Source organism: Pseudomonas sp. FW300-N2A2 (assembly GCF_017351735.1).
Lineage (GTDB): Bacteria > Pseudomonadota > Gammaproteobacteria > Pseudomonadales > Pseudomonadaceae > Aquipseudomonas > Aquipseudomonas migulae.
Genome location: NZ_JACNDU010000022.1, coordinates 1 through 55,930 on the forward strand (window position 1 = coordinate 1; position 55,930 = coordinate 55,930).

The 55,930-nt window shown below is 60.2% G+C and carries 56 protein-coding genes; 32 read left to right on the top strand and 24 right to left on the bottom strand.

The window, feature by feature from the left end; all coding sequences use genetic code 11:
* Positions 1-62: 62 nt before the first annotated feature.
* The gene (locus J4E42_RS21980; RefSeq protein WP_207286133.1) at positions 63-1,739 is read right to left on the bottom strand and encodes an MFS transporter; all 1,677 of its coding nucleotides are present in this window, start codon (positions 1,737-1,739) and stop codon (positions 63-65) included.
* A gap of 216 nt (positions 1,740-1,955) precedes the next feature.
* Here J4E42_RS21980 and J4E42_RS21985 point away from each other — a divergent pair, with 216 nt between their 5' ends.
* A complete protein-coding gene (locus J4E42_RS21985; protein ID WP_207286134.1) occupies positions 1,956-2,720 on the top strand; it encodes an alpha/beta fold hydrolase in 765 nt (254 codons plus the stop codon).
* A gap of 33 nt (positions 2,721-2,753) precedes the next feature.
* Here the strand turns inward: J4E42_RS21985 and J4E42_RS21990 are convergent, their stop codons facing one another.
* Positions 2,754-4,412 carry a M48 family metallopeptidase gene (locus J4E42_RS21990; RefSeq protein WP_207286135.1) on the bottom strand — a complete coding sequence of 553 codons (1,659 nt, stop codon included), beginning with the start codon at positions 4,410-4,412 and terminating at the stop codon, positions 2,754-2,756.
* A 423-nt stretch (positions 4,413-4,835) separates the two neighbouring features.
* Between J4E42_RS21990 and J4E42_RS21995 the strand changes: the two genes are divergently transcribed.
* Both J4E42_RS21995 and J4E42_RS22000 read left to right on the top strand, forming a co-directional pair.
* Positions 4,836-5,276: a phage infection protein gene (locus J4E42_RS21995; protein ID WP_145316151.1), complete on the top strand. Its 441-nt coding sequence runs from the start codon at positions 4,836-4,838 to the stop codon at positions 5,274-5,276.
* Between the two features lie 152 nt (positions 5,277-5,428).
* Positions 5,429-5,995 carry a chorismate mutase gene (locus J4E42_RS22000; RefSeq protein ID WP_008040441.1) on the top strand — a complete coding sequence of 189 codons (567 nt, stop codon included), beginning with the start codon at positions 5,429-5,431 and terminating at the stop codon, positions 5,993-5,995.
* A gap of 24 nt (positions 5,996-6,019) precedes the next feature.
* Here the strand turns inward: J4E42_RS22000 and J4E42_RS22005 are convergent, their stop codons facing one another.
* Positions 6,020-6,925 carry a glycine betaine ABC transporter substrate-binding protein gene (locus tag J4E42_RS22005; protein ID WP_008033329.1) on the bottom strand — a complete coding sequence of 302 codons (906 nt, stop codon included), beginning with the start codon at positions 6,923-6,925 and terminating at the stop codon, positions 6,020-6,022.
* Positions 6,926-7,240: 315 nt separating this feature from the next.
* Here J4E42_RS22005 and J4E42_RS22010 point away from each other — a divergent pair, with 315 nt between their 5' ends.
* Positions 7,241-9,277: an NADH:flavin oxidoreductase gene (locus J4E42_RS22010; RefSeq protein WP_032832534.1), complete on the top strand. Its 2,037-nt coding sequence runs from the start codon at positions 7,241-7,243 to the stop codon at positions 9,275-9,277.
* Between the two features lie 43 nt (positions 9,278-9,320).
* On the opposite strand, the gene J4E42_RS22015 is transcribed toward J4E42_RS22010, so the two are convergent.
* The 3 genes from J4E42_RS22015 to J4E42_RS22025 all read right to left on the bottom strand — a co-directional run bounded on the left by J4E42_RS22015 (position 9,321) and on the right by J4E42_RS22025 (position 11,287).
* Entirely contained in the window at positions 9,321-10,097 is a 777-nt protein-coding gene (locus J4E42_RS22015) for a pyrroline-5-carboxylate reductase (protein WP_207286136.1), read from the bottom strand.
* Positions 10,087-10,794: a TetR/AcrR family transcriptional regulator gene (locus J4E42_RS22020; RefSeq protein ID WP_008033332.1), complete on the bottom strand. Its 708-nt coding sequence runs from the start codon at positions 10,792-10,794 to the stop codon at positions 10,087-10,089. Before J4E42_RS22020 ends, J4E42_RS22015 begins: the two co-directional genes overlap by 11 nt.
* A gap of 103 nt (positions 10,795-10,897) precedes the next feature.
* Complete coding sequence (locus J4E42_RS22025) at positions 10,898-11,287, bottom strand: cytochrome c family protein (RefSeq protein ID WP_008040445.1); 390 nt, start codon at positions 11,285-11,287, stop codon at positions 10,898-10,900.
* A 185-nt stretch (positions 11,288-11,472) separates the two neighbouring features.
* On the opposite strand from J4E42_RS22025, the gene J4E42_RS22030 reads away from it, so the two are divergent.
* The 6 genes from J4E42_RS22030 to J4E42_RS22055 all read left to right on the top strand — a co-directional run bounded on the left by J4E42_RS22030 (position 11,473) and on the right by J4E42_RS22055 (position 18,358).
* Complete coding sequence (locus tag J4E42_RS22030; protein WP_008040446.1) at positions 11,473-11,958, top strand: adenosine-specific kinase; 486 nt, start codon at positions 11,473-11,475, stop codon at positions 11,956-11,958.
* Positions 11,959-12,117: 159 nt separating this feature from the next.
* Entirely contained in the window at positions 12,118-13,491 is a 1,374-nt protein-coding gene (locus tag J4E42_RS22035) for a glutamine synthetase family protein (RefSeq protein ID WP_008040447.1), read from the top strand.
* A gap of 7 nt (positions 13,492-13,498) precedes the next feature.
* Positions 13,499-14,890, top strand: coding sequence for an aldehyde dehydrogenase family protein (locus J4E42_RS22040; RefSeq protein WP_207286137.1), 1,392 nt, complete (start codon positions 13,499-13,501; stop codon positions 14,888-14,890).
* Positions 14,891-14,893: 3 nt separating this feature from the next.
* Positions 14,894-16,054, top strand: coding sequence for an iron-containing alcohol dehydrogenase (locus J4E42_RS22045; protein ID WP_008040449.1), 1,161 nt, complete (start codon positions 14,894-14,896; stop codon positions 16,052-16,054).
* A 108-nt stretch (positions 16,055-16,162) separates the two neighbouring features.
* Positions 16,163-17,719: an amino acid permease gene (locus J4E42_RS22050; RefSeq protein WP_207286138.1), complete on the top strand. Its 1,557-nt coding sequence runs from the start codon at positions 16,163-16,165 to the stop codon at positions 17,717-17,719.
* Between the two features lie 219 nt (positions 17,720-17,938).
* On the top strand, positions 17,939-18,358 hold the full coding sequence (locus tag J4E42_RS22055; RefSeq protein ID WP_008040451.1) for an organic hydroperoxide resistance protein: 420 nt from the start codon (positions 17,939-17,941) through the stop codon (positions 18,356-18,358).
* Between the two features lie 51 nt (positions 18,359-18,409).
* On the opposite strand, the gene J4E42_RS22060 is transcribed toward J4E42_RS22055, so the two are convergent.
* Positions 18,410-18,745, bottom strand: a complete 336-nt coding sequence (locus J4E42_RS22060; protein WP_207286139.1) for a hypothetical protein — start codon at positions 18,743-18,745, stop codon at positions 18,410-18,412.
* Positions 18,746-19,631: 886 nt separating this feature from the next.
* Positions 19,632-20,792, bottom strand: coding sequence for an N-methyl-L-tryptophan oxidase (gene solA, locus J4E42_RS22065; protein WP_207286140.1), 1,161 nt, complete (start codon positions 20,790-20,792; stop codon positions 19,632-19,634).
* A 295-nt stretch (positions 20,793-21,087) separates the two neighbouring features.
* Between solA and J4E42_RS22070 the strand changes: the two genes are divergently transcribed.
* The gene (locus J4E42_RS22070) at positions 21,088-21,360 is read left to right on the top strand and encodes a DUF2790 domain-containing protein (RefSeq protein WP_207286141.1); all 273 of its coding nucleotides are present in this window, start codon (positions 21,088-21,090) and stop codon (positions 21,358-21,360) included.
* A 48-nt stretch (positions 21,361-21,408) separates the two neighbouring features.
* Here J4E42_RS22070 and J4E42_RS22075 read toward each other — a convergent pair whose 3' ends face one another.
* The 5 genes from J4E42_RS22075 to J4E42_RS22095 form a co-directional block, all read right to left on the bottom strand.
* Positions 21,409-22,347, bottom strand: coding sequence for a LysR family transcriptional regulator (locus J4E42_RS22075; RefSeq protein WP_207286142.1), 939 nt, complete (start codon positions 22,345-22,347; stop codon positions 21,409-21,411).
* A gap of 66 nt (positions 22,348-22,413) precedes the next feature.
* Positions 22,414-23,364, bottom strand: a complete 951-nt coding sequence (locus J4E42_RS22080) for an aldo/keto reductase (RefSeq protein WP_207286143.1) — start codon at positions 23,362-23,364, stop codon at positions 22,414-22,416.
* A 31-nt stretch (positions 23,365-23,395) separates the two neighbouring features.
* Positions 23,396-24,874: an efflux transporter outer membrane subunit gene (locus J4E42_RS22085; RefSeq protein ID WP_207286144.1), complete on the bottom strand. Its 1,479-nt coding sequence runs from the start codon at positions 24,872-24,874 to the stop codon at positions 23,396-23,398.
* Positions 24,875-24,893: 19 nt separating this feature from the next.
* The gene (locus J4E42_RS22090; protein WP_207286145.1) at positions 24,894-26,387 is read right to left on the bottom strand and encodes a DHA2 family efflux MFS transporter permease subunit; all 1,494 of its coding nucleotides are present in this window, start codon (positions 26,385-26,387) and stop codon (positions 24,894-24,896) included.
* On the bottom strand, positions 26,387-27,523 hold the full coding sequence (locus J4E42_RS22095) for an HlyD family secretion protein (protein WP_207286146.1): 1,137 nt from the start codon (positions 27,521-27,523) through the stop codon (positions 26,387-26,389). Before J4E42_RS22095 ends, J4E42_RS22090 begins: the two co-directional genes overlap by 1 nt.
* 226 nt (positions 27,524-27,749) lie before the next feature.
* Here J4E42_RS22095 and J4E42_RS22100 point away from each other — a divergent pair, with 226 nt between their 5' ends.
* From J4E42_RS22100 to J4E42_RS22110, 3 genes are all read left to right on the top strand, one after another.
* A complete protein-coding gene (locus J4E42_RS22100; RefSeq protein ID WP_207286147.1) occupies positions 27,750-28,373 on the top strand; it encodes a TetR/AcrR family transcriptional regulator in 624 nt (207 codons plus the stop codon).
* A gap of 8 nt (positions 28,374-28,381) precedes the next feature.
* On the top strand, positions 28,382-28,900 hold the full coding sequence (gene mug / locus J4E42_RS22105; RefSeq protein WP_207286180.1) for a G/U mismatch-specific DNA glycosylase: 519 nt from the start codon (positions 28,382-28,384) through the stop codon (positions 28,898-28,900).
* Between the two features lie 134 nt (positions 28,901-29,034).
* Positions 29,035-30,750 (top strand): amidase, encoded by a 1,716-nt coding sequence (locus J4E42_RS22110; RefSeq protein WP_207286148.1) that lies wholly within the window; start codon positions 29,035-29,037, stop codon positions 30,748-30,750.
* 12 nt (positions 30,751-30,762) lie between these two features.
* Here the strand turns inward: J4E42_RS22110 and J4E42_RS22115 are convergent, their stop codons facing one another.
* Positions 30,763-31,662 carry a LysR family transcriptional regulator gene (locus J4E42_RS22115; protein WP_207286149.1) on the bottom strand — a complete coding sequence of 300 codons (900 nt, stop codon included), beginning with the start codon at positions 31,660-31,662 and terminating at the stop codon, positions 30,763-30,765.
* 228 nt (positions 31,663-31,890) lie between these two features.
* Between J4E42_RS22115 and J4E42_RS22120 the strand changes: the two genes are divergently transcribed.
* The 3 genes from J4E42_RS22120 to J4E42_RS22130 are packed head-to-tail and all read left to right on the top strand — an operon-like array spanning position 31,891 to position 34,484.
* The gene (locus tag J4E42_RS22120) at positions 31,891-32,589 is read left to right on the top strand and encodes a CoA transferase subunit A (RefSeq protein WP_008026716.1); all 699 of its coding nucleotides are present in this window, start codon (positions 31,891-31,893) and stop codon (positions 32,587-32,589) included.
* Between the two features lie 36 nt (positions 32,590-32,625).
* A complete protein-coding gene (locus J4E42_RS22125; protein ID WP_008026717.1) occupies positions 32,626-33,291 on the top strand; it encodes a CoA transferase subunit B in 666 nt (221 codons plus the stop codon).
* 11 nt (positions 33,292-33,302) lie between these two features.
* Complete coding sequence (locus J4E42_RS22130) at positions 33,303-34,484, top strand: acetyl-CoA C-acetyltransferase (protein WP_207286150.1); 1,182 nt, start codon at positions 33,303-33,305, stop codon at positions 34,482-34,484.
* A gap of 180 nt (positions 34,485-34,664) precedes the next feature.
* On the opposite strand, the gene J4E42_RS22135 is transcribed toward J4E42_RS22130, so the two are convergent.
* Complete coding sequence (locus J4E42_RS22135) at positions 34,665-35,267, bottom strand: NADPH-dependent F420 reductase (protein ID WP_207286151.1); 603 nt, start codon at positions 35,265-35,267, stop codon at positions 34,665-34,667.
* Between the two features lie 112 nt (positions 35,268-35,379).
* Between J4E42_RS22135 and J4E42_RS22140 the strand changes: the two genes are divergently transcribed.
* Positions 35,380-36,273 (top strand): LysR family transcriptional regulator, encoded by an 894-nt coding sequence (locus J4E42_RS22140; RefSeq protein WP_207286152.1) that lies wholly within the window; start codon positions 35,380-35,382, stop codon positions 36,271-36,273.
* A gap of 91 nt (positions 36,274-36,364) precedes the next feature.
* On the opposite strand, the gene J4E42_RS22145 is transcribed toward J4E42_RS22140, so the two are convergent.
* Together J4E42_RS22145 and J4E42_RS22150 are read right to left on the bottom strand one after the other, a co-directional pair.
* A complete protein-coding gene (locus J4E42_RS22145; RefSeq protein ID WP_008026721.1) occupies positions 36,365-37,684 on the bottom strand; it encodes an Nramp family divalent metal transporter in 1,320 nt (439 codons plus the stop codon).
* A gap of 268 nt (positions 37,685-37,952) precedes the next feature.
* On the bottom strand, positions 37,953-38,486 hold the full coding sequence (locus J4E42_RS22150; RefSeq protein ID WP_207286153.1) for a chalcone isomerase family protein: 534 nt from the start codon (positions 38,484-38,486) through the stop codon (positions 37,953-37,955).
* Between the two features lie 157 nt (positions 38,487-38,643).
* On the opposite strand from J4E42_RS22150, the gene J4E42_RS22155 reads away from it, so the two are divergent.
* The 3 genes from J4E42_RS22155 (at position 38,644) to J4E42_RS22165 (ending at position 40,550) form a co-directional block, all read left to right on the top strand.
* Positions 38,644-39,435, top strand: coding sequence for a hypothetical protein (locus tag J4E42_RS22155; RefSeq protein ID WP_008044943.1), 792 nt, complete (start codon positions 38,644-38,646; stop codon positions 39,433-39,435).
* Between the two features lie 84 nt (positions 39,436-39,519).
* Entirely contained in the window at positions 39,520-40,194 is a 675-nt protein-coding gene (locus J4E42_RS22160) for a glutathione S-transferase family protein (protein ID WP_207286154.1), read from the top strand.
* A gap of 29 nt (positions 40,195-40,223) precedes the next feature.
* The gene (locus tag J4E42_RS22165; protein ID WP_192228761.1) at positions 40,224-40,550 is read left to right on the top strand and encodes a putative quinol monooxygenase; all 327 of its coding nucleotides are present in this window, start codon (positions 40,224-40,226) and stop codon (positions 40,548-40,550) included.
* Between the two features lie 49 nt (positions 40,551-40,599).
* On the opposite strand, the gene J4E42_RS22170 is transcribed toward J4E42_RS22165, so the two are convergent.
* The gene (locus tag J4E42_RS22170; RefSeq protein ID WP_008044941.1) at positions 40,600-40,971 is read right to left on the bottom strand and encodes a DUF6124 family protein; all 372 of its coding nucleotides are present in this window, start codon (positions 40,969-40,971) and stop codon (positions 40,600-40,602) included.
* Positions 40,972-41,094: 123 nt separating this feature from the next.
* On the opposite strand from J4E42_RS22170, the gene J4E42_RS22175 reads away from it, so the two are divergent.
* The 4 genes from J4E42_RS22175 (at position 41,095) to J4E42_RS22190 (ending at position 43,240) form a co-directional block, all read left to right on the top strand.
* Positions 41,095-41,322, top strand: a complete 228-nt coding sequence (locus J4E42_RS22175; protein ID WP_008044940.1) for a hypothetical protein — start codon at positions 41,095-41,097, stop codon at positions 41,320-41,322.
* A gap of 280 nt (positions 41,323-41,602) precedes the next feature.
* Complete coding sequence (locus tag J4E42_RS22180) at positions 41,603-42,061, top strand: antitoxin Xre/MbcA/ParS toxin-binding domain-containing protein (RefSeq protein WP_207286155.1); 459 nt, start codon at positions 41,603-41,605, stop codon at positions 42,059-42,061.
* On the top strand, positions 42,058-42,546 hold the full coding sequence (locus tag J4E42_RS22185) for an RES family NAD+ phosphorylase (RefSeq protein ID WP_207286156.1): 489 nt from the start codon (positions 42,058-42,060) through the stop codon (positions 42,544-42,546). The genes J4E42_RS22180 and J4E42_RS22185 overlap by 4 nt, the downstream gene beginning before the upstream one ends.
* Before the next feature lie 133 nt (positions 42,547-42,679).
* Entirely contained in the window at positions 42,680-43,240 is a 561-nt protein-coding gene (locus J4E42_RS22190; RefSeq protein ID WP_207286157.1) for a hypothetical protein, read from the top strand.
* A 3-nt stretch (positions 43,241-43,243) separates the two neighbouring features.
* On the opposite strand, the gene J4E42_RS22195 is transcribed toward J4E42_RS22190, so the two are convergent.
* From J4E42_RS22195 to J4E42_RS22205, 3 genes are all read right to left on the bottom strand, one after another.
* Complete coding sequence (locus tag J4E42_RS22195) at positions 43,244-43,960, bottom strand: alpha/beta hydrolase (RefSeq protein ID WP_207286158.1); 717 nt, start codon at positions 43,958-43,960, stop codon at positions 43,244-43,246.
* Between the two features lie 187 nt (positions 43,961-44,147).
* Positions 44,148-45,260, bottom strand: a complete 1,113-nt coding sequence (locus J4E42_RS22200) for a succinylglutamate desuccinylase/aspartoacylase family protein (RefSeq protein ID WP_192228757.1) — start codon at positions 45,258-45,260, stop codon at positions 44,148-44,150.
* Between the two features lie 200 nt (positions 45,261-45,460).
* On the bottom strand, positions 45,461-46,240 hold the full coding sequence (locus J4E42_RS22205) for an ABC transporter substrate-binding protein (protein ID WP_192228756.1): 780 nt from the start codon (positions 46,238-46,240) through the stop codon (positions 45,461-45,463).
* A 174-nt stretch (positions 46,241-46,414) separates the two neighbouring features.
* On the opposite strand from J4E42_RS22205, the gene J4E42_RS22210 reads away from it, so the two are divergent.
* Entirely contained in the window at positions 46,415-47,074 is a 660-nt protein-coding gene (locus J4E42_RS22210) for a type 1 glutamine amidotransferase (protein WP_207286181.1), read from the top strand.
* Between the two features lie 97 nt (positions 47,075-47,171).
* Here J4E42_RS22210 and J4E42_RS22215 read toward each other — a convergent pair whose 3' ends face one another.
* On the bottom strand, positions 47,172-47,600 hold the full coding sequence (locus J4E42_RS22215; RefSeq protein ID WP_207286159.1) for a rhodanese-like domain-containing protein: 429 nt from the start codon (positions 47,598-47,600) through the stop codon (positions 47,172-47,174).
* 101 nt (positions 47,601-47,701) lie between these two features.
* On the opposite strand from J4E42_RS22215, the gene ftrA reads away from it, so the two are divergent.
* The gene (gene ftrA / locus J4E42_RS22220) at positions 47,702-48,676 is read left to right on the top strand and encodes a transcriptional regulator FtrA (RefSeq protein ID WP_207286160.1); all 975 of its coding nucleotides are present in this window, start codon (positions 47,702-47,704) and stop codon (positions 48,674-48,676) included.
* Positions 48,677-48,767: 91 nt separating this feature from the next.
* On the opposite strand, the gene cobF is transcribed toward ftrA, so the two are convergent.
* Together cobF and J4E42_RS22230 are read right to left on the bottom strand one after the other, a co-directional pair.
* Positions 48,768-49,523 carry a precorrin-6A synthase (deacetylating) gene (gene cobF / locus J4E42_RS22225; protein WP_008044931.1) on the bottom strand — a complete coding sequence of 252 codons (756 nt, stop codon included), beginning with the start codon at positions 49,521-49,523 and terminating at the stop codon, positions 48,768-48,770.
* Complete coding sequence (locus J4E42_RS22230; RefSeq protein ID WP_207286161.1) at positions 49,523-50,095, bottom strand: histidine phosphatase family protein; 573 nt, start codon at positions 50,093-50,095, stop codon at positions 49,523-49,525. Before J4E42_RS22230 ends, cobF begins: the two co-directional genes overlap by 1 nt.
* A 543-nt stretch (positions 50,096-50,638) precedes the next feature.
* Between J4E42_RS22230 and J4E42_RS22235 the strand changes: the two genes are divergently transcribed.
* From J4E42_RS22235 to J4E42_RS22255, 5 genes are all read left to right on the top strand, one after another.
* On the top strand, positions 50,639-51,655 hold the full coding sequence (locus J4E42_RS22235) for an arginine N-succinyltransferase (RefSeq protein WP_207286162.1): 1,017 nt from the start codon (positions 50,639-50,641) through the stop codon (positions 51,653-51,655).
* Positions 51,656-51,716: 61 nt separating this feature from the next.
* Positions 51,717-52,751, top strand: coding sequence for an arginine N-succinyltransferase (astA, locus tag J4E42_RS22240; RefSeq protein ID WP_207286163.1), 1,035 nt, complete (start codon positions 51,717-51,719; stop codon positions 52,749-52,751).
* A gap of 146 nt (positions 52,752-52,897) precedes the next feature.
* Positions 52,898-53,767, top strand: coding sequence for an oxaloacetate decarboxylase (locus tag J4E42_RS22245; RefSeq protein ID WP_008026744.1), 870 nt, complete (start codon positions 52,898-52,900; stop codon positions 53,765-53,767).
* 627 nt (positions 53,768-54,394) lie between these two features.
* Positions 54,395-55,174, top strand: coding sequence for a hypothetical protein (locus J4E42_RS22250; RefSeq protein WP_008044921.1), 780 nt, complete (start codon positions 54,395-54,397; stop codon positions 55,172-55,174).
* Positions 55,171-55,812, top strand: coding sequence for a transposase (locus J4E42_RS22255; RefSeq protein WP_207286164.1), 642 nt, complete (start codon positions 55,171-55,173; stop codon positions 55,810-55,812). Before J4E42_RS22250 ends, J4E42_RS22255 begins: the two co-directional genes overlap by 4 nt.
* Positions 55,813-55,930: the final 118 nt, after the last annotated feature.

Below are 55,930 nucleotides of genomic sequence, written 5' to 3' on the forward strand. Positions count from 1 at the left end.
GCCAGCCGCCATCACCGCAGCAACGGATATACCCCCACCCAATCCCAAAAACCCTCCCAACCCTAGGTGTGATGAATCTCCCGATCCTTGGTTTCCGGCAAAAAGAACGTCCCAAGAATAGCCGTCATCACCGCAATCACGATCGGATACCAAAGCCCGTAGTAGATATCCCCCGTGGCCGCGACCATGGCAAACGCAACCGTCGGCAGGAAACCGCCAAACCAGCCATTGCCAATGTGGTACGGCAACGACATCGAGGTGTAGCGGATACGCGCCGGGAACAGTTCCACCAGCCACGCCGCGATCGGGCCATAGACCATGGTCACGTAGATCACCAGGATGGTCAGCAGCAACAACACCATCGGGTAATTGGTCTTCGCCGGATCCGCCTTCTCAGGGTAACCGGCGTCCTTGAGCGAGGTGCCAAGGGTCGCGACGAAGGCATCGTTGCGGGTCTTGAAGTCGGCGGCCGGCATGCCGGTGCCCTCGAAGCTCTCGACCACTTTGCCGCCAATGCGAACCTGCGCAACGGTCCCCGGTTCGGCTTTTTCGTTGATGTAGGGGATGGCTTTCTTCGCCAGTACCGTCTTGGCAAGGTCACAGGAACTGGTGAATTTCGCTTTGCCCACCGGGTCGAACTGGAACGAACACTGGTCTGGATCAGCGACCACCGTGACCGGGTTTTTCGCCTGTGCCGCGAACACGTCGGGGTTACCGTACTGGGTCAACGCATGGAAGATCGGGAAGTAAGTCACCGCCGCCAGAATACAACCGGCCATGATGATGCCCTTGCGGCCGATACGATCGGACAGGCTGCCGAATATCACGAAGAACGGCGTGCCGATCAGCAGCGAACCGGCGATCAGCAGGTTGGCGGTCTGCGGGTCGATCTTGAGCATTTGCAGGAGGAAGAACAGCGCATAGAACTGCCCGGTGTACCAGACAACAGCCTGGCCGGCAGTACCGCCGAGCAGCGCCATGATCACAATTTTGAGGTTTTCCCAACGGGCGAAGGATTCGGTCAGCGGCGCTTTGGACGACTTGCCCTCGGCCTTCATTTTCACGAACACCGGCGATTCGCTGAGTTGCAGGCGGATGTACACCGAGATGATCAGCAGCAGGATCGACAGCAGAAACGGTATCCGCCAGCCCCAGGCCTCGAACGCTTCCGTACCGAGAACGGTGCGGCAGGCGAGGATCACCAACAGCGACAGGAACAGACCGAGGGTCGCGGTGGTTTGAATCCACGAAGTGAAATAACCGCGCTTGCCCTTCGGCGCATGCTCCGCGACGTAGGTCGCCGCCCCGCCGTACTCACCGCCCAACGCCAGGCCTTGCAGCAGTCGCAAGGTGATCAGGATGATCGGTGCCGCGACGCCGATGGTCGCGTAGCCGGGCAGAAACCCGACGATGGCGGTGGAGATACCCATAATGACAATGGTGATCAGGAAGGTGTGCTTGCGTCCGATCATGTCGCCGAGTCGCCCAAACACAATCGCGCCGAAAGGCCGTACGGCAAACCCCGCGGCGAACGCGAGCAGCGCGAAGATGAAGGCGGTTGTCTCGTTGACGCCGGCAAAGAAGTGCTTGGCGATGATCGCGGCGAGAGAGCCGTAAAGGTAGAAGTCGTACCATTCGAACACGGTGCCCAGGGACGAGGCGAAGATGACCTTGCGCTCCTCCCTGGTGATCCCGTGGTTGGGCACGTTGCCCGTGGTGGTGTTGTCGATTGCGGCCATGAGTCTTCTCCGTCTTGCTCTTGTTGTAGGCCGGAGCACCTCACTAGCATCGTCGCACCCAGGCCCTGGGGCTGAAGTTATCGGACTACGGAATGCACAAAGCCTGGCAACAGGCTGACCGCCTCACATCACTGCAAGGTTTCATGAAGCATAATCACCTTCGTGCAGATATCCACTCGCCAGCCTGCAAACCCTCAAATACGCGGAGAACCCGCCATGAATCAGCGCAAAACCGGCTACGCCCCCGTCAACGGCCTGCGGATCTATTTCGAGATTCACGGCGCAGCGCACCCCACGCGACCGCCCCTCGTCCTGCTGCATGGCGGCGGCGACACCCTTGAAACCTCATTCGGTCAGATCCTGCCGGTGCTGGCGGCTGAGCGTCAGGTCATTGCCATCGAACAACAGGGTTATGGGCACACAGCGGACATCGTCGACCGTCCATTCAGCTTCGAGCAATCCGCGGACGACACGGCGGCACTGCTCGCGTATCTGCACATCGGGCGAGCGGACCTGTTCGGTTTCAGCAATGGCGGCACCATCGCCTTGCAGGTGGCGATCAGGCATCCGGATGTTGTGCGCAAGATCGTGGCGGCGTCGGCGCTGGTCAATCGTGACGGCGCCTATCCGTGGCTCTGGGAAGCGATGGCCAACGCCACGCTGGAGAACATGCCGCCAGAGTTGCAGGAGGCGTACCTCAAGGTCGCGCCGCAGCCCGGTAATCTGCGGCTGATGCATGACAAGGCAGCCCAGCGCATGCGCGATTTCAAGGACATCCCCGACGACGATATCCGCCGCATCACCGCGCCGACGCTGGTGGTGGTCGGCGATGCGGACGTCATCCGCCCCGAACATGCCGTGCAGATGTTCCGGTGCCTGGCACACGCGCAGCTCGCCGTGCTCCCCGGCACCGATCACATGCAGGTGACCACGCGCACCGAATGGCTGGTGCCGATGATCGACGCGTTTCTCGATGCCTGAAAACGGGCGTCGTGACGCCCGTTGTCAGGGGGCTTAGCCCTGACAGCAGCGCGCCCCGACACGGCAAAAACAGGAGGCGGTGATTTCCACATCGGCCCGCGCCATGGCCAGATCGAGGCGGGTTCGCGCCGCCGCGGCTTCGGCGTCCCGCCCCAAGCGTTTCAGGCATTCCACATAACCGTGGAGGCTCCAGACATTGTCCAGATGCCAGGACGCACGGCTGAGCGTGTCGTCCAGCCCCAGATCGGCCCGGTAGGCCTGCAAGGCTTCTTCCACCCGCCCCTGTTCCAGCAGCAGCGCACCCAGCGCGTGTCGCACCGGTTGCATCCAGCCCCAAGGCTCGTCGTACGGCAGGTTGTCGTCCAGTGACTGCGCCTCGCGCAGGTGAGCGAACGCGCTGTCGTAGTTGCCTTTTCGGTACTCGATTTCCCCGTGCAGCATGGCGCCGGCCACCGCCAGGATATCGGTGCATTGATTGTTGAAGAGGTAACGCGTTGGCGGCACGCGGGTCAGCGCATTGATGAACAGCCGTTGTTCGGCTTGCGCGGCGGCGATATGCCCGTTGGCCGCGTGCGCCACGCCTCTGGCGTAATGCAGCATCGCGGTGGTCACGCAGTACAGTTCCTGGTCATTGGGCAATGGAGTGGCGAGGATGTCCTGCCATTTGCCGAAGCGGATCTGCACATGGACCTTCATTGACACGAAGCTTTCCAGCCAGTCGGCCATGGGCGGTTGCTCGATGCGCAGCAGTTCTTCCTTGATGGTCGACATCAGCTCTTCGGCGGCGTCCAGCGCCGGTTGGTATTGCCCGAGGAACATCGCCGAGTAGAGTTTGAAGTGGTAGTTGTGGCATCGATACAGGGTGTAGAAGTTGAGCGGCCCTTCCCGCTCCAGGAATTTTCGGTCGGCCAGGATCGCTTGGCTATTGGTGTTCATGGCCCCACGGTAATCGCCGCAGAGCACATCGATGTGCGACGGCATGTGGCGCAGGTGCCCGGCGTCCGGCACCAGGTCGCGCAGAACATCGGCGGCGCGCAACGCTCGTTCGGGATGGGGTGACATTTCCAGGGTGTGGACGTACATGTGCAGCACGCCGGGGTGCGGCGCACCGCCCAGCGCCTGCTCCAGCACAGCCAGCGCTTCGAGGGTGTCGGCGCCCGGCGCGGGTTCACCGGTTGTCAGATCCCACAGCAGCCAGGGTGTGCGGTCAATCAAGGCTTCGGCAAACAGCGCCGCCACATCGGGATCGTCGGGAAAGGCTTTATAGACATCGCGCATCGACGCCGCGTAGGCATCGTTCCAGGTGAATAGTTGTTCAACACTTTCGGCAGCGTCGGCCTGATAGCGTTGCTCAAGCGCCCGGATCAGCGCTTGTTCCACCGGTTTTGCACCGTCGCAATGCGCCAGCGCAGTACGCGTCGCCAGTCGAGCCTGGGCGACGGCGTCTTTCAACTCCTGTTCGATAAACGCGTCCCAGCGCTTGTTGTAGTTGGGGCCGCTGGCATAGGCGATTCCCCAGTAGGCCATCGCGCAATCGTGGTCGTGTTCGATCGCCTTGCGGAAACAGCGGATGGATTCATCGTGGTTGTAGCCGTAGCACCACAATAATCCGCGGTCGAACCAAAGCTGAGCCTGTGGCGAACGCGTCGTTACGGGGCGACTGTAGGTGCCCAAATCGTAATAGTCGTGCATCGGTTTACCCTCTCGATCAGAGCCTGGAACCTCGCAGAAAACGCCTCACGGCCTGACTTGCCGGAGACCGTCGATAGTTCGGGAGATCCAGCATACCCCGGCTGTTCCGGCCGGGCGGTGCAGCCGACGACAGGCTGGCGCCATGGAGTTTTTAGGACATTACTCACCAGCCCCCCTGTAGGAGCCAGCTTGCTGGCGATGGAGTGTCAGCTAAGGAAATGTCGACTGACACACCATCGCCAGCAAGCTGGCTCCTACAGGGGGATGCGGTACTGAGCAGGCTTGCGCCCAGACGCCCTTTCGCATCAATTGCAAACCATTGCCGGCGTCGATAGTCACCATCAACTCAATGAAGTTCTCTTAAAAATTGTGCGGCGTAACATCAGCTCCATACCAAACAACTACATCCCGGAGCACACCATCATGAAACGCCAACTCTTCCTCAGCATCGCTTTCTCGGTTTTTGCAGTTAACGCTTTTGCCGCTTCTTCTGCTCACCCGGTTGTCGCTGAAGGCGGCTCGGATCGTCTGATTGAAAGTCGTGTGGCCGAAGGTGGTTCTGATCGCCTGATCGAAAACCGCGTTGCCGAAGGTGGTTCCGACCGCCTGATCGAAAACCGCGTTGCCGAAGGTGGTTCCGACCGCCTGATCGAAAACCGCGTTGCCGAAGGTGGTTCCGACCGTCTGATCGAAAACCGCGTTGCCGAAGGTGGCTCCGACCGTCTGATCGAAAACCGCGTTGCCGAAGGTGGCTCCGACCGTCTGATCGAAAACCGCGTTGCCGAAGGTGGTTCCGATCGTCTGATCGAAAACCGCGTTGCCGAAGGTGGTTCCGACCGTCTGATCGAAAGCCGCGCCGTATGAATGAATAACCCTACCGCGGTACTCAAAAAGAAGCCCGGCCTGACCCGCCGGGCTTTTTCGTGCACAAATAAAATCAGCTCCCCCTTAATGCCACTGGCACACCTGTGATACATAGCTCCTGATTGCGAGTCCCGTATCCAATGAGGTTGCCCATGTTTTTCTCCCCACGCCTGCTGCTGACCTGCGCCCTGTCCGGTTTACTCGCTTGCGGCGCACAAGCCGGCACGCCCTCCCCGGCACCCGCCAGTTTGCAACCGCTGCTGGTGACGATAAACGAACGCCTGAACATTGCTGATCTGGTGGCGCTGACCAAATGGGACAGCCACAAACCGATCCAGGACAGCGCCCGGGAAGCACAAGTCATCGCCAATGCCAGGAATCAAGCGGTTACCCGCAAACTCGACCCGGACGAAATCGCCGAGTTGATCGCCGCACAGATCGAAGCCAACAAACTGGTGCAATACGGACTGCTCGCGCAATGGCAAGCGGCAGGCAACGCGCCTGATGTGCCGCGGCCGGACCTTGCCAATCAAATCCGGCCACAACTGGATGAGCTGCAAAACCGCCTGTTGCAGCACTACGCCGATTTCGCGCCCTATCGCAAAGACCCGAACTGCGCCCAGTGGCTGGCCAAAGAGCGGTCGGCGCTGATCAAGGATGGCCTGCATGGCCAGGCATTGATCCGCGCCACCGGGGACTTGTGCATCATCGGTCGATGAGTCACCTGCCGTCTGCCAGTGCACTCAAGGCTGGCGACTGCTGACACTCTGCGCGCCCTTCTCGAACATCGCTTCGAAACGGGGCTTGTTGGCGGCGTAATAAGCGGCGACGGCCTGGTCGGAAGAGCTTTGGCGCGCCTGCATCATCAACGCTTCGAGATCAGCCTGAGGGATCGAGTAGTGGGCGAAGAAGTACGCCACTTCCGGATACTCCTGGCTGAAGCCCTTGCGCGCCATGGCGTGAATCTGCTCGGCGCCGCCAAAGATCTTCTTGGGATCATCCAGATAGCGCAGCGGATATTTGGAGAACATCCAGTGCGGACTCCAGGCATTGACCAAGGACCATTTGCCGCGTTTGAGGTTACGGTCCAACTCGTTGAGCATGCCGGACTCCGATGAGGCCACCAGCTTGTAACCATCGAGCTTGTACTCCTCGATGGCCTTGACCGTGAGCTTGTACTGGCCGTTGCCGACCTCGGACGTGAGGATCTTGCCGTCGAGCTTTTCCCTGACCTGCGGTTTGTTCAGGTCCTCGACGCTCGCCACTTCGCTGATCGGCACCGAGGTCGGCACCGTCATACCAATACGTCCTTCATAGAGCACGCCGAGGTCTTCGAGCCGGTCCTTGTATTTGTCGTAGAACGCCTTGTGGGTACTCGGCAGCCAGACCATCGGGATGAGGTCGATATTGCCGTTGGCCAGGGCCTGGAACTGAATGCCGATGTCGGCCATCACCAGTTTCACCGGTTGTTTTAAATGTTCCTGCAACGCGGTGGTGGCGAGCTTGACGGTGATTTCGGTGTCGGACCAGTTGACCCAGCCAATGCGCACAGGTTGCTGTTCCGCCGCCTGAGTCAGCGCCGCGTGGGTTCCAAGCGCCAGTCCGAACAGGCAGGCACAGGCTGTTTTTCGATACGAATGAGCGTTCATCAGGCGTCTTCCTATTTTACGGTGATAGGCAGGTTGTCTTCGTTTGAACGGCCTTACGGTCGTGAACAGTGCAGTCTTCGCTGCTTCGAATTCGGGCAGCACAGCCCTTCTCCACCGAATCCCTCGCAATCCCTTTTCACATCGTGCCGGGCACGACTGTCGCTCCTCTGCACCCTTTCGAGCCTGATCTTATCGGCGACTTTTGTGTTGCGCAAGAAAAATGTACACGTGTGTCATGAGCAATTGACACCTATGTACATTTATCCTAATTTCAAGTCGCCGAGCCTGATGAAGCCCACTTTGGAGCGCACCACGATGTCCAGCGATCCCTTGCTGCAACCCTACAAGATCAAGCACCTGACCCTCAGAAACCGGATCATGACCACGGCGCACGAGCCGGCCTACCCTATCGACGGCATGCCCCAGGCGCTCTATCGCGCCTACCATGTCGAGCGCGCCAAGGCCGGGGTTGCCCTGACCATGACGGCGGGCTCGGCGGCGGTCTCCCGGGACAGCCCGCCAGTGTTCAACAACGTGCTGGCCTACAAGGACGAAGTGGTCGGATGGCTCAAGGACCTGACCGATGAATGCCACGAACATGGCGCCGCCGTCATGATCCAGTTGACCCACCTGGGCCGGCGCACTCGCTGGGACAAGGCCGACTGGTTGCCTGTGGTCTCGCCTTCGCACCGTCGCGAGGCGTCGCATCGCTCGTTCCCCAAGAAGATGGAAGACTGGGACATCGAGCGGATCATCAAGGACTACGTGGACGCGGCCGAACGCATGCAGGCCGCCGGCATGGACGGCCTGGAATTGCAGGCCTACGGGCATTTGATGGATCAGTTCTGGTCGCCGCTGACCAACGATCTCGACGGCCCTTATGGCGGCTCGCTGGAAAACCGCATGCGCTTTACCTTCGACATCCTGCGCGGGATTCGCCAGCGCGTCGGCGAAAACTTCCTGTTGGGCGTGCGCTACACCGGCGACGAAACGCTGCCGGGCGGCTTCAACGCCAGTGAAGGGATGCAGGTGTCGCACATGCTCAAGGACAGCGGGCTGATCGATTTCCTCAACGTGGTGCGCGGCCACATCGACACCGACGCGGGCCTGACTGATGTCATCCCGATCCAGGGCATGCGCAACTCACCGCACCTTGATTTCGCCGGTGAGATCCGCGCCTCGACGGGTTTCCCGACCTTCCACGCGGCGAAGATTCCCGACGTCGCCACGGCGCGCTACGCGATTGCCTCGGGCAAGGTCGACATGGTGGGCATGACCCGCGCGCACATGACCGATCCGCATATCGTGCGCAAGATCATCGAGAAGCGCGAGGAAGACATCCGCCCTTGCGTAGGCGCGAACTATTGCCTGGACCGGATCTATCAGGGCGGCGCCGCCTACTGCATACACAACGCGGCGACCGGTCGCGAAACCACCATGCCCCACGAGATTCCCAAGGCGGCGCACCAACGCAAAGTGTTGATCATCGGCACCGGCCCCGCCGGGCTGGAAGCAGCGCGTGTCGCGGGCGAACGCGGCCACGACGTCACCGTGCTGGAGGCAGCGGACCGGCCCGGCGGGCAGATCCGGCTGACGTCCCTGAACGAACGTCGCCGCGAAATGATCGGCATCATCGACTGGCGAATGGCGCAGTGCGAGCGCCTTGGTGTGAAGTTTCACTTCAACACCTGGGCGGAAGCCGACACCGTACTGGCCCACGAGCCGGACGTGGTCATCGTCGCGACCGGAGGCCTGCCTGACACCGAAGTACTTGCCCGAGGCAACGAACTGGTGGTGTCGACCTGGGACATTATTTCCGGCGACATCAAGCCTGGCCGCAACGTGCTGATTTTCGATGATGCCGGCGACCATGCCGCCTTGCAGGCTGCCGAAGTCATCGCACAAAGCGGCGCGACCGTGGAGATCGTCACGCCCGACCGTGCATTTGCGCCGGAAGTGATGGCGATGAACCTGGTGCCCTACATGCGCAGCCTGCAAGACCTCGACGTCACTTTTACCGTCACGTACCGCGTCGAGTCGGTGGAAAAGCGCGATGGCAAGCTGGTCGCGACCTTCGGCAGCGACTACGGCAAGGTCAACAAGCAGCGTGTCGTCGATCAGGTCGTGGTCAACCACGGCACGCTGCCGCTGGACGACCTGTATTTCGATCTTCGCCCTCACTCCAGCAATGGCGGCGCGGTGGAACAGCACGACCTGATTGCTGGTCACGCGCAACACATCGTCACCAACCCTCAAGGGCGTTTCCAGCTGTTCAGGATCGGTGACGCCGTGGCGGCCCGCAACACGCATGCGGCGATCTACGATGCCTTGCGGTTGGTGAAGGAAATCTGAACCTCGCCAAACATCAATCGAGGGAGCTTTTGCTCCCTCTTTTTTACATCCCGCGTCGGGCGACAGCCGCACCGGCCTGTACAGCCTGGCCAACGATGGTGTCGATATGTTGATCAGCCATCGACTGCAACGCCGCTGCCGTCACACCGCGATAAGCCATGAGGGCGTCGATCATTTGCAGGGGATCACGGCTGGCCAGTAACTGACCGCCACCCACCACCACGCCGTGCGCGGCACGTTGTGCGATCGCCTCGGGAATCCCCGCGACCACCGCCGATTCAACCAGCGCCCTGTAAAGCATGGCCGGGAAAGCAGGCCCGGTGCCGGACAGTGCACTGAGGTAATCGATGCAATCCTCATTGGGCACTTCGTCCGCCGAACCGACGCATTCAAAAAGTCGTTGTACCCACTCGCGGTCCTGTTCGCTCAACTCACCGGCGTTGTACCAAGGGGTGAATGACTGGCGGATTTCCACAGCTGCATTCGGCATCGCCCGCACCACGACTTGCGCACCGGTGGCGGCGCTGATGGTCGCCGCAGGAACACCGGCCATCAGTGAAATCACCCGTTTGCCCCGGGCGTCGATCTGCAGTTCACGAAATTGCTCCGGGCGGATCGACAGCACCACGACGTCGCTAAGCTCAACCAACGCCTGGTTATCCGCCAGCACCCGCACGTCTGGCCCGAACGTGCTGCTGCCGGAACGGTTCGAAATCAGCAGGCAATCGGCAGCGATGAAGCCGCTTTCCAGCACCGCGTCAGCGATTGAACGGCCCAACCAGCCGGTGCCGCCGATGATGCCCAGGGTTCTATTCGGCATCGGGCGTCGCCTCCTCGAAGGTGTCGACCAGCGACACGAAAACACCCGGCTCTTTTTCCGCGTAGCCGAACTTGCCAAAAAAACGGTCGAGCTCGCGACGCTTCGGTGCCTTGCCGGTAAACACCGTGACGTACTGCGGAATGCGCCGGAAACGCACGACGATGTCCTCAGTGGTTTTCATCGAGATGTAGCCGATCTGCGTCAGGTAGATCGTCCTGGCCCGTGCATCGGCGGCGTCGGTCTCGTAGCCGAACCGGCGAAACATGCCGGCCAGGGCATTGATCCGCGCCTCGTCAGCCGCGGCGATTTCGTCGGCCACCTCGGCGGACTGCAACGCCCAACTGCGCACGGCAAACTCGAACTGCGAGTCGAACAGCTCGGGGTTCACCCAGCATTCGAAAACGTTGAGGATGGCTTCGGAAATGCTTTCGGCGTAACTCTCGCACTGGCTGATCAGCCCGCCGGTGTTCTTGTCGCGCCAGCGGGTCAGGAGCGCCGCCAGCAGTTGCTCGCGATCCTCATAGAACCAATAGAAACTGGTGCGCGACAGGTTCAGCCGCTTGGCCAGCGGCATCACGCGCACCGCGTCCACGCCGGATTCCTTGAGGGCATCGTAGGCGGCGTCCAGCCAGCCATTGACCGAGCCGCGCCAGCCGGCGTCCTGTGCCTTGGTCCGTGTCTTTCCTGTCTGCGACATCCTCGGGTACCACCGTGTTCTGAAAATGTCGCTCCACTCTACGCTGCACGCCCTCGTGCGTACACAAAATGTACATCGACGTACATTTCAACGACGCATTTGATTACTGCGGCTGAAACGTCTGCAAGTACGCCAGCACATCCTCGATCTTCTCTGGATCGCTGAGCCCCCAGAAAATCATCCGGGTGCCGGGCACCACTTTCTTCGGCGCTTCGAGGTAAGCCGTCAGTGTCTCGCGCGTCCAGACAATGCCGGCGGATTTCATCGCGTCGGAGTACTGGTAGTCCGTCACGCTTCCCGAGGGACGGCCGAAAATGCCGTTGAGTTGCGGGCCGAAGCCGCCCCGCGCCGACTCGCCCACTTGATGGCAGCCGCCGCAGATCCGCGTGAACAGTTTCGCCCCGGCTTCAGCATCCCCCGCCGCTGCCGCCGGTGTGCAAAATGCCCCTGCGGTCAGTGAAAGGACGAAGGTGAGGGTTACAGCTTTCATCATGTTCGGTTCCAGTGAAGTCAATCGGCGCACCCGGTGCATTTTCGCGCCTACCTTACCCGATTACCGCCGCCCGACGTGCGCCGGTCGCTCAAGCGTCGGCCTGGGCGCGAATCTCCTAAAATGAATCGTGAGACTTGAACGGTTGCCAGCCCCTGGCAACACCGTCGTGAAAGGAGGTGTTCGAGATGCAACTCATCACGCAGAAAATCGATAAGCCGCAAGACACGAATTTCATCCTGGGCCAGACCCACTTCATCAAATCCGTCGAGGACATTCACGAAGCGTTGATCAACGCAGTGCCAGGCATCCGCTTCGGCGTGGCTTTTTGCGAAGCCTCGGGCAAATGCATGGTGCGCTGGTCCGGCACCGATCCCGCCATGATCAAACTGGCCCAGAGCAATGCCCAAGCCATCGGCGCCGGGCACAGCTTCATCATCTTCCTGGGTGACGGCTTCTACCCGCTGAACATATTGAACACGGTCAAGACGGTTCCAGAGGTGTGCCGGATCTTTTGCGCAACCGCCAACCCCACTGAAGTGGTGCTCGCCGAGACAGCACAGGGACGCGCGATTCTGGGTGTGGTGGATGGCTTCTGCGCCAAGGAAATTGAAGGCGACGAAGACATTCTGTGGCGCAAAAACCTGTTGCGGCAGATTGGCTACAAGCTGTGAATTTAGCGGCTCATAAGGACTTGCAGTTTTCAACAGTAGGCTAAGCTTGGATCAGCTTATTGCTCACGATGCTCGATTCTGCAGGGTTTTGGTTGTTCTGGAGAGCGTCTGCAACAGCTATCTCAGACAGGCCCAACCCTTTCACGCAGGATTGACGTGATGACCGAGCCCCTCCTCAGCTTTGATGCACTCAAGCGCGCGGCTGCCGCTGGCGAAATCGACACCGTATTGGTCTGCATGGTCGACATGCAGGGACGCCTGGTCGGCAAGCGCTTCCAGGTCGAGTTTTTTATCGACAGCGGCCACGAAGAAACCCACTGCTGCAATTACCTGCTGGCCGACGACATCGACATGGAACCGGTGCCGGGTTACGCCGCAGCCAGTTGGAGCAAAGGCTATGGCGACTTCGTGCTCAAACCGGACATGTCCACGCTGCGGCGCGTGCCCTGGCTGGAATGCACGGCGCTGGTGCTCTGCGATGTACTCGATCATCACCATCGAAAGGACTTGCCCCACAGCCCGCGGGCGATTCTGAAAAAACAGGTCGAGCGCCTGCGTGAACGGGGCTACACCGGCATGTTCGCTTCTGAGCTTGAGTTCTACCTGTTCGATGAGAGCTACGAGGCGATCCACCAGCGCAACTATCACCAACCGAAAACCGCCGGGCATTACATCGAGGATTACAACATCCTCCAGACCACCCGCGAGGAACCGGTGCTGCGGGCGATTCGCAAGCATCTGCAAGCGTCGGGCATTCCCGTGGAAAACTCCAAGGGCGAATGGGGCCCCGGCCAGGAAGAAATCAACATTCGTTACGCCGATGCCATGACCATGGCCGACCACCACGTCATCATCAAGCATGCCTGCAAAGAGATCGCGCAGCTGCAAGGCAAGGCGATCACGTTCATGGCCAAGTGGCGTTATGACGCCGCCGGGTCCAGCAGCCATATCCATAATTCGCTGTGGGACAAGAACGCCAAGAAGCCGTTGTTCTTCGACGCCAAAGCCGAGTTCGGCATGTCGAAACTGATGCGCGCCTGGGTCGCCGGGCAGCTGAAGTACGCCAACGACATCACCTGTTTTCTGGCGCCCTACATCAATTCGTACAAGCGCTTCCAGGCCGGCACTTTCGCGCCGACGCGGGCGGTCTGGAGCCGCGACAATCGCACCGCCGGCTTTCGTTTGTGTGCCGAAGGCAGCAAATCCATCCGCATCGAATGCCGCATCGGCGGCGCCGACCTCAACCCTTATCTGGCCTTCGCCGCGCTGATCGCGGCGGGCCTGGCCGGGATCGACGAGAAGCTCGAACTCGCCGCGCCGTTCGAGGGCGATGCCTACCTCGATGAGCATTTGCCGGAAGTCTCGAAAACCCTGCGCGATGCCTGCTCCGCCCTCAAGGGGTCGAGCATGTTGCGTGAGGCGTTCGGCGATGAAGTGGTCGATCACTACGTGCACACCGCCGAGTGGGAGCAGAAAGAGTACGACCGGCGGATCACCGACTGGGAACTGCAGCGCGGCTTCGAGCGCTATTGAGCACACCATGACTGCGAAGATTCAGCTTATTTCTCCGGTCGATGGCCGGGTGTACGTCGAGCGCCAACAAATAGATACCGCCCGGCTCCTTCAGGCGCTTGAGGCGGCTGCAACGGCCCAGGCGCAATGGAAGCGCCGACCACTGAGCGAGCGTGCAGCTTTTTGCAGTGCCGCTGTGGACGCGATGCTCGCCATGAAAGATGAAATCGTGCCGGAGCTGGCCTGGCAAATGGGTCGACCGGTGCGTTATGGCGCTGGCGAACTGCGCGGTTTCGAAGAGCGGGCCCGGCACATGATCGCTATTGCGCCCGAAGCGCTTGCAGCCGTTGAGCCCGCACCGGTCGCGGGTTTTCGGCGTTACATCAAGCGCGAGCCGCTAGGTACGGTGCTCGTGATCGCCCCGTGGAACTACCCCTACCTGACCGCCGTCAACACGATTATTCCGGCGTTGATGGCGGGCAACAGCGTGATCCTCAAACACGCCTCGCAAACCTTGCTGGTCGGCGAGCGTTTCGCTGAAGCTTTTCGCCGAGCCAATCTGCCTGAAGGGTTGTTCCAGAACCTGCTGCTCAGTCATGCCAGTACCGCAGTAGCCATCGTCACCGGCGATGTACAACAGGTGAACTTCACGGGTTCGGTGGACGCTGGCCTGCAAGTCCAACAAGCCGCCATCACGGATTTCATCGGCATGGGCCTGGAGCTCGGCGGCAAAGACCCCGCCTACGTTCGCGCCGACGCCAATCTCGAACACGCCGTGGAAAACCTGGTGGACGGCAGCTTCTTCAACTCCGGGCAAAGCTGCTGTGCGGTCGAGCGCATCTATGTGGACCAGAAAATCTATCCCGCCTTCGTCGAGCGCTTCGCCGATTTGACTCGCCAGTATGTGTTGGGCAACCCGCTGGACGAAGCCACCACGCTGGGTCCGATGGTCTCGCCGGCCGCCGCAGATTTTGTTCGCGGACAGATTGCCGACGCGCTGGCCGAGGGCGCCAAGGCACTGATCGATCCGACGGCGTTTCCCGCCGACGCACCGGGCAGCGCCTATATGGCGCCGCAGGTACTGGTGGACGTCACTCATGAAATGTCGGTGATGCGCGACGAAAGCTTCGGCCCTGTGGTCGGCATCATGCCGGTGACTGGCGACGAAGAAGCCATCGCCTTGATGAACGACAGTGAGTTCGGACTCAGCGCGTCGATCTGGACCGAAGACCTCGCCGCCGCCGAACGCCTCGGCAACGAGATCGCCACCGGCACCGTGTTCATGAACCGCTGCGATTACCTCGACCCGGCGCTGGCCTGGACCGGGGTCAAGAACAGCGGACGCGGCGTCACCCTGTCGCGCCTGGGCTACGAGCACCTGACCCGCGCCAAATCCTTTCATCTGCGCCACGAGGTGTAGGCCATGAACCTGACTGGAAACTGGAACTACCCCACCAGCATTCGCTTCGGTGTCGGGCGCATCGCCGAGCTGGCCGAGATCTGCCGCAGCCAGGGTATCCAACGCCCGTTGCTGGTCACCGACAGCGGCCTGGGGCGTGCGGCGATCACCACGGCGGCGGTGGATGCGTTGCGCGCCGCCGGCCTTGGCGTCGCGCTGTTTTGTGACCTCAAGCCCAATCCGGTCGAGGCCAACCTGGCCGGAGGGCTCGAAGCCTGGCGCACCGGCCAGCACGATGGCGTGGTTGCCTTCGGCGGTGGCAGCGGCCTGGACATGGGCAAGCTCATCGCGTTCATGAGCGGTCAGACCCGACCGGTGTGGGATTTTGAAGACATCGGCGACTACTGGACCCGAGCCGACGACAGCCACATCGCCCCGGTGATTGCCGTGCCGACCACAGCGGGAACCGGTTCCGAAGTCGGCCGTGCGGCGGTGATCATCGACGAGCGCACGCACACCAAACGCATCATCTTCCACCCGAAAATGATGCCGCGCGTGGTCATCAGCGATCCGGCACTCACCGTGGGCATGCCGGCAAAAGTCACCGCCGGCACCGGCATGGATGCGTTCGCCCATTGCCTGGAGGCGTATTGCGCTCCCGGTTTTCACCCGCTGGCCGACGGCATTGCGGTGGAAGGCATGCGCCTGGTGGCCAACGCGCTGGTGCGCGCCGTCCATACACCTTCGGACCTCGAAGCGCGCGCTCACATGCTCGCCGCCGCCGCGATGGGCGCCACCGCGTTCCAGAAAGGCCTCGGTGGAATGCACGCGCTCTCGCATCCGGTGGGCGCGCTGTACGACACCCATCACGGCATGACCAATGCCACGTTCATGCCGTATGTGTTGCAGTTCAATCGCCCGGCCATCGAGGAACGCATCATCCGCCTCGCGGCTTATCTGCGCCTGCCCTCCCCCGGCTTCGACAGTTTTCTGGCCTTCGTGCTCAAGCTGCGCAAAGACATCGGCGTGCCGCACACGCTGGTTGAGTTGGGCGTGGATGACCGGCAGGCCGACCTGATCGCGGACATGGCGATTGTCGATCCCTCGGCCAGCGGCAATCCCCTGCCATTGACCAAGCTCGGTGTGGCCAGCATTTTCGACGCGGCTTATCACGGCCGCGTTTAGATCCAGAGCAGTATCGGTTGGAAAAAGGAGCAGTACGACAAGGTGTTGAAGGCCAGCCCATTGCGCACACGCCAATGGATTGAATCAAAACCTGATGGGGTACACAGCATGAACCCAGCAAGCCAGCCCGGCACCGACGCGCACGACGAGGACGTCAAGGTGCTGCACAGCATGGGCTACGCCCAGCAACTCTCGCGACGAATGGGTGTTTTCTCCAACTTCGCGATTTCCTTTTCGATCATCTGCATCCTTTCAGGCGGCATCAACTCACTGGCCCAGGGCACCTCGGGCGCAGGGGGTGCGGCGATTGGCATCGGCTGGCCCATCGGTTGCCTGATCTCCGGGGTTTTCGCGCTGGCCATGGCACAGATTTCTTCGGCCTACCCCACCGCAGGCGGTCTCTATCACTGGGGCTCGATTCTCGGGAATCGCTTCACCGGCTGGCTGACGGCCTGGTTCAATCTGCTGGGACTGGTCACGGTGCTCGGCGCGATCAACGTCGGCACCTATTACTTCTTTTTCGGGGCGTTCGGACCGGCGCTGGGAATGGAAGACACCACCACGGTGAGGGTGATTTTCCTGGCGATCCTGACCGGCATCCAGGCCTTGTGCAACCATCTGGGCATCGGCCTGACCGCGAAACTCACCGACTTCTCGGGCTACCTGATTTTCGCCACGGCGCTCGCGCTGACCATCGTCTGCCTGATTTCCGCACCCAGCTATGAGTTCGCCCGATTGTGGACTTTCGGCAACTATTCCGGTGAAGCCGGCGGCAGTGTCTGGCCACAGGTGTCGAACAGCTGGGTGTTCATGCTCGGCCTGCTGCTGCCTATCTACACCATCACCGGTTATGACGCGTCGGCGCACACCTCCGAAGAGACTCGTAATGCCGCGATGTCGGTGCCGCGCGGCATGGTCATGTCGGTGGTCTGGTCGTTGCTATTCGGTTGGGTGATGCTCTGTTCGTTCGTGCTGATGCTGCCGAACATGGACGAAGCGGCGAAACAAGGCTGGAACGTGTTCTTCTGGGGCATGAACGCCCAGGTGAGCCCTAACGTGAAATTCGCGCTGTACGTGGCGATTTTCATCTCGCAGTTTCTCTGCGGGCTGGCGACCGTGACTTCGGTGTCACGCATGATCTTCGCGTTCTCCCGCGACGGTGGCCTGCCCTGCTCGAAAGCACTGGCCTCGGTCTCGCCGAAATATCGCAGCCCGGTGGCAGCCATCTGGACCGGCGCAACCCTGGCGGTCTTGTTCGACTGGGGCTCGTCGGTGATCTCGATCGGGGCAACGCCGGTCTACACCATCGTGGTCTCCTGCACGGTGATCTTCCTGTTTTTCTCTTTCATCATTCCCATCGTGCTGGGCCTGTTCGCCTACGGAACCTCGAAGTGGCCAACCATGGGGCCGTGGAACATGGGGCACGCTTTTTACTCCTTGTTCGCCGTGCTCTCGGTGCTCTCGATGGTGGTGATCTTCGTCATCGGCATCCAGCCACCGAACGATTGGGCGCTGTACATCACCATCGGCTTCCTGGTGCTGACGGCCATCGTCTGGTTCGGTTTTGAAGCGCGGCGCTTTCAGGGGCCGCCGATGGGCGACCTGATCATCAAGCGTCAGGCAGAAATTGCGGCGGCGGAGGCTGCGTTGAACAAGCAGGCGTGAAGGCTTTACCCGTAGGAGCGAGCAAGCTCGCTCCTACGGTCACTGTCGATTTGTATCAGTGTGTATTTTTGCGCGGTGATCTTACACGGCGATACACAAGCGCCGGTTCAGGACACATCCGCATTACATGGAAGTGGAAAAGTGGGCCACATCGGAAATTCAGATGTTTTCCGATGAACAGCGATTTAGAAGCGCCCACCAACCTCAGCAGGAACCGCCATGATCAATCAAATCGACACCGTGCTTTACACCGGCAAGACCCACACAACCGGAGGCCGCAATGGCGAATCACGAAGCGACGATGGCCGCCTGGACGTCAAGCTTAGCGCCATAGGTTCTTCCGGCAGCGGCACCAACCCTGAACAACTGCTGGGCGCTGGTTGGTCGGCCTGCTTCATCGGCGCCATGGGCAAGGCAGCCATCGCGTTGAACGTGACCTTGCCGACTGACGTGTCTGTCGATACCGAAATAGACCTGGGCAAAACCGAAAACGCCTTTTTCCTGCAGGCGCGCCTCAACGTCAGCCTTCCCGGTCTGGACCCGGCGGTTGCACGGTCGGTGGTGGATGCCGCGCACCAGACCTGCCCGTATTCGAAGGCGACCCGTGGCAACATCGATGTCGTGATCAACCTGATCTAACCGGGACGACAAGCACGGCCTGCCCTTGCGGCAGGCTGCGCTGGCGATCGCTTACTGAACGTTTTTCAGCTTGATCACATCACCGGAAACCTTGGTGGTGTAACCGCTCAGGACCCAGGCCCAGAACCAGTTTTCCTGCACTTGAGTGTTGATCAGTGCATCGCCGCCCTTGGCCTTGATCGCTGCGTCTTGCGCGCGAACAAAACGGCTGTTCTGGCGAATCGGGATGACGCCGAACAGCATCAGGCCCGTGGCGCTCGCTTCACTGTGGCCAACCACCGTGTATTGGCTTGCATCGTATTGCTGAGTCTTCATCGGGGCGCCGGTGCAACCCGCCAGAACCAGGCCGAACAGGGTAACGGAAACAACTTTGCTGAGGTGATTCACTGAATGACTCCTTGGGTAAACGCCCGGGATCCGTCTCTCGGGCGGCGCACACTCTACCGGAAATGATGGCCAATTAGTATCAATTCGCCCACCTCGGCAAGCCTGGCGCCTGCGATCGTGGGGTGTCCGGGATGATGGATTCACCCCAAACCCGTAGGAGCCCGGCTTGCCGGCGATGGCGATTTCATGGACGCCTTCGCCGGCAAGCCTGGCTCCTACGGATCGCGGGGATGTCCGGGATTGGGGGTTCACCCAAAACCTGTAGGAGCCCGGCTTGCCGGCGATGGCGATTTTACGGACGCCATCGCCAGCAAGCCGGCTCCTACGGATTGGGGGATGTCCGGGATTGGGGACTCACACAAAACCTGTAGGAGCCCGGCTTGCCGGCGATGGCGATTTCACGGGCGCCTTCGCCGGCAAGCCTGGCTCCTACGGATCGTGGGGTTGCCCGGGATTGGGGGCTCACACAAAACCTGTAGGAGCCGGCTTGCCGGCGATGGCGATTTCATGGACGCCATCGCCAGCAAGCCGGCTCCTACGGATTGGGGGATGTCCAGGATTGGGGGCACACACAAAACCTGTAGGAGCCTGGCTTGCTGGCGATGGCGATTTTACGGACGCCTTCGCCGGCAAGCCGGCTCCTACGGATTGGGGGATGTCCGAGATTGGGGGTTCACCCAAAACCTGTAGGAGCCGGCTTGCTGGCGATGGCGATTTCACGAACGCCTTCGCCGGCAAGCCGGCTCCTACGGATTGGGGGGATGTTCGGGATTGGGGGTTCACGCCAAACCTGTAGGAGCCCGGCTTGCTGGCGATGGCGATTTCACGGACGCCTTCGCCGGCAAGCCTGGCTCCTACGGATCGTGGGGTGTCCGGGATCGGTAAATCAGGCAAACCGCTTCAACGAAAACGCCGACAGGTCCAGGTCACTGCTGCCACGCACGCACCACTGCGCAACCGCCTCGCCCAACGCTGCGGAATGTTTGAAACCATGTCCCGAGCAGGCCGACACCACCAGGGTGTTTTTCAGTGACGGATGCTCGTCGATGATGAAGTGCGAATCCGGCGTGACGGTGTACGCGCACACCGCCGACTTGACCACGCGCGATGTCACGCCTGCGATCCGGCCGCGCACCTGACGTTCGAACATGGCGTGTTCTTCAGCGGCGCTGACGGTGCGGTCCAGCGTGTCTGGCGAAGAGTCTTCAGTGTATTGCTCCGTCGCGACTTTCACGCTGCCCTCGCCCGGTAACGGCGGGAAACCGTAAAAGGACTGCGCCGGACCGTGGCTGAAGATGAACGTCGGTGACACCTCGGCGAACCGCGCGTGCTCCTCCTGTTCAAACCAGAACAGTTTCTGCCGACACACCCGCAACAAGCGGTCAAACGGCTGTCCCAACAAGTCCCGGGACCACATGCCGGCACTGACCACGACTTTGTCGGCGCGGATCGTGCGCTGATCAGTGGTGAGGGTGACGCCCTGCTCGTCCGAGCGGATGTGCGTGACGGTTTCGCCCTTGAACAACGTGGCGCCGTGTTCCTCGGCGAGCTGCAATTGCACCGCGATGCAGCGTTCCGGCCGGACGTAACCGCCACTCGGTTCGAAGTAGCCGACGGCAGTGTCCAGCACCTGGGAAAACTGCGGGAATCGCTGGCGAATCTGTTCGGCGGACAACACGTCATGCTCGATGCCGTAGGTGTTCGCCAGTTGAAGGGTGCGGTTCGTGAAGTCGTTGGCATCATTGGCGTCATAGCCGGGGCTGGAGGTCATCACCAGCACGCCGCACTGCTCGAACAGCGACTCGCCGGACAGTGCTTCGAGTTCACGCCAGATCCGCTGCGAGTTGCGGACAATGGGCACGTACGCCGCACCTTCGCCGACCGAAAGCCGGGTGATGCGCGTGTCCCCATGGCTGGAGCCCTGGGTGTGGGGAGGATGGTGGCGGTCGACGCCGATGACCCTGACCCCGGATTTCGCCAGTTGATACACCGTCGCGGCGCCCATCGCGCCGAGTCCGAGCACTGCTACTTCACACCGATGTTCCATATCGTCACCGTCCCGAAAAGGACCATTTGAGTCTGAAAGCCGCTGAAAACTCAAGAACGAAAACAGGGCACTATCAAGCGAAGTGTCGGGGAGAAATCAGCCGGCCTGAGCCTGCCGATTCAGGATTCAGGATCCAGGATTCATGTGAAATCCGACAACAGTGTTTGTCCGGTCGACCAATATATGGCCAAGCCATAAACACCTAGCATCGACTCAACCCAGCGAGCCATTGAAGTTGTCAGCAACTTGCTCGCCAGGCAACAACCCCGAAATAGTCGATGCCAAGGTGAATACCATGAACGTTTTAAAAGCTGCGCTGTTCCTTGCTCTTGGAAGTTTAACCGCACAGGCCTTTGCAGACGAAAGCCATGCCAATGCAGAAGCCGGCCAGGTACCCGTTGAAAATTACACCTACGGAATGAAGCTCGATATTCAGAAGATCATTACGGTGTCAGACATCGCGAACGAATGCGCACCGGTGCCGGCCCAAATGACGTATGAAGACTCTCACGGTCAACGGCATATCCTGCAATATCAAGTCATGGGCACAGGCTGCTCGAACGGTTGAGTAGCGTGCGGACGATGGAGGGTCGACACTCCATGCCTGCCGCGCCTGTTAGGGTTTTGCTGGCGAACCGACAATGTCCTCATCGGAGGCCAACAGACCCGGAATGTAGTCTTTCAGAAACTCCACCCATGTCTTGATCTTCGCATCCACGAACTTTCGTGACGGGTAGATGGCAAACAAGTTGAATTCCTCGAAATGATAATCCGGCAACACGCGTACTAACGTGCCCGCTCTCAGTCCGTCCACGGCAGACGCAATGGGTTGAATACCGATGCCCATTCCATTCTTGATCGCGACCGTCATCGCATCGGCGGTGTTGACGTGGAAGGGAGAGACCGGAATGTTCACCGTCTCCACGCCGTCCGGCCCCTCGAATGCCCAGTTTTCAACCGGCATGACCGTATTCACAATCCGCAGACAATCATGTGTGCCAAGCGCCCCTGGAGAATCAGGGTGCCCGCGTTTCTTCAAGTACGCCGGCGAAGCGCAGAGGATGCTGTAAGTGATGCCCAGCCTTTGCGCGACAAACCCGGAATCGGGCAGGTCCCGCGCTAACACGATCGACATGTCATACCCCTCCTCCAGCAAATCGGGCAGCCGATTGGTCAGGGTCAGATCAAACATCACCGAGGGGTGAGTCTCTCGGTACCTGGCAATCGCATCGATCACGTAATGGTTGCCGATGGCCGACATCGCGTGAATCTTCAGCCGGCCCACCGGCGTGATGTGAGCGGTTCCTGCCTCCTCATCGGCTTCACGCACCTCTTCAAGAATTTTCTCGCAGCGCTGCAAGTAGCGCACACCGGCTTCGGTCAATGCCAGGCGTCGAGTGGTGCGGTTGATCAGGCGTGTTTGCAGCCGGGCCTCCAGACTGGTCACCGCTTTGGAAACGTTAGTCGTGGTGGTGTCCAGCATCTGCGCCGCCGCCGTAAAACTGCCGGTTTGGGCGACAGCCACGAAAAAACGCATGGTCTGGAAAATGTCCATCGCTAGGCCTCAAGGGTCTGGATAAAAAAGGGCGACCTTACAGAAAGTCGCCCCTCTCGAATCGGATTACTTCTTGCGCGCAATAAACCCGGGAACACCGGTTTCCACCACCGAGTTGAACCGTACCCGAGTGGTGATCTCTTCCTTGATTTCAAGCATCGCCCGGTGTGGCAGCGTGGACAGATCGAAGTTTTCCCGGATGTGGCTCGGTGTCGCCGACGTGGTCAGAAACGCCACGCCCCGCTGCACCGACCAGGCCAGCGCCACTTGCGCCGGGGTCTTCCGCACGCGCCGGGCGATCCCGGTAATCACCGAATCTTCCAGCACATTGGGCTCCATGCCGTGGCCGAGTGGTGCAAACGCCAGGACGATAATTCCATGTTGCTGACAAAACTCAAGCAGTTCCCATTCCGGCAAATAAGGATGGGACTCGACCTGCACGACGGCGGGTTTGATCCGCGCCTCGGCGACAATCGCCTGCAACGCCGGCAACGTAATATCCGACAAGCCGATGGACTTGCACCGACCTTCATCCACCAGACGCTCAAGTGCCCTCCATGTCTCGATCAACGTGACCCCTGAATCGTAGATGACGTTGCCTTGCTCGTCCCTCGGGTCCTGGTTTTCACCGGGTTGAAAGGCAAACGGCGTATGGATCAGGTAGCAGTCGATGTAGTCCACTTGCAGCCGTCGGCAACTGGCCTCGAACGCCGGTTGAACCCACTCGGGGCGATGGTTGGTGTTCCACAGCTTGGTGGTGATGAACAGCTCTTCGCGGCGGATTGTTCCGCTCGCCATCACCTCTTGCAGGGCAATGCCGACCTGTTCTTCATTTCGATAACGTTCTGCACAATCGAAATGACGAAAGCCCGCGTGCAGAGCCTCCTTGACCGCTTGCGTGGTGACCGCAAGATCTCGAAACAGCGTGCCGAACCCAACCGCCGGCATTTCACCCGCGCCATGGTTGAGCGCAAAACGCTGATCGCGAAGTGCATCGTGAAAGGCTTCGTAAGGCATCTCTTTACTCCAATTGTCGGGGCCGCAGCCGCTATTGATACGCAGGGTTCTGTGCTTCGCGTGTGGCCACCCGTTGCTCGAATGCGCCAACGGAATTACCGCCGAGCGCGACGTACAGGCGCACCGTGTCGAGGTATTGCGCCGTCCTGATCCGGATTCGGCCCAGCAACGCCTGCTGATAAGCGCGCTCCGCTTCCAGCACCTGGAGAATGCTGTTTTCGCCTTGCGCATAGGCTTGCTGGTTCAAGCGCAAACTGGTTTCGGCCGCGCGCAATGCGTCTTCCTGGGCGAGGTTTTCCTCAGCGTCATGGTTGATGGCTTGCAACGTGTCGGCGACCTGGCCGAACGAACTGATCACGGTTTGCTGGTAACCGGCGAGCGTCGCGTTGTAGCCGTCGATGGCAGCCTGACGTTCAGCCTTGAGCGTTCCGCCATCAAAGATCGGCCCCGCCAGCCCTGCCGCAAAGCCCCAGAGTGCGGCGCCGCCATTGCCCGAAGCGGCCTGTGCCAGCGACGCGGACAACGTGACATGGGGATAGAGGTTCGCGGTCGCGACGCCGACGGCAGCGCTGGCCATGTGCAGTTCTGCTTCTGCCTGGCGCACATCCGGCCGGTCGTGGGCCATTTCAGAAGGCAAGCTGACAGGCACATTGGCCGGCAATACAAACTCGGCCAGGTCGAAGTCCGGCGCGATCCAGTCGCCCGGGCCTTTGCCCGTCAGAATCGAGAGTGCGTGGCGAGCCGAGTCGCGCTGCTGAGCCAGAGGCGGCAACAACGTGCGGTCCTGAGCAAGCCGGGTCTCGGCCAGCGAAACATCGATCTGCGTGGTGCTGCCATTGGCGTGGGCCATGCGCACGAGGTCGAGGTTTTTCGCGTCGTTGGCCAGCAGTTTCTCGACGGCTTGCATCTGCGCATTCGCAGACGCCACCAGCAACGCCTGACTGGCGACGTTACCGGTCAGGGTCAGGTACGCCGCTTCGTAGCGATGTTTTTGCAGATCGGCAAACGCTTCCTGTTGTTCCACCAAGCGCTTGTTGCCGCCGAACGCGTCCAGGTCAAAACCGACCCGTGGCCCGATTGCATAGAAGTTGGAGACGGCCGGCTCTTTGGCGTTATGAACCCGTTGACGGCCCGCCTGGGCGCCAAAATCGACTTGCGGGTACAACGCACCTTCCGCCGCCGTCACCGAGGACGCCGCCTGGCGAAGGGTTGCATCCGCCGCCACCAGTTCAAGATTGCCCGCAATGGCCCGACGTACCACCGTGTCGAGCTTCTGCGAACGGAACGCCGTCCACCAGTCACCGCGGACCTTCTGGCCCAGATCAATCTGCTTGTTGCCACGCTGACCAAGACGCTGTTCGGCCTGTTGATCGTAGTGCTGCGACTGGCTCGGCGCAGGCATCTGGTAGTCGGGGCCGACGGTACAGGCGGTCAGGAACACCAGCACTGCCGCCGCGCCGAACGTGGTTTTGAACGTCTGTCTGTTGATTGCGAGCGCATGGGATTTCATTTGGCACACTCCACGAAAACTAGTTGGCCGCAGCCGGCTTGCGAAGGAAGACCACCAGTGGACTCACCACCAGCATCACCACCAGCAAAATCTTGAATTGACCGATCAGCGCGATAAAAGCCGCCTGGCCCGTGATCATTTCGTTGAGCCCTTCCAGGGCTTGCAGGGACGTCGGCACGGAAAGCGCAGCGGCGCGATAAGGCGTCAGGTTGCTGACCAGCGCCGTGTGCATCGCTTGCGTGTTGTTGAAGAAAAACAACTGCACAATCGCAACGCCCAAGGTGCTGCCGTACACCCGTGACAGGTTGAACAAACCGGTGCCTTCGGGGCGCAACGCGGGGTCGAGCGTGCTGAACGCAACCTTGGTCAGCGACGGCATCAACACGCCGATGCCAATGCCCTGAACCGCACCGGCCACCGCCACCGGCCACTCGTCCATCAACGGCGAATAACCGAGCATCAGCCAGTTGGCATAGACCACCAGGGTGACGCCTGCCGCCACGAACCCGCGGCGGTCGAAGCGCTCGGGAACACGCCCCATCAGCAGGAACGCGCCGACCAGTCCGACGCCACGCGGGATCGTCAGGAACCCCGTGGTGTCCGGCGGGTAGCCGAGAATCTCGTCGAGCATCGGCGAGGTCAGCGCCATGGTCGACAACAGCACGAAACCCACGGCGAAAAAGATGATCGTCGACAGCACAAAATTGCGGTCGTCGAACAAACGCTTGTTGAGAAAATGCACCTTCGCCGTCAGCACATGCACCGCAAACAGATAGAACCCCAGTGCACTGCCCAGCGCTTCGAGGCAGATCTCGGTCGAGGCAAACCAGTCCAGGCGTTCACCACGGTCGAGCAGCATTTGCAGGCTGATCAAACCCAGCGTGAAAGTGCCAAAGCCAAAGAAGTCGAATGACGGCCGCTGCTCGGCCTTCTTCTCCTTCAGCAAAAGCGCCATCACCAGGAAGATGTAGGCCGTCAACGGCAGGCTGATGTAGAAGATTGGCCGCCAGTCGAAGTGTTCGCCGACCCAGCCACCAATGCTCGGCCCGCTGACGATGCCGAACAGCACGATGGCGGTCCACGTCGCGCCAAACTTCGCACGCTTCTCGAGGGCCAGGGTCTCCATTGAAATCGCCATCGACAACGGCGCAAGCACGCCACTCGCGAGCCCCTGGATGATCCGCGCGCCGACGAATTCCAGCGGCGTCGTGGCCAGCGTCGCAAGCAGCAAGCCAAGGGCAAAAAAGGCAAGCGCGGTCTGATAAACGAGCTTCAAGCCATAACGCCCGGCGAGCCATTGCGCGACCGGCAGGGTGATGGCGCTCGCGGCGAGGTACGAGGTGAAGATCCAGCCCGCCTGATCGTCGGTCATCGACAGGCTGCCCTGAATCAACCTGAGTACCGCGTTCGGAACAGGCAGGTTCGCCGACTGCATGTACGTCGCCAGCAGCGCCGCGAACCTCAGCGCATGCGCACCCTCTCCCGCCGGGTGTCCACTCTGTTGGCTGTTCATCAGGCGCCACCCGCAGTCAACAATGCTTTGAGCGGATGCCACCACGGCGTGCGATAACCGGTATCGACCTTGACCGTGGCGCTGGTGCCCGAGAACAGCGCCAGGGCAGGATCCGCCTCATCGAGTTCGAGGCGCACCGGAACGCGCTGCACCACCTTGACCCAGTTGCCGGTCGCGTTCTCTGGCGGCAGCAGGGCGAAGTCCGAGCCGGCCCCCGGGCTCATGCTGGTAACGTGGGCCTTGAACACGTGATCGGGATAGGTATCGATGCTGATGGTCGCTGCCTGCCCGGGGCGCATATGGGTGACCTGCGTCTCGCGGAAGTTGGCCTCGACCCAGATCTCACGATCGGACAGCAGCGCAAACGCCGGCGCGCCGTTGTTGACGAAGTTGCCCACCTGCAGATCGTCGACCTTGGCGACAATGCCATCGTCCGGCGCGTACACCGTCGCATACCCGAGGTAAAGCTGCGCCTCGTCCAGTTGAGCCCTGGCCTCGCGCACCGTCGGGTGACTGTCCGCGTCGATGTTCGGGTTGCCGCTGAGCGCGACGACGGTGCTGGCGATCTGTTGTTCGATCGACGCAATGCGCTGCCGTGCCACTTTCAGGTCGGTGTCCGCCCGCTCGTAAACGGCCCGCGAGACAAACTCGGAGGCGACCAGCGCTTTCTTGCGGGCAAACTCTTTCTGGTCGAAATCCGCCGACTCTCTGGCGGACTGCAACTCGGCCTGCTGCTGCCGGTAACTGGCCTTGAGCCCATCGATACGCAGCCGCGCGACGCTCAACTGTGCTTCTGCACGGTTGACCGCGATCTGAAACGGCTCCGGGTTAATGCGAAACAGCACCTGGCCTTTGCGCACAAGCTGATTGTCCTGAACCGCAATCTCGACGACCTGTCCGGAAACACGTGCATTGATCGAGGCCTTGGCCACCCGGGCGTAGGCGTTGTCGGTCGAAACAAAGGGCTCGCCCGCCTGATAGCGTGCGTAGCCAAACGCGGCGAAAAGCAGCGGCACACCGACCATCAGCAGGGGCCGCATTTTCGCTTTGAACGGTTTCTTCACGGGCGCGTCAGCCGGGTTCGGACCGGGATGCCCGAGGGTCTGTGTCGCTGAGAGATCGAACTGTTTAGTCATGATCGAATACACCTTTAACCGGGAAATCGGGCTAACACCCACTGGAACAGCGCCTTACCGTGTGCGGTCGGGAGGATCGCTCCGCCGCACCTGTTTCGTAGCCGCAATACCCCGATCGAGCTCCGCTACAACAAACCCGCAAGCAAGGAATTTCTGGTTCCTTAATTTTGTGCGATGGTGTAAGAATATAGCCGCGCCACCCCCAGACTCAAGGATTTTGTACGACATGGCACAAAATAAAACTACCGAGGGCAAAGGACGCGGCCGTCCTCGCGCCTATGACCCGCAGACCGCCTTGCAACAAGCGCTTGGTGTGTTTTGGAACACTGGCTATTCCGGTGCGTCTCTGGACAGCATCGCCAGCGCAGCCGGGATGAACCGGCCGAGCCTGTACGCCGCATTCGGTGACAAGCACGCGCTCTATATCAAAGCGCTTGAGCAGTATTGGGAGTTCGCCGCCGCTGCCATGCACGAGGCGCTGACGAGCGAAGAGCTGACGTTGCGCCAGGCGTTGATGCAGTTTTACGAGGGGCAGTTATCGATCTACTTCTCGGGTGACGGCCAACCCCGTGGTTGCTTTGCGATTGGCACGGCGACCACCGAAGCGGTCGAAGATCCGGAAATTCGCGATGTGCTGTCGGATCGACTCAGCCGACTGGATGCCGACCTGGAAGCGCGTCTGCGCGTGGCCATTGATAAAGGAGAGCTCAAGGACGATGTCGACGCTGCGGCCCTCGCCGTGCTCGCCTCCTCCCTGCTGCACAGCATTTCCATCCGTGCGCGGGCGGGCAAATCCCGGGCGGAACTGACCGGGCTGGCACGCAATGCGGTCAATGTGATCTGCGGTTGAGCGACGTCATGACGGGCAACAGACTCGAAGACAGGCTGGCCAAGCATCTGGCGGTGGTTTTTTGCGGCATTAACCCCGGCATGATGGCCGCCGCCCAAGGGCATCATTTTGCGGGCCGCAGCAATCGCTTCTGGCGCACCCTTCATCTGGCCGGTTTTACGCCGCAGGAAGTTCGCCCGGAAGATGACCGGACAATCGTGCAGTATCACTGTGGATTAACGGCCGTGGTTGAGCGGCCAACGGCGCGTGCGGATCAGTTGTCGGTGGATGAATTCATCGCCGCCGCTGCGCAGTTTGAACAGAAGATCGCGCACTATGCGCCACGTTTTGTGGCTTTTCTCGGCAAGGCCGCCTATGGCGCGTTATCCGGCCAGCGCAACGTGACCTGGGGGCTTCAGTCGCAAACGTTCGGTAACGCCTCGGTCTGGGTCTTGCCCAACCCCAGTGGCCGCAATCGCGCTTTCACCCTGGATCAACTGGTTGACGCGTATCGACAACTCTATCTGGCCCAACTTGGTGTTAAATAGCACGCTGTCGCGTAATGCAGTGCAACGAGAACGGATATGAGAACCCATTTTGAGAAAAGTGATGCCCCTGAGCCAACGCTCCCGCGTGATGGAAACATTCAACCCGTCACCCCTCAGCAGCCGGTGGTAAGCGCATGATCGAAGTCACTGAAGTGTCCATTGCCGAACTGCGCGCGGCGCTCGAATCCGGCCAGACCACCGCCGTCGAACTGGTGCAGGCTTACCTGGCCCGGATCGATGCCTACGATGGCCCAGACACCGCCACCGCGCTCAACGCCGTGGTGGTGCGCAATCCCGAGGCGCTCAATGAAGCGCGGGCGTCCGATGCCCGTCGGGCCAAAGGTCAAACGCTGGGGCCGCTCGATGGCATTCCCTATACCGCCAAAGACAGTTATCTGGTCAAAGGGCTGACCGCCGCCTCTGGCAGCCCCGCTTTCGCCCACCTGATTGCCTATCGCGATGCGTTCACCATCGAACGGCTTCGCGCCACGGGTGCGATCTGCCTGGGCAAAACCAACATGCCGCCGATGGCGAACGGCGGCATGCAGCGCGGGGTCTATGGCCGGGCCGAAAGCCCGTACAACGCTGACTACCTCACCGCCCCTTTCGCCTCGGGTTCGTCGAATGGCGCCGGGACGGCGACCGCCGCCAGTTTCGCGGCCTTCGGTCTCGCGGAAGAAACCTGGTCGAGTGGTCGCGGTCCGGCCTCGAACAACGGTTTGTGCGCCTACACGCCGTCGCGCGGGGTGATCTCGGTGCGCGGCAACTGGCCGCTGACGCCGACCATGGACGTCGTCGTGCCCTTCGCCAGAACCATGGCCGACCTGCTCGAAGTGCTCGACGTGGTGGTGGCGGAAGATCCCGACACCCGCGGCGATCTGTGGCGGCTGCAACCCTGGGTGCCGATCCCGAGCGTCGCCTCGGTGCGCCCGGCGTCCTATGCCGAACTTGCGGCGAACACCGATGCACTCGCCGGCAAACGCCTCGGCGTTCCGCGCATGTACATCAACGCCGATCCCGACGCCGGCACGAGCGACGCACCGGGTATCGGTGGGCCGACGGGGCAGCGCATCAACACGCGTCAATCGGTGATCGGGCTCTGGGAAGAGGCCCGCAAGGCACTTGAAGCGGCGGGCGCCGAAGTGATTGAAGTCGACTTCCCGCTGGTCTCCAATTGCGAGGGTGATCGTCCGGGTGCGCCGACGGTGTTTACCCGAGGCCTGGTGTCGAAAGAGTTCCTGCACCATGAGTTGTGGGACCTGACGGCCTGGGCATTCGATGATTTCCTGCAGGCCAACGGCGACCCGAAATTGAACCGTCTGGTCGATGTCGACGGGCCGCTGATATTCCCGCACGACCCGGGAACCCTGCCCAACCGCGAGGGCGACCTGGTCGCCGGCATGGACGAATACGTGCGGATGGCCGAGCGCGGCATCACCCCGTGGGATCAGATCTCCACAGTGCCTGATGGCTTGCGCGGGCTGGAAAAAACCCGTCGAATCGACCTGGAAGACTGGATGGATCGGCTGGGGCTCGATGCGGTGCTGTTCCCGACGGTGGCCGACGTTGCGCCGGCGAATGCCGATGTCGACCCGGCCTCTGCTGACATCGCCTGGAGCAACGGCATCTGGGTGGCCAACGGCAACCTCGCCATCCGGCATTTGGGTGTGCCAACGGTCACCGTGCCGATGGGCGTGATGCCGGACATCGGCATGCCCGTCGGCCTGACGTTTGCCGGCCGTGCCTACGACGATTCGACGCTGCTGCGCTTCGCCTCGGCATTCGAATCGACGGGGACCAAGCGCCTGATCCCGCCTCGAACCCCACCGTTGTCGGCCGCTAAAAAGTAGAACCGAGCGGTTTCACAGGGCAAGGCGTTGGTCGAAATTTTCTTCCTTGAGAATATCGAACAGCGCCTGCGCCGCCGCCGACAACTCCACCCCAGGTTTGGTCAACACCCCGATCGCCCGTTCCACCACCGGGTCACGCAGGGTAATGCACCGCGCGCCCAACTCGCGCATCTGCCCGGCACACAACGCCGGCACCGCGCTCACCCCCAGGCCACTGGCGACCATTCTCCCGACTGTCGCCAACTGATGGCTTTCAAACTCCACCGGCAACTTCATCCCTCGCGCTTGCAAGTGCTCCTCCAGCATCACCCGCACCGTCGAAGGTCGCTGCAAGGTAATGAAAGGCTCTTCAAGCAACGTCTGCCAATCAATGTCTTCGCGCCCTGAAAAAGGCGAATCGAACGGCACCACCGCCACAAACCGGTCCCGGTACAACGGCGTGAATTGCAGCGACGAACTTTGCGTCGGTTCAAACGCTACGCCCAACTCGACCTGCCGATCGCGCACCATTTCCAGCACCTGCTCGTTGATCACGTCATTCACCGTGACGTTGACCTTGGGATAGCGTGCGCGAAACGTCTTGAGGATCGGCGGCAGCAGGTTGCCGGCAAACGACGGCATCGCCGCCAGCGTCACGCGCCCGCGCTGCAGGGTAAAACGCTGGCGCAGTTCGTCCTCGACATTGTCCCAGTCCGCGATCAATCGGCGGGCCAACGGCACCAGCGACTCCCCCTCGGGCGTCAGCGCCACGTTGCGCGTGTTGCGGGTAAACAGCCGCCCGCCCAGGCCCTCCTCCAGCGCCTTGATGGTCAGGCTCAGCGCCGATTGCGACAGGTGCAATCGTTCGCAGGCGACGGCAAAACTCAGACTCTGGGCCACGGCCAGAAAGGCGCGGATCTGCTTGACTGTCATAGGCTAACTGCTCCAGTAATGAGCGCAGGTGCTTTCTGTAGGAGCATGGCTTGCCCGCGGTGGCGTCCTGGAGATCGTCATCGCGGGCAAGCCATGCTCCTACAGGATTGATTGGTGAGTTTTATCTATCAATCAACCTTAAAAATCAACTTAACAAATAAATCCTCCGGCGAGACACTCCATCCCATACGGCTAGCCAGCCGCCCACAAAGAATAAAAGAGGTGCATATGGCAGGTTTCGACAAGCGCGTGAGTTCCTACGAGGAAGCTCTGGCAGGTCTTGAAGACGGCATGACGGTAATCGCTGGCGGCTTCGGCCTGTGCGGCATTCCGGAAAACCTGATCGCCGAGATCAAGCGCAAAGGCACCCGTGACCTGACCGTGGTTTCCAACAACTGCGGCGTCGACGGTTTCGGTCTTGGCGTGTTGCTGGAAGACCGGCAGATCAAAAAAGTAGTGGCCTCCTACGTTGGCGAAAACAAACTGTTCGAAGACCAACTGCTGAAAGGCGAAATCGAAGTCGTCCTGACCCCCCAAGGCACCCTCGCCGAAAAAATGCGCGCAGGCGGCGCCGGCATCCCGGCATTCTTCACGGCTACTGGCGTCGGCACCCCGGTCGCCGAAGGCAAGGAAGTGCGCGAATTCCACGGTCGCAAGTACCTGATGGAAGAATCCATCACCGGTGACTTCGCCATCGTCAAAGGCTGGAAAGCCGACCATTTCGGCAACGTCATCTACCGCCACACCGCCCAGAACTTCAACCCGCTGGCCGCCACCGCCGGCAAGATCACCGTGGTCGAAGTCGAAGAAATTGTCGAACCCGGCGAGCTGGACCCGGCGCAGATCCACACCCCTGGCATCTACGTCGACCGGGTCATTTGCGGCACGTTCGAGAAGCGCATCGAACAGCGCACCGTGCGTAAGTGATCCCCTGCCCCCGGACCGAATGAAGGAATAACAACAATGGCACTTTCCCGCGAACAAATGGCTCAACGCGTCGCCCGCGAAATGCAGGACGGCTTCTACGTGAACCTGGGCATCGGCATTCCGACCCTCGTCGCCAACTACATTCCCGAAGGCATGGAAGTCATGCTGCAGTCGGAAAACGGCCTGCTCGGCATGGGTCCTTTTCCTACTGAAGAAACCATCGATGCCGACATGATCAACGCCGGCAAGCAAACCGTGACTGCGCGTACCGGCGCGTCGATCTTTTCCTCGGCCGAGTCCTTCGCGATGATTCGCGGGGGTCATGTCGACCTGACCGTGCTGGGAGCCTTTGAAGTCGACGTGCAAGGCAACATCGCCTCGTGGATGATCCCTGGCAAGCTGGTCAAGGGCATGGGCGGCGCGATGGACCTGGTGGCCGGCGCAGACAACATCATCGTCATCATGACCCACGCGTCCAAGGACGGTGAGTCCAAGCTGCTGTCCCAATGCAGCCTGCCGCTGACCGGCGCCGGTTGCATCAAGCGCGTACTGACTGACCTGGCGTATCTTGAAATCGAAAACGGCGCGTTCATTCTCAAGGAACGTGCGCCGGGCGTCAGCGTCGAAGAGATCGTCGCCAAGACTGCCGGTAAACTGATCGTGCCGGATCACGTTCCGGAAATGCAGTTCGCTGCCCAGTGAGGAATCATTCCATGCAAGAAGTCGTCATTGTCGCCGCCACCCGTACTGCCATCGGCAGCTTCCAGGGCTCGCTGGCCAATGTGTCCGCCGTAGACCTCGGTGCTGCGGTGATCCGTCAGTTGCTGACGCAAACCGGCCTGAACCCGGCTGAAGTCGACGAAGTGATCATGGGCCAGGTGTTGACCGCCGGCGCCGGGCAAAACCCTGCGCGTCAGTCCGCGATCAAGGCGGGCCTGCCGTTCACCGTGCCGGCCATGACCCTGAACAAGGTCTGCGGCTCGGGCCTCAAGGCCCTGCACCTGGCCACCCAGGCGATTCGCTGCGGCGACGCCGAGGTGATCATTGCCGGCGGCCAGGAAAACATGAGCCTGTCCAACTACGTCATGCCCGGTGCGCGCACCGGTCTGCGCATGGGTCACGCGCAAATCGTCGACACCATGATCAGCGACGGCCTGTGGGATGCGTTCAACGATTACCACATGGGCATCACCGCCGAGAACCTGGCTGAAAAGTACAGCCTGACCCGCGAACAACAGGACGCCTTCGCTGCGGCCTCGCAGCAGAAAGCCACGGCCGCCATCGAAGCCGGGCGTTTTGCCGATGAAATCACGCCGATCCTGATTCCGCAGCGCAAGGGCGATCCGCTGTCCTTCGCCACCGACGAACAGCCACGCGCCGGCACCACCGCCGAAGCCTTGGGCAAACTGAAACCGGCCTTCAAGAAGGACGGTTCGGTGACTGCCGGTAACGCCTCGTCGCTGAACGACGGCGCCGCCGCCGTGATCCTGATGAGCGCGGACAAAGCCAAGGCCCTGGGCCTGCCGGTGCTGGCAAAAATCGCGGCTTACGCCAACGCGGGCGTGGACCCGGCGATCATGGGCATCGGCCCGGTCTCGGCCACTCGCCGTTGCCTGAGCAAAGCCGGCTGGTCCATCGACCAACTGGACCTGATCGAAGCCAACGAAGCCTTCGCCGCGCAATCCCTGGCGGTGGCCAAGGACCTGGAATGGGACTTGAACAAGGTCAACGTCAACGGCGGCGCCATCGCCCTGGGTCACCCGATCGGTGCGTCGGGTTGCCGTGTGCTGGTGACTTTGCTGCATGAAATGATCAAGCGCGACGCCAAGAAAGGCCTCGCCACCCTGTGCATCGGTGGTGGTCAGGGCGTGGCACTGGCGATCGAACGGGCTTAACACGTTCAACGGACGGCGCGGGGACCCACGAAGATCCGCGCCATCCGGCAACACCCCTCACTCCTGAGCGAGGGGCATCTTTGTAGGAGCCAGCTTGCTGGCGATAGCGGCGTGTCAGGCGACATCAATGTCGATTGTTCCACCGCCATCGCCGGCAAGCCGGCTCCTACAGATTTGCGCTCAGGCGAACTTCACGAGGTTCAACACTGGCAACGGCCCACCCGGAAACTGCGCCAACCGCGCGCCGACACTCAACTCCCCAAGATCAATCCCGAAGAAGCCCAAGCGCTCGGTCAACGCAACCACCTGAGCTTTCGCCTCGGCATCATCGCCCGACACAAACAGCACCCGCCGACCGCCCTCCGCCGCCGGATCACTCTCCAGCAAGCGCGCCGCCAGGTGATTGAACGCCTTCACCACCCTCGCCCCCGGCACCCATTCGGCGAACACTTCGCTGGATGTACGGCCCTGCAAATCCACCGCCTTGAACGACGGCGCCTCAATCGAGTTGTTGGCGTCGATCACGATCCGCCCGCCGAAATCGGGCAAACCAGCAAGTGCAGTCGGTAACTTCGACCAGTTGACCGCCACCAGAACGATTGGCTGGGCGGCCGCTTCTTCACGGGTGCCGGCGCGCGCCGTCGGGCCGAGTTCTGCCACCAGCGATGCCAGCGTTTCAGGTCCACGACTGTTGGCGATGACGACTTCGATGCCCTGACGGGACAAGGCTCTGGCAAACGCTGAACCAATGGCGCCAGCGCCGATGATGCCGATAGTACTCATGGTGATTCACTCCAAGGGGTTGTCGTTGGCGTGAATACTGCGCTTGTCATTAGCCCTTGATTAGCGGGTAATGACTTGAATGATTTTCAAGCATTCATAGCAGGTGCCAGACGTGGAAACCCTCGCCAACCTCGAATCTTTTGTACGCAGTGCTGAAACGGGCAGTTTTTCCGCCGCGGCACGTTTGCTGGCGCTGACACCCGCCGCGGTCAGCCGCAACGTGGCGATGCTGGAGCGCAATATGGGTGTGCGGTTGTTCCAGCGTTCGACCCGCAAGCTGTCGCTCACTGAGGCCGGTGAGGGTTTTCTGGCCGGCATCGGCGGTAACCTGGAGGCGTTGCAAGCGGCGATCAGTGCCGTGAGCAGCGATCGCGGGGAGCCGGCCGGTGTGCTCAAGGTCAGCCTGGCGCCGACGTTTGGCATCGGTCATGTGCTGCCTTTGTTGCCGCAGTTCCTGGCGCGTTATCCGTTGATTCGGCCAGAGTGGCACTTCGAAAATCGCCAGGTGGACTTGATTGCTGAAGGCTATGACGCGGCCATCGGTGGCGGCTTCGAGCTCACGCCTGGAGTCATCTCACGGACGTTGGCGGCGGCGGATATCGTCGCGGTGGCCTCCCCGGCCTACCTGGCAGGACGCACGCTGCCGCGCACGCCGGCCGACCTGATCGGACACACCGGCATTGTGATGCGCGGCATTCGCACCGGGCGGATTCGTCAGTGGGTGATGCACGATCGAGCGGGCCATGAAGAGAGCGCCGGTCTGAACGAAAACATCGTGCTCAACGATCCAGCCGCCATGCGTGAGGCAGCGCTCCTGGGCCTGGGGGTGACGCTGCTGGTGTTGCCGGATGTGGCAGCGAACATCGAGCGCGGGGAACTGGTGCGCCTGCTGCCGGACTGGCACGCCGATGCGGGGCCGATCTCGCTGTATTACCCAAGCCGGACGCTGATGCCGGCCAAGACCCGGGTGTTCATTGATTTTGTGGTTGAGGCGTTTCAACGGTAGACCGCGTCATCGTTCATCGCCGGCAAGCCGGCTCCTACAGAAAATGGTGAACCCTGTAGGAGCCGGCTTGCCGGCGATGAGGCCAGACCTGTCACCCAAAAAACTGAAAGATCAACCAACTATTCGCCCCACTGATCACCGCAAACAACCCCCACGCCAACACCCGCGTCGGCAATCGATTCACAAACGGCCCCATCAACTTGTGATCATTGGTCATGCGAATCAACGGATACAACGCAAACGGCAACTGCAAACTCAACACCACCTGACTCAACACCAGCAGCTTGCCGATCGCGTTATCCCCCATCAGCCACACACCGATAAACGCGGGGATCAACGCCAGCCCCCGGGTAATCAACCGCCGCTGCCAGCAGGGAATCCGCAGGTTGAGATAACCCTCCATGATCACTTGCCCGGCGATGGTGCCGGTGAACGTCGAACTCTGACCGGACGCCAGCAACGCGACGCCGAACAGCACGCTGGCCAACGCGCCGCCCACCAGCGGGTCGAGCAAGTGATAGGCGTCCTGAATGTCCACCACATCGGTGTGCCCGGTCTTGTGGAAGGCCGCGGCCGCGAGGATCAGGATCGCCGCGTTCACCAGCAGCGCCAGCGCCAGGGAACCGATGGTGTCGATGCGCGCCAGTTTCACCGCGTCCTGCTTGCTGGCCAGGTCCTTGCCGATCATCCGGGTCTGTACGATCGAGGTGTGCAGGTACAAGTTATGCGGCATGACCGTGGCCCCGAGAATCCCGATGGCCAGGTACAGCGGCGCCGCATCGCCGATGGCCGACAGTGACGGCGTGAAACCCCGTGCGACGTCCGGCCAGTAAGGCTTGATCAACAACAATTCAACGAAGAAACACACACCGATGGTGCTCACCAGCACCAGCATGATCGCTTCCAGTCGGCGAAAGCCACGGTTCTGCAGGGCCAGCACCAGCAGCGTGTCGAACGCTGTGAGGGCGATGCCGACGCTCAGCGAACAGCCCAACAGCAGATGGAACGCCAGCGCACAGCCGAGCACTTCGGCGAGGTCGGTGGCGATGATCGAGATCTCCGCCAGCACCCATTGGGTCCGTGCGGTCCGCGTGCTGTAGCGCTCGCGGGACAACTGCGCCAGATCGCGCCCGGTGGCAATGCCCAGTCGCGAGCACAAACACTGCACCACCATCCCCGCCAGACTCGCCAGCAACACCACAAACAACAGGCTGTAACCAAACCGCGAACCGGCCTCGATGGCGGTGGCCCAATTGCCCGGGTCCATGTAGCCGATGGACACCAGCAAGCCCGGGCCGGCGAAACGCAGGACACGCTTGAAAAATGACGCGCGAGGGTCAACAGCAACGCTGCCCGCCACTTCCGGAGGACAAAACGGCGCAGTGGCGACTTTGGGCAAACTGAATTTCACGCAAACATTCCAGAAAACAGGCGGGAGGGCGCAGCTTAGACGTTTCGCGCTTTTCGGTGTACCGACAAAACTCAAAGATCGCCGCAGTTGCCTTTGCCTTTGCCTTTGCCTTTGCCTTTGCCTTTGCCTTTGCTTTTGCTTTTGCTTTTGCTTTTGTAGGAGCAAGCTTGCTCGCGATGGCAGCACCTCGGTGGTCCAGACGTTCCGCGTCATCGTTTATCGCGAGCAAGCTTGCTCCTACAAAGGCAAAAGCAACGGCGGGTGATGATCAGGGCTTGGCAATGCCCAGCAACTGCTCCCGCAACTCGGGATTGCTCGTGCGCGGGTCGAGCCAGATATCAAAAAACGCCCGGGCGAACACCGGGTCCGTCACCTCGTACTGCAACTGCGGGCCGACAAAAAAGCGTGCGCCCTGCCCCGGCAAGTAAACCCCGATGAGTCGGGTCCCGGCCTGCACATCGACAAACGCCTGCTGCATCTGCGCCTGCCATGCCGCGAGTTGCCCGGCACTCACCGATGCGCCCGACAGTCGTTTGATTTCTTCGACGCTGGCCTGGACCAGATCGTCCCGGGAAATCCTGCGCTGATAAATCAGCTCCAGAGCGAACGGCTGGTCGCTCGCAAATGGCTGCGCGGCGCTCCACAGACGAGCGTTGTAGATATCGAAACCGAACATCCGGAACTCACCGGTGCCAATGATTTGAGCACCGGGTAAAGACTCCTGCCAATTGGCCAACGCGTGGTTGCCCAGCAATACCAACAGCCACAGGGTATGACGCAGAGGTGATCGTGGTCGGGTCATGATCGGCTCGATTCAGCGCGTATGGGTTCTGTTACTTATACGCATAAAGTGTTGCTGTACAAGCTTTCAACTTTGTATACAAAAACAGCCAATCCTTAGAGCAATCTACTTGTCGCAATGCTAACGTTGCCGCTTCACTCAGGTCGGAGGCGCCTACGTGCTGCTGCTCAAACTGCTGGTCATTCCCGGGTTTCTCTTACTGATCTCCCTCGCGGGCAAACGCTGGGGCCCGAGTGTCGCCGGTTGGCTGTCAGGGTTGCCGGTGGTAGTCGGGCCGATTCTGTTTTTCCTCGCTATCGAACAAGGCGAAGTGTTTGCCGCGCAATCGGCGACCGCCGCGTTATCCGCGATGTTCGCGATGATTGCCTTCTGCGTAACCTACGCCCAGGTCGCCCAACGCGCGGGATGGCCTTGGGCGCTGACGGTTTCGCTGCTGGTCTGGGCGACAGCGGCGGTGGTGCTGTCGGTGATTCCACCGTCCCTGGTGTTCTCGGTGATCGCCGCCGCGACCGCGCTGCTGGCGGCGCCTTACCTGTTTCCCAAGGTGCAGCCGATCGTTTCCGGCCCGGCACCGAAGTCCGACAAATTGCTGCTGCGCATGATTGCCGGCGCCCTTCTCACTCTCGCGGTCACCTGGCTCGCCAGCACCGTCGGCGAGCGCTGGAGCGGCCTGCTCGCGGTGTTCCCGGTGCTGGGCAGCGTGATGGCGGTGTTTTCCCAGCAAACCCGTGGCCCGGCGTTTACCGCCGCCTTGTTGCGCGCCACGGCCACCGGCATGTATTCATTCAGCGCGTTCTGCCTGGTCCTGGCGCTGACCTTGCCGGGCATGGGCCTGAAGGCCTTCGGCCTGGGCGTCGCGGTGTCGGTAGCCATGCTTGGCGTCACCCGGCGCCTGTTGGCCAAACCGGTGGCAACGCCCGCAACCCGTTCAACTATTTCGAACGAGTAGAACAACAACCTCGTACGTCAATCGAACGGGTTTCGCCCACTATCAGCCTCAGTTCCTGACCAACCACTGACTGAGGCCTACACCATGAAATTCTTTTTCCACCCTTCGCCAAACCCGATGAAAGTCGCCCTGCTGCTTGAAGAACTGCAAACGCCGTACGAATTGATCGGCGTCGACACCTTCAAGGGCGAGCAACACCAGCCAGCCTTCCTGGCGATCAACCCGAACGCCAAAGTGCCTGCGCTGGTCGATGGCGACGCCACCGTGTTCGACTCCCAGGCGATCCTGTTGCACCTCGCGCAAAAACATCAGCGCTTCCTGCCGACCTCCGTTGCCGGCCAGGCCGAGCTGCTGTCGTGGCTGATGTTCATCGCCACCGGCCTGTCGCCATTCTCGGGTCAGGCGGTGCACTTCCTGCACCACGCCCCGGAAGACCTGGCCTACGCCAAAAACCGTTACCTCAAGGAAGTCGAACGTCATTACCGCGTGCTCGATCAGCGCCTGACCGACCATCAATACCTGGCCGGCGACACCTACAGCATCGCCGACATGGCGCTGTGGGGCTGGGCCAACTACGCGCCGTATATCCTCGGCGAAAACGGTTTGGCGGCGTACCCGAACGTCAAGCGCCTGTTCGATGAAATCAGCGCTCGCCCGGCAGCCGTACGTGCTCACGGCCTCAAAGAGAAGCTGGTACTGAAAGCGGAATTCGACGAAGAAACCCGTCGCAACCTGTTCCCGCAAAACCAGGCGCAGTAATCCATTCCCCCGCATGCGAAGGTGATGAAATGAGTGATCAAGTCGCGTTTATCGTTTACCTGCCAGCCAAACCGGAACGCTTCGCCGAAACAAAGCAGCGCCTGCTGGACGTGGTGCACCAGATGTCGGCCGAGCCGGACTTCGTCAACACCTGGGTCCACCAGTTGCAGGACGAGCCGAACACTCTGGTGCTCTACGAAACCTGGAACTGCAGCAAGGAAGACTTCATCACCCGTCACCTGAGCAAGCCGTATCGCCAGGACTATGAAAAGCTGTTGCCGGAGCTGTTGGCCAGCGACCGTCGGATCGAGTTTCTGGACGTGATCGAGAGCTACCCGGTGCGCCGGGACGTGTAACGGCAAAAATCCCGTGGTGAGGGCCAGCCTCTCACCACGGGCATCCCTATTACTCGGCAGCGTCGAGTTTATCCAGCGCCTGGTTCACCGCCAGCTCCCCAAGCATGATGACCTGCGCAATGCCCAACAGCGAATTGCGACGGGTCCCCTCCATATGATCCGCCAGGTCCATGGCCATGACATTGGCCGATGCCAGCGACTCGCACGCATGGCTGAGCAGGGTCTGGATATCGAGTTCGGGGTTGACGCTGAACATGCTGTCGAGTTGCCGTGGCGTGGCGTTGATCAGGGCAATGTGCGCGGCAGGATTGGCGTAAAAGTCGAGGGCGAGTTTGATGGTCTCTTCGAGCTTCTCTTGGTCAGTGCTTTGGGCTGGAGCGGACAGGTCCGGGTTGGGGGGATTGGGTGTTGGTTTGGGCATAGATGGAGCTCCGATGCTACTTAGAAGGAGCCATCAACCTCTCGCTACCAAACGGAGGGTGGCGGCCATACGAAGGTTGGTAGACCGGGCATCGGAACCGGCGCCCCCGAAGGAGCCCTGCGCATGGCCACCATAAAACGCAGCCCTGAGAAAGGGCCGAACAAGGTGACGCTATGCGTCGATGCTGAGGGTCTACCAAACCCGATCACTGTGTTTTTCAGCGACCGGAAAACAATAGAACCCACCCCAAAAGCGCACAAGCCGGCGGATTCTTACGTACCTGTAGGCAACGACGCAAGGTGTTGTAGCTTTCATGAAGTAACGCTGAGCGCGGTTAAACAACATTCGTGAATGCGTGGATTTGTCCTCATCGCGGTTCCCACAAACGACGACAAAAATCAAAAACTCAGGGATTTTTCCCACGCGTTTTTCGGGTTGGCCTTCGGAAGTTTGAAGGTTAGCGTGGTAGCTCCAAATCAGGCATGACAGGGGGCCAACTGGCATCCGGCAAGCAAGGTGTCACGCTCCAACACGGATCCATTACGGGAGCAATACGTTGGTCGATACCCCTTGCTCAGCTCGCGACATTTGGCGCTATGATGACGTCAAATGGCGCTAGGAGGTATTCGGTATGCCCGCAGTGACCAAGACAAAGAGCGTTGCCCAAAAGCCTACGGAGGTGCTGTTACGGGGCCGCAAAGGTGATACGCGTATGTTGATCATCCGATACACCCAGGAAGGCTTTGACCTGAACGACGTCAGGGACATGCTTTCCACATCGACGCTGTACATGGAGTACGGCCTCGTTCAGCGCATCACGGGGAAATCCGTGAGAACGGTGCAGCGCTTGGCGAAGGAGACCAAACCAGTGCGGCTAAACCAGCAACAAAGCACAATTGCCTTCCAGTATGCACATGCTCTGGAACACGCCATCAACGTGTTCGGTGACCAACTGTTGGCCGAGGATTGGTTGAAGAAACCCTGCAAATATCTGGAGGGTAATATCCCGCTGGAGCTGATCGACAATTCGCTTGGCTTCCAGGTAGTCGAGGATTACTTGACCCGAATTGAACACGGTGTCTACCAATGAACCCTTTGCCTTGGGATGGGAAATGGCATGCATGGCGGCTTGACCGCGAAGTCTTTAAAAACACATGGAACAGTGGGATCGGAGCCCAACAATCCGGCGGTCGATGGAACCCTCCCGGGCGCCGGGTTATCTACGCGTCGGCGGATCCCTCTACTGCCATTCTGGAAGTAGCGGCCCACGCTGGTTTCGACATGCTCGACAGGGTGCCGCACGTGCTGACGCGTTTCGAAGTACTGGATTCGGACCTGATCAAGATTGTTCAACCCGAAGATGTACCAAACCCGAATTGGCTCACTCCGTCTCAACCCTCGCCCAATCAACAGCATTTTGCTGATGAGTTACTGGCCGAGCATCCCTTCGTACTCATCCCTTCTGCGGTGAGCGATCATTCATGGAATTTGCTCGTGAGCTGTGACATTGCGGCGGATAAGTTCCAGCTTGTTTCACAGGAGCGCTTTGGACTGGATACCCGGTTGGTCAAATGAGCGTGAGGGTAACCATGATTGTTTATCCCCGGTTCGTTCAACAGAACCCGACCGCCCGTTAGCCCACACTGGAATGCTCCACGACCTCCATGGGATGATCGCCCCCACCGCGAGACCACCCTGGAGATTTTGAATGTCACTGTTGAGTAAAAAAGCCGTTGTCCTGCTGCTGGCAGTGGCTGCCAGCCTGGGGGCTTTGAATGCACAGGCGGCTAAAGAGGCAGCGCCAGCGCAGAACGTCTCGATGCTGGGCGGAAAATTCAAATTCAACCTGCCCAAGGGCTTCGTTGCCAACCCGCTGCCGGCGGACGCGACCGGTGCGAGCGGCACCATGTACACCAACGCAACCACGAAAACTGTGGTGATTGCCGCTGAAAACACCATTCCTGGTGGCGTCAACGCCAAGGACAACGACGGTGAGTTCCTCGACGCCACGGCGTCCGACTTCGCCACTCAACAAGCCAAGGCGCTGCCGGATTTCACCAAGCTCAGTGAGAAAAGCCTGACCCAGAAAGGCACCGGCCTCGGTCTGCGGGAGATCGACAGCATCGCCACCCAGGGCGGCGGCAAGACCCTCGATACCACGCTGATGGCCGCCTCGGGCACGCGCATGGCGCTGGTAAAGGTGATTTCCCGTCTCAGCGACAACGCCGGCCACGAAGCGCTGGTTAAACAGATCGTCAGCGGCAAGTAAGGCTCAGGGGTTGAGGCGCTGCAACCAGGCGCTCAAATCCTGCATTTCGGCGGCACTGATGTTGTGGCCAACGCCTGGGTAGGCATGAAATTCAGGCTTGAGTGACAGGCTCTGCAACAGGCTGTTTGCCTCGGTGCCGTCGTTGAAGGGAAGGCGTTTGTCCGCCGTGCCATGCCCGATGAAAATCGCCAGTTTCTGAAGTTTTTCATCGGGCTTGAGCTCGGACTTGAGCACCGGCAAGATCCGCCCGCTCAACGCCGCGATTCCGCCCACGGCTTCGGGATGACGCAACGCGACCTCGTAAGACATGATCGCGCCCTGGCTGAAGCCCACCAGGAAAACCTTGTTCGGTACTGTGTGATATTTCTTCGCAGCCTGTGCGACGAAATCCAGCAACACCGGCCCGCTGGCCTTCAGGTCATCCGTCTCGCCGTTGTAGGCACCTTCTCCCTTCTTGCGAAACCACTGATAGCTGCCCTCCTCCATGACCATCGGTGCGCGCACCGACAGGTAGTTGTAGCGGGCGGGCAATTCATCCTTGATGCCGAACAGGTCCTGCTCGTTACTGCCGTAGCCGTGGAGGAAAATCACCAGGGGTTGATTGACCGATTCGGGGTTGGCCTGCTCCAGGTATTTGAGCGGCAGATCGGTGTGCAGCGGGGTTTCAGCGTGGACGGCGACGGACGCCAGGAGTGTCAGCAGAGCGAGAACCTTCAACATAAACCTTCCTTCACAGAGCGCAGGATTCGGGGTTGAGCCTAACACTGTGAACTCAGCCGGGGGATTTTGGTGTCGCTGATACCGCCATCGCCGGCAAGCCGGTCTCGCTCCCACAGTTGAAATGCATTCCCCATGTGGGAGCGAGCCTGCTCGCGATAGCGGTATCAGCGACACCAAAGCATCCCGGTCAATCGTTAATCAACTTCCCAACGCGGATCGGCTCGCGCCCCGCAACTTTCGCCTGCCACGTCCCCGGTTGCGTATACCGCCCGCGATCAATCGCAAACAACACACCACTGGTGCCGGCGCACACAGTGGTCACCCGGTCGCTCAACGGGTCAACCACTTCAAACAACGCATCGCCCTTCTCGACCCATTCACCGGCCTCGCGCAGAAAACTGACCACGCCATGATGCGGCGCAAACAGGTATTCCGTGCCTTCAAACGGCATACCTTCACAGCATTCACTCGGTGCGGCCGGCCAGGTGCCTTTGATAAAACCCTGTTCGGCAAGGAAGCCGAGAATGGCTTCGCAATTGGCCTGAGCCTGATCGACCCGGGTATCGCCCATGCTGCCCAGCTCCAGCGTTGTCGCCAGGTTCGCCGGTGGAATCGCCGCCTCGGGGAATGCCCTTGCCAGGCGCAGCCATGGCGAAGAACAGGATTCATCGAAAGAACTGCCGCCGGAATCCTCACACAGCAGCGCAACGCCCGCCTTCAGTCGAGCCGCCAGGGACTTCCATTGCGACCAGTGTTGCGGCAGCGCATAAATATGAATCGCCGCTTCGAAATCGCAATGCAGATCGAGGGTGATGTCGGCGTCACAGGCATGGCGCAGCAGCAAGCGATGCATGGCTTCCAGCTGCGACTTCGGTGCAGGCAAACCGTCGAGAACCTGGCCCATGGCCTGACGAATCAACGCGATGTTGGCCTGGGCATCGGCGCCCAACTGATCGCCGATCAGCTCACCGACCGGCGCGCTCAGCTCAACGAACGAGCGGTTGAAGTTCTTGCCACTGCCGAGTTCGAAACGGCCCATGTGACTGCCTTGCAGGTGCTGGTCCAGGCCGATGGGATTGGCCACTGGAACCAACTCGATCACGCCTTGCAACTGACCTTGGGCTTCGAGTTCGGCCAGGCGTTTTTTCAGCTCCCACGCCGTGCGCATGCCCGGCAGTTCGTCCGCGTGCAGGCTGGCCTGGATGTAGACCTTGCGCGAGCCCGTGCCGTAACGAAATACGCTGAGGGTGCGTTCGGAGCCCAGGTGGCTCCAGGGCAATGGGTGGTCGATGCGTTGCATAAAAACTCCTGAACATCAGAACACTGAGATCCCCTGTGGGAGTGAGCCTGCTCGCGATAGCGGTGTGTCAGCCAATGTTTTGTTTCCTGACACTCCGCTATCGCGAGCAGGCTCGCTCCCACAGGGTTCTCATTTCATTAAAGAGAACATAAAAAAAGTGGCAACCGCCTTCACGGTTGCCACTTTCTTATACGGCTGGATTACTCGCCGTAAACATCAAAATTGAAGTACTTGTCCTGCACTTGCTTGTACTTGCCGTTGGCACGGATTTCAGTGATGGCGGTGTTGAATTTGTCCGCCAGCTCTTGATCACCCTTGCGCACAGCGATGCCGGCGCCGCCGCCGAAGTACTTGGCGTCTTCGTAGGTTGGACCCACAAAAGCGAAGCCCTTGCCCGCGTCGGTTTTCAGGAAACCGTCGTCGAGGTTGACCGAGTCGGCCAGCATCGCGTCGAGGCGACCGGAGACCATGTCCAGGTTGGCTTCCTGCTGCGAGCCGTAACGCACCAGGACAATACCGGCCGGTTGCAGCACTTCAGTGGCGAAGCGGTCGTGAGTACTGGCGCGCAGTACACCGACTTTCTTGCCCTTGAGCTCGGTCAGCGGGTCTTTGACGTCGGTGCCTTCCTTCATCACGAAGCGCGCCGGGGTGTGGTAGTACTTGATGGTGAAATCGACGTTTTTCTTGCGGTCGTCGGTGATGGTCATGGACGACAGGATCGCGTCGATTTTCTTGACCTTCAGGGCCGGGATCAGGCCGTCGAACTCTTGCTCGACCCAAGTACATTTCAGTTTCGCCTGCTCGCACAGCGCGTCGCCGATATCGACGTCGAAACCGGTGAGTTTGCCGTCAGGGGTTTTCATCGAGAATGGCGGGTAACCGGCTTCGATACCGATGCGGATCGGCTTGGCGTCATCGGCCACAGCGGTCAGGGACAACATCGACAGTGCCAGGGCACCGAACATCACTAGCTTCTTCATTTATAACTCCTGTGGGCGGAGGCTTTTATTGGCAGCGTTCGATTGGTAGCGTTCGGTCAGCGCTTTTTTGTTGGAGAAAACCGAAGTGGCGGGCAGTCTAGAGCGGCTTCAGGCGCGTAAATTGTGCATATGCGACAAATACTTATAGAAAAGGCGAGCTGAATGAACGATGAGATTCGCACCTTGAACCTGATCCAGCACCACCCCGCCGAAGGACCGGGTGCAATTGCCGACTGGGCTGCCTCCCGGGGATTGTCGCTGAACGTCTACCGCGCCGACCTCGGTCAATTGCCGCCAGTCAGCGCGGAACCGGCGGTTTTATTGGGCGGGCCCTATGAGTCCAACGCCGGCCCCGCGTGGCTGGAGGCTGAACGCCAGTGGCTCGCGCGCAGCCTGGAACAGGGCGCGGCGGTGTTTGCGATTTGTCTGGGGGCGCAGTTGTTGGCGCTGAGTCTGGGCGGAAATGTGCGGCGAATGGATCGGACCGAAACCGGCTGGACGCCAGTGCGCTTTGCCGATGGCCAGGTATTTAAGGTGCTGGAATGGCACGAAGACGCCATCGACTTGCCGCCCGGCGCGCAGCTACTGGCCAGCAGCGACCGGTGCGAGCAGCAGATGTATCGCGCAGGGCCTGCTCGGGTGGGTTTGCAGTTTCATCCGGAGTGGAATGCCGAATCGGTGGCAACGCTCAATGCGCACTTTGCCGAGGAATCGCCGCTGCCACGGGGAGCACCGGACAGCGCCGCCCATGCCGCCGTTTTTGAATGGTTGCAGGTGACGCTGGATGAGTGGTGGGCATTAGCCAAAGATCGCAAGAACACCCCAAATTTGTAGGAGCCAGCTTGCTGGCGATGGCGGTGGATCAGCCGACACGTCCATCGCCTGAACGGTCGCGATCGCCGGCAAGCCGGCTCCTACAGGGAAAGCTACATCAGCATTCGCAGCCGATGGCAGCTGGCCGTTGCACCTCAGTACTCAACTCAAACCCTTCATCCAGCCACCCGGTCACTCCGCCGATCATTTCCTTGACCGGATAGCCCAGAGCCGCCAGTTTCACCGCGGCCTTGTTGGCACCATTGCAATGCGGCCCGGCGCAATAAACCACGAACAGCGTGGATTTGGCATAGCCAGCCACCCCTTCAGCGGTCAGCAGTCGCCCCGGAAGATTGATCGCGCCCGGCACATGACCGCGCTCAAACGCCAGCGGACCGCGAACGTCCACCAACACAAAATCCACTTCACCTGCCTGCTGGCTGCCGTGGACGTCGGAACAATCGGTCTCAAAGGTCAGACGGTTGCTGAAATGCATCAGGGCAATGGCCGATGGGGCGGCGGGAATGTTGCGGACCAGGCTGGTCATGAGCGGTACTCCAACGTTTGGGTGGGTGTGAGAAGACTTTATCCGCCGTGCGCTTGCGGCTAAAGTGGCGCACAAGACACCTACCGGGAATTTTCCGCCAAATGCAACCCAACCCTGGATTAGTCGCGATTCTGGCCTACGACGGCCTCTGCACCTTCGAATTCGGCATCGCCGTGGAGATTTTCAGCCTGGCGCGCCCGGAGTTCGATTTCCCATGGTACGAACACCGGATCGTCGCCGTGGATCAAGGCCCGATGCGCGCCATGGGCGGCATTCAGGTGCTGGCCGATGGCGGCATGGAACTGCTCGGCGACGCCCGAACCATCATCATTCCCGGTTGGCGTGATCGCAACGCTGCGGTGCCTGAAGCGTTGATCACCGCCCTGCGCCAGGCCCATGCGCGGGGCGCACGGTTGCTGTCGATCTGCTCAGGCGTGTTCGTCCTGGCAGCGTCCGGTTTGCTCGACGGTCACGGTGCCACCACACACTGGCGCTACACCTCGGAACTGGCGGCGCGTTTCCCAAACATCCTGGTGGACCCTGACGTGCTCTACGTCGACTCGGGCCAACTGATCACTTCGGCGGGCAGTGCTGCTGGTATCGATGCGTGCCTGCATCTGGTGGCACGGGATTTCGGCACCCAGGTGGCCAACTCGGTGGCACGACGGCTGGTGATGTCGCCGCAACGCACCGGCGGACAGGCGCAGTTCATTCCGACGCCGGTCAGTCCTACGCCGCGCAGCGATCTTTCCCGCGTGATGCAGTGGGTTCGGGAGCGTTTGCATGAACCGCTGGAGGTCCGCGACCTGGCCAGCGAGGCGGCCATGAGTGAGCGGACATTCCTGCGTCGGTTTACCGAAGCCACAGGCATGCCGCCCAAAGCGTGGTTGCAGCATGAACGCCTGGCGCGGGCCCGTGAATTGCTGGAGAGCACGAGCAGAAACACCGACCAGATCGCCGAGCAGTGTGGTTATCGCTCGGTGGAAAGTTTCCGGGTGGCGTTTCGCAACGTGGTCGGCGTGCCGCCGTCGGTGTATCGGGAGCGGTTTGGGCGGGGGATTGAAGCGAAGATTTGAGGTGTGTTTGAGGTCCCCTTCGCGGGCAAGCCTCGCTCCTACAAAGATCATGTATTCCTTGTAGGAGCGAGGCTTGCCCGCGAAGGCGGCTTCATGGCTTACGCAAAAGGTACGTATCCATAATCCACCCATTAGCCAGCCGCGCCGCCTTGCGCACTCGCTCGATCTCGTCCGCCACGTCCTTGAGCTTGCCGCTGATGAGGATTTCATCCGGTGTCCCCAGGTAAGCCCCCCAGTAAATCTCTGTCTCCTGATCCGCCACCTGATGGTAGGAATCTTCCGCGTCGAGCATCACCACCAGGCTGTCGGCATCGCTCACCTGCCCTGCCGCCAGCCGGCGGCCCGTCGTGATTTCGAATGAGCGCCCAATCCGGTTCAGCGGCACTTTATGCTGGGCTGCCAATGCCTGAACGCTGGTGATACCGGGGATCACGTCGAACTCGAAGACGCAGCGACCGGACGCCAGAATCGCCTGCAAGATCCGAATGGTGCTGTCGTACAACGCCGGGTCGCCCCACACCAGAAATCCGCCACACTGGCCGTCGGACATTTCCTCATTGATCAGCCGTTCGAAGGTCAGCTGCTTGGCAAGATTCAGGTCTTCCACACTGGCCTTGTAGTCCACCTCTCCGCGCTCGCGCTCCGGGCTGTGGGCTTCAACGAAACGGTAGGTGTGATCAGTGATGTAGCGCTGGCAAATCTCACGGCGCAGGTCGATCAGTTTGTCTTTGCTCTGGCCCTTGTCCATGAGGAAAAACACATCGACGAGGTTCAGAGCCTTCACGGCCTGCATCGTGATGTAGTCGGGGTTGCCGGCACCGATGCCGATGACCATCAGTTTTTTCATCAACAGGCTCCCTCAAGGTCTGTGCCCAACACACGTAAGCGCCAGCGACCATTGAAGCGCAATTCGATGGCTGACAGCGGTTCGACATCGATCAGATTGAACGCGGGACTTTGCAGCACATGGGTCAACGCCGCGCGAATGACAAAAGGGTGGGTGATGGCAACGCTGTGCCCCGGTGTTGCCTCCAGGGTTTTCAGCCAGGCGGCCACCCGCTCGCCGAGTTGCGCTACCGACTCGCCACCGTGAGGCGCCGAACGCGGATCATCGAGCCAGGCCTGCAAGGTCTCGGGTTCGGAACGCTGCAGGTCGTCGATCCGCAAGCCATTCCAGCGCCCGAAATCACACTCCCTCAGCGCCTCGACAATTTCCACGTCATCGGCGAACAACCCGGCGGTTTGCCGGGTTCGCAATTCCGGACCGCAGAACAGGCGCGATGCCTTCTTGAGTCGGGAACCCAACGAACCTCTTGCCGATTGCCAATCCATCTCCACCGGCTCATCCGTAGGAAAACGCGCCAATTTCTGTGCGACGGTTCGAGCGTGGCACATCAGGGTCAAACGGGTCGCCTGCACGAAGGATCACTCGGTAAAAAGAAAGAGAAATGGCGTCACGCCGCCAAGAATCACGCAATTGTGCCGTAAGAAACACGATTGGGGGCTTTTCGTTTTACCCCTTGTCAACGCTTGTCGCCCTTAAAAAACCGCTATCTCCGACACCCCTGTCAGCGAGGACCTACAAGGCTGAGCGACTTTGGTGTAGCCCCCGACATACGGGCATTTCGCCCCATTTTAGGGCCAGAAATGGCCGAGCAAAAATTCACTAGACATGGGGCGATCGTTCCATAAATACTGCCGTAACGGCTAATCTAAACAACATCCTCATCCAGCAGGAGCCCGGATGCCCGCTTCCAGCAACATGCACCACCGCCTCCGCACCCAGAACCCGACCGACAGTGTCAGCATGACGCTGCCTGCGGCAAGCAGCGACTGACTGGATAAGAAAAAGAGTGGCGCCTGGCAAACAGCATCAAGCGACCGCCGATTCAATGCGTGGAAACCGACAGTGATAGTCAGGTTCGTGCCAACCGCCGAACCCTTTGATACAGGAGTGCATCCATGCTGGTCTTACGCCCAGTGGAGTTAACCGACCTGCCCCAGTTGCAGCGACTGGCGCAAGAAAGCCTGGTCGGCGTGACGTCCCTGCCGGACGACACCGAACGCTTGCGCGAGCGGATTCTCGACTCCTGCGCCTCGTTCGATAAAAACGTGCAACAGCATGGCCCGGAAAACTACTTCTTCGTGCTGGAGGACCTGACCACCCGGCGCCTCGCGGGCTGTTCGGAAATCCTCGCCACTGCCGGTTTCGGCGAACCCTTCTACAGCCTGCGCAACCGGCATTTCACCAGCGCCTCGCGAGAACTGAACATCGAGCACGGCGTGCCGGCGTTGTCGTTGTGCCACGACCTCAGTGGCCACACCTTGCTGCGCGGGTTTCACATCGATGCGGCACTGGTGCGCACACCGTCCTCGGAATTGCTGTCACGGGCGCGCCTGATGTTCATCGCCGCGCACCTGCCGCGCTTTGCCGAAGCGGTCATCACCGAAATCGTCGGCTTCAGCGATGAAGAAGGACGGTCGCCGTTCTGGGATGCGCTGGGCAAACACTTCTTCGACCTGCCCTACACCGAGGCCGAGCGCCTTTGCGGGCTGGAGAGCCGGACATTTCTTGCCGAACTGATGCCGCAATATCCGATCTACGTGCCGATGCTGCCCCAGGCCGCGCGGGACTGCATCGGCCGTATTCACCCCGATGGCCAGGAGGCCTTCGATATCCTTGAACGCGAGGGGTTCGAGACCAACAGCTACATCGACCTGTTCGACGGCGGCCCGACCCTGTATGCACGGCTCGCCAACATCCGCTCTATCGCGCAAAGCCAGAATGGCACCGCCACACCGGGCTCGACCATCGATGCCCGCGGACGCTACCTGGTGAGCAACGATTCACTGCGTAACTATCGCGCCATCGTCGCCGATCTGGACTACACCGCCGGGCAACCCGTGGTCCTCAGCACCGAGATGTGCGAGGCACTGAATGTCACCGACGGCAGCCCGATCCGGGTGATCGCGCTGTGAGCATCCTCGCGTCCAGTGCCCAACGACAGCGCTCGAGCCTGCGCGTAGAAGGAGCTGCATCATGATTGTCCGTCCGGTCCAGATCACCGACCTGCCCGCCCTGTTGGCGCTGGTCCAGCAGGCCGGCCCCGGCTTTACCACCCTGCCCGCCAGCGAGGACCGACTGGCGCATCGAGTGCGCTGGGCGCAACGGACTTTCGCGGAACAGGTTGAACGTGCCGATGCCGACTACCTGTTCGTGCTCGAAGACGACGATCAGCAAGTGGTGGGTGTCAGCGCCCTGACGGGGGCCGTTGGCCTGCGTGAGCCCTGGTACAACTATCGAGTGGGACTGACAGTCAGTGCGTCACCGGATCTGGGTATCCGGCGGCAAATCCCGACACTGTTCCTGAACAACGAAATGACCGGGCAATCGGAGATTTGCTCCCTGTTCCTGCGTCACGATCAACGCCACGGCAGTAACGGTCGATTGTTGTCGTTGGCGCGCTTGCTGTTTGCTGCCGAGTTTGCGCACCTGTTCGGCGAGAAGCTCATCGCCGAACTGCGTGGCAGCGCCGACGAGCAAGGCTGCTCGCCATTCTGGGACAGCCTGGGCCGGCACTTCTTCAAGATGGACTTCAACCATGCCGATCACTTGTCGGGGCTGGGCAGCAAATCGTTCATTGCCGAACTGATGCCACGCCAACCGCTGTATACCTGCCTGCTCACCGAACAGGCCCAGGCCGTGATCGGCAAGGCTCACCCGAATACCGAACCGGCATTGAAAATCCTCACCGCCGAAGGTTTCACGCACAAGGGTTACATCGACATCTTCGACGCCGGCCCGGTCATCGAAGCACCGCTGTCGAAAATCCGCACAGTGCGCGACAGCCAGGCGCTATCGCTGGTCATCGGCACGCCAGACGACCAGGCGCCGGTCTGGCTGATCCACAACCGCCGACTGGAAAACTGCCGCATCACCGCCGCCCCCGCCAGGCGGGTGGGCAACAGCCTGATCGTCGACCGGCTCACCGCCAAACGCCTGCAACTGCAACCCGGCAACTCGGTACGCGCGGTGCCGCTGCTCAATCAACAGCAGCAGGCTGCGGCGGCTTGAAGCAACCTCACGCCTCTCAATGGCGGTTTCGATCAGGCCCGCCCTGCAAATTCGTCATCATTCTTCCCCCCTTAGCGTGATAGCCTTTTGTTTTTTCGGCGTTGACACTTTTGCTCAAGCCCTTCCATTCCATTGGTGGAACTCATATGTCCAGGCTTTCACATCAAGATTTACGCCGTAACTTTCGTGAGCTGTTCGCTTCCAAGACCTGCTATCACACCGCGTCGGTTTTCGACCCAATGTCGGCACGCATTGCTGCGGACCTGGGTTTTGAAGTGGGGATCCTGGGTGGGTCTGTCGCATCGCTACAGGTGCTGGGCGCACCCGACTTTGCCCTGATCACCCTCAGTGAGTTCGCCGAGCAGGCCACTCGCATCGGCCGTGTCGCGCAATTGCCGGTAATTGCCGACGCCGACCACGGATATGGCAACGCCCTCAACGTAATGCGCACCATCGTCGAACTCGAACGTGCCGGCATTGCTGCCCTGACCATCGAAGACACCCTGCTGCCGGCGCAATTCGGCCGCAAGTCCACCGACCTGATCGGTGTCGCCGAAGGTGTCGGCAAGATCCGCGCAGCGCTGGAAGCCCGGGTCGACTCGGAAATGGCCATCATCGCCCGCACCCACGCGGGCATCCTGCCGGTACAGGAAATCATCAGCCGCACCCAGCAGTACCAGAAGGCCGGTGCGGACGGGATTTGCATGGTGGGCGTGCGGGACTTCGACCACCTCGAACAGATCGCCGAACACCTGAGCGTGCCACTGATGCTGGTCACTTACGGCAACCCGCTGCTGCGCGACGACAAACGTCTGGCAGAGCTGGGCGTGCGGGTCACCATCGACGGTCATGGCGCTTACTTTGCGGCGATCAAGGCGACTTACGACAGCCTGCGCGAGCAGCGGCAGATCCTCACTCAGACCTCGGATTTGAGCGCTACGGAACTGACGCATACCTATACGCAGCCTGAGGAATACATCCGTTGGGCAGAAGAGTTTATGAGTGTTAAAGAGTGACATTCAGTCGAGTCTGGCGTCGTCATCAAGGTGACGCCAGGCATCAACTTATTATAAATCCCCCTCACTACACCCAACTATAAAACCCTCTTAAGTCAGTTCCATCACAACACTTACACACAACCACTCACATTCATTTACAGCTACAGCCTTGCCCTGCATCACCAGCAGTGCAACTATCTTTACGTCACTACGACAACAAAACCAACCCATTATTATTTTGCGAGAGCACCATGAAAACAACAACCAACAACTGGTGTAGCACACCGCTATTTCACGCTCAAACCAACATCATCAACACATCGACACATAAACTTACTGCACTGTCTTGCATATCCGGATATACACCTCGCCTCAACGTGGGCAATATCCACGAAATCAAACGTTACTGGCAATTGACTGAAGCACCGCAATCTATTAAGTAGCACTACCGACACGTCCGACCAAGTGCTTGGCTTTCGTAGTTTGCAACGCCAGGCACCCCTACTAAATCAAGTTTCAACGTCTAACCACCAAAGTCTCAATACACACATTTTTTTCCAGCAAAAACCTGTACTGCACGCCCGATCGCTGATGGCGGCTATACGCCCACATTCACTCACACACTTTGAGTCAATGGATACGCCTATGATCAAGACCCTTATCAGATCAGACCTTCATCCAGAACAAATTATTAACACTCTCAAGACACTGGATCTGACCACCGAAGTAAAACACTTAGCCGCTTTATTGCATCAGAAAACTGCTGACGACCCCGAACTGTCCAGGGGAGCAGCAATCTTGAGCTCAACCAACATCCATACCGGAACGTTGACTTTGTACTATAACGCAAGTGGCAATATCAGCTTGAAGGCACCTGACAATGCCCCTGTTTCACCGCAACTCTATACGGTGCCGGGTAACAGCATTCTGTTCGCAATCAATGCGCAGTCGTATCGCGTTCAACTTTACGAAGTGGCGGATGACTACCTGATACTCGGACCACAAGTCACGGTCGACGCGGATAACCCCCTGCTCATCGACGGCACAAAAGTTCTGTTTGACAGCAATCCAACAGGGAACGGGCACCCAGCGTTTATCGGCAGCCTTAACTTTCCGGATAAGAGTGCCGATATCCGTGTTTTCGAACGCAGGTCATTACGCAAATGTGCCTGGTTCCCCCACGACAAAAGTGCCGCACATTATCTGGTCAGTCTGGAACTGCTTGAGGCCGTACAAGACCCAGATTCTAGCAAAGTGGCTGAAGAGTTGATTTATCACTATCACCCCGCAGTTGCGTGGAAGGCGTTCCAGCTCATATATGGCGCTGATCCCTGTAACGCTCGGAGATACGTGCCGCAATTGCGGAAGCTGCAAAATACTCATCTGAACCGTTTGCTTGACCAGCACCTGGATGAAGTCGCATGAACCTGAAGACTTTTATCGAGCGCATAGAAGGGTACGATCCGGATCGTGACAAACCACAAATCATTGCCGACCTGCGCGAACTCGCTACCCACAAAACATTACTGAGCGAGCATCTCTACAACACCCTCCAACGCGACGGTTACAACACCAAAAACAGTTTGTATAACGCCTACGCCTTCGTGCTGCACTATTCGGATGCCTACACCGTCCGCTTGGGTTTCTGGGCTCCAGTGACGAGCAAGGATGAGAGCGAAACGTTCATCTACAACTTGAACCACACCCACGATTTTGAGATTTATGCGGTGGGTTACAGCGGCGATGGCTACACCACCGTTATACGCAAAATACTTGATCAGGCGCCATTGCGTGTGGGTATCCGACCTCCCTTAGGCGACGAAACAACACTTAAACTTGCCCAGGACGAAGTACTGCACATGCAACCTTATTACGAAGTACATCGACAACTGCCGCCCCAGTGCATGTCTTCCTCACTAAGCCTGATCATTCATGCTCAGCCGTCAACAACCTCCGCCCAGGCCTGGTGTTTCGACGAGGACTACCTGCCGACCTATCCCGGCATTGCAACGCAGGAAACAGCGTTCTACGAACAGACGTTGTCGCTGCTGGGTCTGGAATAGTCAGATTGAGAATCGGCGAGAACTCGTTTGTGCGGTTCGGCGAAGGCAGCGGTTTAAAACGTAAAGGATGTCCCCGGTTTCTACCGACCGAAGCCCGCTCCCACATGGGGATTTGTGC

Coding starts and splice junctions, on each gene's coding strand:
- J4E42_RS21980 (WP_207286133.1), bottom strand. CDS start 1,739: ATGGCCGCAATCGACAACACCACCACGGGCAACGTGCCCAACCACGGG.
- J4E42_RS21985 (WP_207286134.1), top strand. CDS start 1,956: ATGAATCAGCGCAAAACCGGCTACGCCCCCGTCAACGGCCTGCGGATC.
- J4E42_RS21990 (WP_207286135.1), bottom strand. CDS start 4,412: ATGCACGACTATTACGATTTGGGCACCTACAGTCGCCCCGTAACGACG.
- J4E42_RS21995 (WP_145316151.1), top strand. CDS start 4,836: ATGAAACGCCAACTCTTCCTCAGCATCGCTTTCTCGGTTTTTGCAGTT.
- J4E42_RS22000 (WP_008040441.1), top strand. CDS start 5,429: ATGTTTTTCTCCCCACGCCTGCTGCTGACCTGCGCCCTGTCCGGTTTA.
- J4E42_RS22005 (WP_008033329.1), bottom strand. CDS start 6,925: ATGAACGCTCATTCGTATCGAAAAACAGCCTGTGCCTGCCTGTTCGGA.
- J4E42_RS22010 (WP_032832534.1), top strand. CDS start 7,241: ATGTCCAGCGATCCCTTGCTGCAACCCTACAAGATCAAGCACCTGACC.
- J4E42_RS22015 (WP_207286136.1), bottom strand. CDS start 10,097: ATGCCGAATAGAACCCTGGGCATCATCGGCGGCACCGGCTGGTTGGGC.
- J4E42_RS22020 (WP_008033332.1), bottom strand. CDS start 10,794: ATGTCGCAGACAGGAAAGACACGGACCAAGGCACAGGACGCCGGCTGG.
- J4E42_RS22025 (WP_008040445.1), bottom strand. CDS start 11,287: ATGATGAAAGCTGTAACCCTCACCTTCGTCCTTTCACTGACCGCAGGG.
- J4E42_RS22030 (WP_008040446.1), top strand. CDS start 11,473: ATGCAACTCATCACGCAGAAAATCGATAAGCCGCAAGACACGAATTTC.
- J4E42_RS22035 (WP_008040447.1), top strand. CDS start 12,118: ATGACCGAGCCCCTCCTCAGCTTTGATGCACTCAAGCGCGCGGCTGCC.
- J4E42_RS22040 (WP_207286137.1), top strand. CDS start 13,499: ATGACTGCGAAGATTCAGCTTATTTCTCCGGTCGATGGCCGGGTGTAC.
- J4E42_RS22045 (WP_008040449.1), top strand. CDS start 14,894: ATGAACCTGACTGGAAACTGGAACTACCCCACCAGCATTCGCTTCGGT.
- J4E42_RS22050 (WP_207286138.1), top strand. CDS start 16,163: ATGAACCCAGCAAGCCAGCCCGGCACCGACGCGCACGACGAGGACGTC.
- J4E42_RS22055 (WP_008040451.1), top strand. CDS start 17,939: ATGATCAATCAAATCGACACCGTGCTTTACACCGGCAAGACCCACACA.
- solA (WP_207286140.1), bottom strand. CDS start 20,792: ATGGAACATCGGTGTGAAGTAGCAGTGCTCGGACTCGGCGCGATGGGC.
- J4E42_RS22070 (WP_207286141.1), top strand. CDS start 21,088: ATGAACGTTTTAAAAGCTGCGCTGTTCCTTGCTCTTGGAAGTTTAACC.
- J4E42_RS22075 (WP_207286142.1), bottom strand. CDS start 22,347: ATGGACATTTTCCAGACCATGCGTTTTTTCGTGGCTGTCGCCCAAACC.
- J4E42_RS22080 (WP_207286143.1), bottom strand. CDS start 23,364: ATGCCTTACGAAGCCTTTCACGATGCACTTCGCGATCAGCGTTTTGCG.
- J4E42_RS22085 (WP_207286144.1), bottom strand. CDS start 24,874: ATGAAATCCCATGCGCTCGCAATCAACAGACAGACGTTCAAAACCACG.
- J4E42_RS22090 (WP_207286145.1), bottom strand. CDS start 26,387: ATGAACAGCCAACAGAGTGGACACCCGGCGGGAGAGGGTGCGCATGCG.
- J4E42_RS22095 (WP_207286146.1), bottom strand. CDS start 27,523: ATGACTAAACAGTTCGATCTCTCAGCGACACAGACCCTCGGGCATCCC.
- J4E42_RS22100 (WP_207286147.1), top strand. CDS start 27,750: ATGGCACAAAATAAAACTACCGAGGGCAAAGGACGCGGCCGTCCTCGC.
- mug (WP_207286180.1), top strand. CDS start 28,382: ATGACGGGCAACAGACTCGAAGACAGGCTGGCCAAGCATCTGGCGGTG.
- J4E42_RS22110 (WP_207286148.1), top strand. CDS start 29,035: ATGATCGAAGTCACTGAAGTGTCCATTGCCGAACTGCGCGCGGCGCTC.
- J4E42_RS22115 (WP_207286149.1), bottom strand. CDS start 31,662: ATGACAGTCAAGCAGATCCGCGCCTTTCTGGCCGTGGCCCAGAGTCTG.
- J4E42_RS22120 (WP_008026716.1), top strand. CDS start 31,891: ATGGCAGGTTTCGACAAGCGCGTGAGTTCCTACGAGGAAGCTCTGGCA.
- J4E42_RS22125 (WP_008026717.1), top strand. CDS start 32,626: ATGGCACTTTCCCGCGAACAAATGGCTCAACGCGTCGCCCGCGAAATG.
- J4E42_RS22130 (WP_207286150.1), top strand. CDS start 33,303: ATGCAAGAAGTCGTCATTGTCGCCGCCACCCGTACTGCCATCGGCAGC.
- J4E42_RS22135 (WP_207286151.1), bottom strand. CDS start 35,267: ATGAGTACTATCGGCATCATCGGCGCTGGCGCCATTGGTTCAGCGTTT.
- J4E42_RS22150 (WP_207286153.1), bottom strand. CDS start 38,486: ATGACCCGACCACGATCACCTCTGCGTCATACCCTGTGGCTGTTGGTA.
- J4E42_RS22160 (WP_207286154.1), top strand. CDS start 39,520: ATGAAATTCTTTTTCCACCCTTCGCCAAACCCGATGAAAGTCGCCCTG.
- J4E42_RS22165 (WP_192228761.1), top strand. CDS start 40,224: ATGAGTGATCAAGTCGCGTTTATCGTTTACCTGCCAGCCAAACCGGAA.
- J4E42_RS22170 (WP_008044941.1), bottom strand. CDS start 40,971: ATGCCCAAACCAACACCCAATCCCCCCAACCCGGACCTGTCCGCTCCA.
- J4E42_RS22175 (WP_008044940.1), top strand. CDS start 41,095: ATGGCCACCATAAAACGCAGCCCTGAGAAAGGGCCGAACAAGGTGACG.
- J4E42_RS22180 (WP_207286155.1), top strand. CDS start 41,603: ATGCCCGCAGTGACCAAGACAAAGAGCGTTGCCCAAAAGCCTACGGAG.
- J4E42_RS22185 (WP_207286156.1), top strand. CDS start 42,058: ATGAACCCTTTGCCTTGGGATGGGAAATGGCATGCATGGCGGCTTGAC.
- J4E42_RS22190 (WP_207286157.1), top strand. CDS start 42,680: ATGTCACTGTTGAGTAAAAAAGCCGTTGTCCTGCTGCTGGCAGTGGCT.
- J4E42_RS22195 (WP_207286158.1), bottom strand. CDS start 43,960: ATGTTGAAGGTTCTCGCTCTGCTGACACTCCTGGCGTCCGTCGCCGTC.
- J4E42_RS22200 (WP_192228757.1), bottom strand. CDS start 45,260: ATGCAACGCATCGACCACCCATTGCCCTGGAGCCACCTGGGCTCCGAA.
- J4E42_RS22205 (WP_192228756.1), bottom strand. CDS start 46,240: ATGAAGAAGCTAGTGATGTTCGGTGCCCTGGCACTGTCGATGTTGTCC.
- J4E42_RS22215 (WP_207286159.1), bottom strand. CDS start 47,600: ATGACCAGCCTGGTCCGCAACATTCCCGCCGCCCCATCGGCCATTGCC.
- ftrA (WP_207286160.1), top strand. CDS start 47,702: ATGCAACCCAACCCTGGATTAGTCGCGATTCTGGCCTACGACGGCCTC.
- cobF (WP_008044931.1), bottom strand. CDS start 49,523: ATGAAAAAACTGATGGTCATCGGCATCGGTGCCGGCAACCCCGACTAC.
- J4E42_RS22235 (WP_207286162.1), top strand. CDS start 50,639: ATGCTGGTCTTACGCCCAGTGGAGTTAACCGACCTGCCCCAGTTGCAG.
- astA (WP_207286163.1), top strand. CDS start 51,717: ATGATTGTCCGTCCGGTCCAGATCACCGACCTGCCCGCCCTGTTGGCG.
- J4E42_RS22245 (WP_008026744.1), top strand. CDS start 52,898: ATGTCCAGGCTTTCACATCAAGATTTACGCCGTAACTTTCGTGAGCTG.
- J4E42_RS22250 (WP_008044921.1), top strand. CDS start 54,395: ATGATCAAGACCCTTATCAGATCAGACCTTCATCCAGAACAAATTATT.
- J4E42_RS22255 (WP_207286164.1), top strand. CDS start 55,171: ATGAACCTGAAGACTTTTATCGAGCGCATAGAAGGGTACGATCCGGAT.